Annotated in this window: 27 protein-coding genes (2 of these 27 cut by a window edge); 5 read left to right on the top strand and 22 right to left on the bottom strand. The window is 40.9% G+C overall.

The window, feature by feature from the left end; genetic code table 11:
* The 10 genes from H5162_RS10930 to H5162_RS10885 all read right to left on the bottom strand — a co-directional run.
* Positions 1-181: the start of a hypothetical protein gene (locus tag H5162_RS10930; RefSeq protein ID WP_182778509.1), read on the bottom strand. It extends 227 nt beyond the left edge of the window; only the first 181 of its 408 coding nucleotides appear in the window; its start codon is at positions 179-181; the stop codon falls past the left edge of the window.
* 258 nt (positions 182-439) lie between these two features.
* Entirely contained in the window at positions 440-1552 is a 1113-nt protein-coding gene (locus H5162_RS10925) for a prohibitin family protein (RefSeq protein ID WP_145233046.1), read from the bottom strand.
* A complete protein-coding gene (locus H5162_RS10920; protein ID WP_259398210.1) occupies positions 1549-3252 on the bottom strand; it encodes a cyclic peptide export ABC transporter in 1704 nt (567 codons plus the stop codon). The genes H5162_RS10925 and H5162_RS10920 overlap by 4 nt, the downstream gene beginning before the upstream one ends.
* 107 nt (positions 3253-3359) lie before the next feature.
* On the bottom strand, positions 3360-3533 hold the full coding sequence (locus H5162_RS10915; protein WP_182731271.1) for a hypothetical protein: 174 nt from the start codon (positions 3531-3533) through the stop codon (positions 3360-3362).
* 87 nt (positions 3534-3620) lie between these two features.
* Positions 3621-4178 carry a YcjF family protein gene (locus tag H5162_RS10910; RefSeq protein WP_145233045.1) on the bottom strand — a complete coding sequence of 186 codons (558 nt, stop codon included), beginning with the start codon at positions 4176-4178 and terminating at the stop codon, positions 3621-3623.
* 271 nt (positions 4179-4449) lie between these two features.
* Positions 4450-5817 carry a serine hydrolase gene (locus H5162_RS10905; RefSeq protein ID WP_182757581.1) on the bottom strand — a complete coding sequence of 456 codons (1368 nt, stop codon included), beginning with the start codon at positions 5815-5817 and terminating at the stop codon, positions 4450-4452.
* A 96-nt stretch (positions 5818-5913) separates the two neighbouring features.
* Positions 5914-6867 carry a TauD/TfdA family dioxygenase gene (locus tag H5162_RS10900; RefSeq protein ID WP_145233043.1) on the bottom strand — a complete coding sequence of 318 codons (954 nt, stop codon included), beginning with the start codon at positions 6865-6867 and terminating at the stop codon, positions 5914-5916.
* Between the two features lie 57 nt (positions 6868-6924).
* Positions 6925-19086 carry a non-ribosomal peptide synthetase gene (locus H5162_RS10895; RefSeq protein ID WP_182778507.1) on the bottom strand — a complete coding sequence of 4054 codons (12162 nt, stop codon included), beginning with the start codon at positions 19084-19086 and terminating at the stop codon, positions 6925-6927.
* Positions 19086-29063: a non-ribosomal peptide synthetase gene (locus tag H5162_RS10890; RefSeq protein WP_182778505.1), complete on the bottom strand. Its 9978-nt coding sequence runs from the start codon at positions 29061-29063 to the stop codon at positions 19086-19088. Before H5162_RS10890 ends, H5162_RS10895 begins: the two co-directional genes overlap by 1 nt.
* 1 nt (position 29064) lies before the next feature.
* Positions 29065-39123 (bottom strand): non-ribosomal peptide synthetase/type I polyketide synthase, encoded by a 10059-nt coding sequence (locus tag H5162_RS10885; protein ID WP_182778503.1) that lies wholly within the window; start codon positions 39121-39123, stop codon positions 29065-29067.
* Positions 39124-40045: 922 nt separating this feature from the next.
* On the opposite strand from H5162_RS10885, the gene H5162_RS10880 reads away from it, so the two are divergent.
* Positions 40046-41404, top strand: coding sequence for a GGDEF domain-containing protein (locus tag H5162_RS10880; RefSeq protein WP_182778501.1), 1359 nt, complete (start codon positions 40046-40048; stop codon positions 41402-41404).
* A gap of 82 nt (positions 41405-41486) precedes the next feature.
* Here H5162_RS10880 and H5162_RS10875 read toward each other — a convergent pair whose 3' ends face one another.
* Both H5162_RS10875 and H5162_RS10870 read right to left on the bottom strand, forming a co-directional pair.
* Positions 41487-42314 carry a phytanoyl-CoA dioxygenase family protein gene (locus H5162_RS10875; RefSeq protein ID WP_182778499.1) on the bottom strand — a complete coding sequence of 276 codons (828 nt, stop codon included), beginning with the start codon at positions 42312-42314 and terminating at the stop codon, positions 41487-41489.
* A gap of 115 nt (positions 42315-42429) precedes the next feature.
* Entirely contained in the window at positions 42430-43323 is an 894-nt protein-coding gene (locus H5162_RS10870) for a LysR family transcriptional regulator (protein ID WP_145233038.1), read from the bottom strand.
* 91 nt (positions 43324-43414) lie between these two features.
* On the opposite strand from H5162_RS10870, the gene H5162_RS10865 reads away from it, so the two are divergent.
* The 3 genes from H5162_RS10865 (at position 43415) to H5162_RS10855 (ending at position 47392) form a co-directional block, all read left to right on the top strand.
* Complete coding sequence (locus H5162_RS10865; protein ID WP_182778497.1) at positions 43415-44338, top strand: DMT family transporter; 924 nt, start codon at positions 43415-43417, stop codon at positions 44336-44338.
* A 169-nt stretch (positions 44339-44507) separates the two neighbouring features.
* Positions 44508-44753: a hypothetical protein gene (locus H5162_RS10860; RefSeq protein ID WP_145233036.1), complete on the top strand. Its 246-nt coding sequence runs from the start codon at positions 44508-44510 to the stop codon at positions 44751-44753.
* Between the two features lie 503 nt (positions 44754-45256).
* On the top strand, positions 45257-47392 hold the full coding sequence (locus H5162_RS10855) for a pre-peptidase C-terminal domain-containing protein (RefSeq protein WP_182778495.1): 2136 nt from the start codon (positions 45257-45259) through the stop codon (positions 47390-47392).
* 251 nt (positions 47393-47643) lie between these two features.
* Here H5162_RS10855 and H5162_RS10850 read toward each other — a convergent pair whose 3' ends face one another.
* On the bottom strand, positions 47644-48051 hold the full coding sequence (locus tag H5162_RS10850; protein WP_149980964.1) for a hypothetical protein: 408 nt from the start codon (positions 48049-48051) through the stop codon (positions 47644-47646).
* Between the two features lie 858 nt (positions 48052-48909).
* Between H5162_RS10850 and sbcB the strand changes: the two genes are divergently transcribed.
* Positions 48910-50355 (top strand): exodeoxyribonuclease I, encoded by a 1446-nt coding sequence (sbcB, locus tag H5162_RS10845; RefSeq protein ID WP_182731262.1) that lies wholly within the window; start codon positions 48910-48912, stop codon positions 50353-50355.
* Positions 50356-50402: 47 nt separating this feature from the next.
* Here sbcB and H5162_RS10840 read toward each other — a convergent pair whose 3' ends face one another.
* The 9 genes in view from H5162_RS10840 to H5162_RS10800 are tightly spaced (at most 38 nt apart) and all read right to left on the bottom strand, a layout consistent with a single transcriptional unit that may run on beyond the window.
* Positions 50403-51065, bottom strand: coding sequence for a hypothetical protein (locus tag H5162_RS10840; RefSeq protein ID WP_259397125.1), 663 nt, complete (start codon positions 51063-51065; stop codon positions 50403-50405).
* Positions 51066-51103: 38 nt separating this feature from the next.
* On the bottom strand, positions 51104-51844 hold the full coding sequence (locus H5162_RS10835) for an iron transporter (protein WP_182778493.1): 741 nt from the start codon (positions 51842-51844) through the stop codon (positions 51104-51106).
* The gene (locus H5162_RS10830) at positions 51831-52157 is read right to left on the bottom strand and encodes a cupredoxin domain-containing protein (RefSeq protein ID WP_246175520.1); all 327 of its coding nucleotides are present in this window, start codon (positions 52155-52157) and stop codon (positions 51831-51833) included. Before H5162_RS10830 ends, H5162_RS10835 begins: the two co-directional genes overlap by 14 nt.
* A gap of 13 nt (positions 52158-52170) precedes the next feature.
* Complete coding sequence (locus H5162_RS10825) at positions 52171-53475, bottom strand: ATP-binding protein (protein ID WP_182734327.1); 1305 nt, start codon at positions 53473-53475, stop codon at positions 52171-52173.
* Complete coding sequence (locus H5162_RS10820) at positions 53475-54134, bottom strand: response regulator transcription factor (RefSeq protein ID WP_182731258.1); 660 nt, start codon at positions 54132-54134, stop codon at positions 53475-53477. The genes H5162_RS10825 and H5162_RS10820 overlap by 1 nt, the downstream gene beginning before the upstream one ends.
* A gap of 1 nt (position 54135) precedes the next feature.
* Entirely contained in the window at positions 54136-54789 is a 654-nt protein-coding gene (locus tag H5162_RS10815) for a hypothetical protein (protein ID WP_409076812.1), read from the bottom strand.
* Positions 54786-55580, bottom strand: a complete 795-nt coding sequence (locus H5162_RS10810; protein WP_182757570.1) for an SDR family oxidoreductase — start codon at positions 55578-55580, stop codon at positions 54786-54788. The genes H5162_RS10815 and H5162_RS10810 overlap by 4 nt, the downstream gene beginning before the upstream one ends.
* Positions 55577-56266 carry a TenA family transcriptional regulator gene (locus H5162_RS10805; protein ID WP_145233019.1) on the bottom strand — a complete coding sequence of 230 codons (690 nt, stop codon included), beginning with the start codon at positions 56264-56266 and terminating at the stop codon, positions 55577-55579. The genes H5162_RS10810 and H5162_RS10805 overlap by 4 nt, the downstream gene beginning before the upstream one ends.
* On the bottom strand, positions 56263-57671 hold the 3' portion of the coding sequence (locus H5162_RS10800; protein ID WP_182778489.1) for an AMP-binding protein. It continues 64 nt past the right edge of the window; the window shows 1409 of its 1473 coding nt (coding positions 65-1473); the start codon falls outside the window, past its right edge; it ends in the stop codon at positions 56263-56265. The genes H5162_RS10805 and H5162_RS10800 overlap by 4 nt, the downstream gene beginning before the upstream one ends.

The raw sequence follows: 57671 nt of genomic DNA, 5'->3' as shown, positions 1-57671 counted from the left end.
CTTGCGCGTAATTTTTTGATTTAACGTTTAGTGCGCAATTATTAAATGATTGTTCAACTGGCTGTGGCGCTGTTGCTGTCTCAATAACCATTAATTTGTAATCACTTTGATCAGCCAGAGCAACAGCTGAACATGTTAATAGTGAGCTAAGAGCAATAGTTTTGATAAGTGTACGTTTCATGATTATATTCCTATTTGATTATTTGCCTAAATCGTGTCGTATCTGGTGCCGACAATTGAACTTTAGATTGTTAGCTCAATTTCAACAAACGATAAAAATAAACCTAATAGGTGAAGAAAATTAACTTATGGACTTTATAAAAATGAATTGTTACTGAAACTAGATTGAGCAACACAACTAAAAGGTGTCAATAGCGACACCTTTTTATCTATAAACAGCTACTTTATGTTTTTAATATGCGAGCTAATAATGCTGCTATTACTGATAAAATGTTTTTTCTGGGCTGGAAGGCGTTTGCACGAATGGTAAAGCAGGATCGTTCGTTAGCGTTTTTTCAGCTGTGGTACTAGGTATTACAGGGCTTGGGCCGACTGAGCCTTGCGTTGTTTCTGTGTTCAAAATTAATGGTAAACCATCTTTACCACCACCTATCACTACAACTTTACTATTGTTAGATTTGGCCAACTCCACTGTAGCTTCAATCCCTCGCCAGCGTAAATATGTTTCAGAAATACCACCACTGACTGTTTGCTGAAAATCTCGGATCCCTTCTGCTTCGGTCTTCTTACGCTGCGCTTCTTTTCTAGCAACAACTAAACGCATGTCGTATTCTTCGTTCAAATAATTTTGATTCACTTTTGCGATAATCGCATTATGTACCTTTTCTGGTATATTAACGCGCTTGATCAGCATATCATCCAAATTAACTAACACTTGCCCTGAGTGCGTCGCTTTTTCTTGCTGTAAAATTGTCTGCTCTTGTAATTGCAGTTCCTTTAAAACTTCATCTAGAAGCTCATTTTGCACTTGTAAACGCATATTACCGTACACTTGCTCTGCCGTATAACGCGATACAATCATGATCACCGCAGAATTAACTTCTGGTAGTACTGTTTCTTTTAGGTAATCCGTGCCAACTAACTTATGTAGATAAGGTATTTGTGAAACCACTGGCCGATAACGCACAGTCACATCTAACGAAATTTGTAAGCCTTGGGAAGTAATAGCGTGAATTGTTTCATCAGCAGTTTGAAACCGACTTGAATAAAGCGTTAGCGTATCCCAAGGCAGAACTAAAACTGTTCCTTCATCAAACGGTTTTTCCAAATAGGTACCACCGCCTAAACGTTTCCACAAAACTCCGACTTGGCCTGAATCAATTTTAATAAACATCACTGGCACCAGCACCATGCCTAGAAACATAAAAACCAGTAATGTGATCCCAGCTCTAAAACGCCATGACAAAATACGTTTATGAAATTTAGGCTTATAACGTTTAATAAAACGCATACTGATATTTGTGATTATTAATGCAAGTAGTAAACCCGCAAGCACCAACAGAGTCAAATCGGGAGTAATGACAATATTCATGATGAGACCCCATTGCTTACAATATCGTTATTATCGGTTAACTGCCCTTCCACCATTTTTAAATGGGCATCGGCTAAATGAAAGTATGTATCATCATGGGTAATTGCAATCACTGTATTTCCTCTTGCTTTGAGTCGTGGTAATACTTGCTCGTAGAATTTACGCCTAAAAATAGGGTCTTGATCGGCAGCCCATTCATCAAAAATATATACAGGTCGATTTTCTAAAATTGTACTCAATAACGCTAAGCGCTTTCGCTGCCCTGACGATAAGTCAACAGTGCTAAATTGACCATCGACGATACTCACTTTGGTGTTCATTTCTAAAAATGCCAACCATTCATCAATTTCTTGTTGTTTTGTATCGTGAATACCATACAGCTGTTTAAATAAATGAAAGTCAGAAAATACCGCTGTAAACAAGCTACGATAACCTTGCAGCGAAGTTTCATTGAGCTGTTGACCATCGAGGAGTATTTTTCCAGCCTGTAACTCATATAAACCTGTGAGCATACGAATAAAGGTAGTTTTTCCGCTCCCATTTCCCCCGGTAATAAAAGTAATTTTGCCTCGCTGCAGCTGAAAATCAATGGGACCAACTACAAAGGCATGTTCTCCAGGTGCACGATTATGCTGATAATATGCACCACTTAGTTGTATCTGTTCAAATGTTGCGAGCTCAGCATGAGCCGATTTAGTATGTTGAGTTTTTTCCTGTTCAGACTGTAACTCCTTTTCCAACGCTAACACATTTTGTCCAGCTTCACTGGCAGCGGTAAAAATAGGAATACCGCCGACAATACTGGTGATTGGGCCAATTAAAAACAGCGAAGCTGTGGTAACTTTAATAACCACATCGGTGTAGACATGCGATAACACCGGTACAATAAAAACCATAGCCCCAGTTGCCGCAAAAAAACTGATTTGCGATAAAATAAAATCGCTGGCAAACAAAGTTTGTGTTTTCGTCTTAGAGCGTTTAGCGCGCGCTGAGTCCATTGCAAACTCATATTCAAGATCATCCGCTCTTGGAACACTTAGCTTTACTTCTTTAAAGCCATCGAGTAAATCAGACAAGCGTTGAATTAATTTGTTTTCGCTCTCAAATGACTGCTGCATATTCTTTTGTATTTCGTCTGCCCGAAGCCGGTGAATGCTGCCGCCAAGCATAATCAATACGGCCAACACAATGAAAGCCACAAAGGAGTGATATGCAATATACATAGATGTAAAAAAAACTAAGCTAATTGACTGACCTATAATCACAAACAGTTGCGCAGACTGAGAAATAGTCTGTAATTCTTTGCTTAGCGTAGTAAAAATTTTCTCTTTACCAATCTTCTCTAAGGTCGCCAGTTCAGTATGACGAACACATTCAAACAACTCGACACGTAACCCATCTATGGCTTGTTCAACCATTTTTGCAGCTTTAGTCATTAATCTATGTTGGGTGAGGCCATAAATAGCAATGGTTAACGAAAATAAAGCGAGATAATAAAGAATATGATTTTCGCGGTGAATATCAGCAATATTTTCCGCAACATTATTTATTAGCGCTAAAACGAGGGCATTTGCTAATCCGGAAATACAACCTAGCGCAGCAAAAGTTCTTTTTTTAACTGTGATGTTTCGACTAATTAAATCGTATAATACCATTTTAGAATCTTTTATTGTTTTTTGATGGTCTTTATCAACACTCATTAACGTACAGCTGAATAATATTACCACTGCTTTAAAACCAGTGGTTTAACTAAGCTATATAACTAATTGAGCGTTAAACGTTGTTATCCATGTCGCTGTATTACTTGTTATGTATCTTGGCTATGTGTTGCATCTTTTTTGTGCGCAAAAATTAATATTAATAAACCGACAAAAGGTGTCAGCATCAGCGACAGCAAAAAAAAGCCTACCGGGCCTGCAAAAGTGTTTCGCCCCCAGTAACCACACAATAAACATAATCCTAAATATAAAATGACGATCATTATTAATTCCTTTTCAGTTAAGCTGTAATCAATTGATAAATAAACCAGCAATAACTGCTGGTTTATTTAGGGTTTAGCTCATTCTACTTACACTGCAGCTTGGCTTTGTTGAGCACTTGCATCACCTTTGTCTTTACGATACTTCGCTGCGATCTCAGAGATATCACCTTTAATACTCGCTAAATTAAGGTCTATCAATGTACCGCCATTTTCAAAGTGTCGAATAAACGTAGAACCGACTGCATGCGAAGATGCCGCCGAGATCACTGGCATAAATGCAATGGAACTAAGCGTTCCAATGATAGGTATAGCTTTAAGGAAACTACTCAAGCCAGCCCCTCCCAATGTCTGTGGAAAAGAGCCACCAATTACCGCACTAATAGTGCCTCGCAGCTTATTCTCACTATAGGATTGGCCATATACCTTAGCAATCTCATCAATCATTTTTATTTGAATACCTGTCAAAGCTACCAAATCAACCACTGGAATTGGAATAAGTCCGCTGCCAAATGACCATTTGCTATACTTATCGACGATGATCTGCGCTACAGCAACTCGATTTTCTGCTTCAACGAGATCTGCTTGTTGCTCAGAAACGGTGTCAGTATTCGCCTTTTCGTCCTTCGCTGTTTTTGCCGCTGTCATATTTTTTCCTCTATGAATTAAATTAACAGTTGTTGAACCCACCAAATTACTGCTCTAGTAAAACTTTAGTCAGTAACTTGCCCTTTTTCACTTTTCTTTTCATATTCATGAAAAGAAAAGTAATACTTTGCATAAACATGCAAACAGTAATTGGACTACAACCACTCCTTGTTCAGGTTTGGTTCCAACTTTATTAGTACTTAGCCCACAGCCAGTACAAGAAACTAATCAATTCAATTCTTTTGACATTCACCAATTCATCGACACAACTTTACGCATCAATTAATATCGCTTGGCACTTATCTTCTCGGTGCTTATCACTGTAAAAAATTATATTTCTGATCTCACTTGCAATGCAGTCCGACTCTAGTCCTGTTTTAACGTAATTACTAAAGACCATCACTGATTGATCCCGTTCCACTAAACGGTTAAAGCTTGTCACCCATGAATAAGGATAACTACCTGAGTACTGTAAAAATTTTTCATATTTTCGCAGGTTTGCATCAGCAGGATCTGATGGACAATCGGCAACTTTGCCAAACTGTAAAGGGTCAATAAATGTAACAAACCAACCATAACCATAGTATTCGCATTGCGTACTGTTACCGGTATTAGAATAAGGTGCAAATGCCACTAATTTTTGTGCCTCATCTAAAATTTTACTTGTGTATAATGCCTGATCCCACTTATGCATATCAGTCACTGTTGAGTACATATCACCAGCAGAATAAAGTACCAATGGATTGCTATAAGGATTCTTTAAAATATTCTCGTATGGCGCAGGACCGCCAACTAATGGCGGTCTGCCATTGGCTAGTGGTAAATATGGGTTTTGATTTGAGATATAGCCTGTGGTCATATTTTGATACACGCCAATGGCGCTAAATGAACCACTATCGTTCATATTAATGGGATCTAATATCTGTTCTTTAAGAAGGTTTTCGAACCAAAAGTTACGGTCAATATCGCCTTGGCTACCCGCAGCTATTTGCTCAATAATATTGCCGACCAAATAATAATTACAATTACTATATTGATACTTAGAGCCCGGAGTAAATGTCGGTTTTTCATCTTGTTCTGTACAAGTACAAAAACGATTACTGAAATCTTCAGGCCCATTTAAATTTAGCGTTTGATCATAAAGAAACGGCCGCCAACCATAATTATCATAAACGTCTTCATTATCACTGTAATTATTAATGCCTGAAGACATAGTCAATAAATTGTGCAATGACACATCCGCACATTGATTTTTAGGAAACCAAGGTAAATAGTCGCCTATAGTCTGTGTTCTTAAATCTTTTCCTTTGAGCATTTTCATTAACATGGTTGCCGCAAATGCTTTAGTGTTAGAACCAATTCGGTATTTTGACTCTGTAGTATTTGCAATATCATATTGCATATTTTGCGGTCCACAATTAGCCTCGTATACAACCGCATCAGCAGAAGTAATATACACAGTGCCAAAAAAGACTAAAGTGTCACAATATTCTTGCACTGTTGCAGCAATCATTTCTATCTGAGCCGCTGTGATAGTGACATTTTTTGCTACACTCTTTTTTTGCAAACAAGACGCTAAAATCAAACTTAATAAGCAGACAATCATAATTTTAAACTTTACATGCATAAGCCATTTCATTATTCTTCTCCTGTAAATAGCCACATCTCTTTGCCAAAATCATCACTGCTAACAAAGTGAAAATAGTCTTAGTAAACTTATTGTAATAACAACCAGTTAAGCCATGCCAACCAGTACTTTTCGAGGACCGCTATATGCTTCTCGTCCATGGGTGTACAGCATGTTATCAAGCAACAAAATATCATTACGCTGCCATTGATAAGAGAATGTAAGCCCACGATACACATCATTGATTGCTGCTATGTCTTGTGGGTCAATGTCCGTGCCGTCACCGTAGTACGCATTACGGGGCAAATTTGCCTCACCGATACTACTTCGCATTGATTGCACCACGGCACTGTCCATACTTGAACAATGAAAAAGATGGGCTTGATTAAACCAGACTTTTTCACCACTTGAAGGGTGAGTGACAACAGCAGGGCGGCATTGGCGTGTTTGCAATTTATCGCCATCGATCCATTCGAACTGTATGTCGTTTGCATGGCAATAATGTTCAACATCACTTTTACTCTGTGTTTGAAACACTTCTTGCCAAGGTAAATCAATATCGCCGTAGTTTCGCACGTACATGACGCCTAACCGCTCAAACTTTTCTCTGATCCGCATGGGTATGTGGTTATACACCGCACGACTATCGGCCAAGGGAGTATTGCCCCCAGTCGTCGCTGGCACCACACAGAAAAACCCCATTCTCTTAGGCCAATTATTCGAATATGCATTTTCGTTGTGTTGTAAAATCACCTGATCTGCATGGTATTCTGTGGTGGTATAAATATTATTCTTCAACGCAGTGCGTGGCGATGAACGATAAACATACTGCTTTAGAGGCTCACCAAAAATAGTTTCTAAAATAGTACTAAATTGGTGAGTACTCACAATATTTAGCCCTCTCAGTAGCGCTAAACCATCTTGATTTACCCAATCATTTATTAAGTCAGTATTGGCTTTAACCCATGCCAAACCACTTTGCTTTTGAGCGCTCATATCATGCACACGGCAATCGCTATTGTCAGTGCAAAAATCCATATCTATTGCTAATAACTGATCCATTTCATTCCCGTCCTTTTATAGGTAGAGGTTTACTGTAGAACATTTTTCACCCACTTGTTAATAAAGTGTATATTTACTTGCAATTTGTTCAACGATTGCAGCAACAAACTGATGCTGTAAGATTGACAGATGATTACCTGTGATCTCTATTGCCGAAAGTTCAGGGTTAACTACTCGCCAGCCCATATCATCAGCAAGCAATTGGCCTGCAAACTCTTTGGTATCGTGTGCTTTTATAACCATAAGCGGCACCTCAAGTAACTCTCTATTTATTTCTACCTTTGCTTGTAACTGCGCTTTATATACGCATTGCAGTGTTAGCAATTGACGAGCACTGAACTGGTAGCCCGCAGCAGCTAAATGCTTACTTAACCACTTTGTTTGTTGTTCATCAGCAAGCGTGCAATATAACTGCTGCTCATCGTCAGTTAAGTTCAATTGAAAAAATTCACTCAGGTTCGCTATTAGTAACGCTGCTATTTGCCTGTCTTGCAGTTCTAGCACAGCTGAATTAGGCATAGGCGTATCAATTACTAGCAGTGAGGCTGGAGCTTTATTGCGCAGTACTAATTGCTGCGCCATTTGATGAATAACAAAGCTTCCAAATGAATGACCAACCAAGTGAATATTAGCGTCTATCCCCTGCTCAATTAATGCGTTGCAGTAATGGTGTGCGGTCAGTGACAATGAATTAATAATATCTGGCTCTAAAGCGATCAGATCTGGCTGCAAACCATAAACAGGAATACGTTGATCTAGTTGATTAACCAATGCTTGATAGATCATCAGTAACCCTCCCGCACCGGCGACTAAAATCACCGGCTGAAACCCTTGTTCACCGGCCTGTAAACAGACTAAAGTTGTAGGCTGAAAATCAGCAGCGTGGCTTTTTTGTAATTGCTCAATTGCCTCAGCTAAAGCGTTTACAGTACGGTGGCGAAATAACATATCAATAGATACCGTTAACTGCATCTGATAGCTCAATTGTGATACCAAGCGCATTGCCAGTAATGAATGACCACCCAGCATAAAGAAATCATCGTTGATCCCCACTTGCTCTATGTTTAACAACTGACTAAATTGTTCAACCAATAATTTATGCAATGGCGTGATCGGCGCACTATATGAAAAGTCATTATGACTACTCAATTGTTGCGCTGTTTTACTAAGCTGTTTTCGATCAATTTTGCCATTATTTGTACAGGGTAAGCTGTCAACAAATTGAACATTTTGTGGCACCATATACTCGGGCAACACACCAACTAAAGCACGAATTAGTTGCTCACTGGCTCGCTCTAGCTCACCCACATCAACAAATGCAACTAGCTGCTCATTGCCACTTTTATCTTTACGAACCACTACAGCACAGGCGTTTATTTGTGGCAACGCAAGTAAATGACGTTCTATTTCGGGTAACTCAACACGATAGCCGCGAATTTTAACTTGTTCATCTAAACGCCCTAAGAACATTACTTCTTGGGTATTTGTACAACGCACTTTATCACCCGTTTTATATAACCTAACGCCGCTTTTTGGTTCAATAATAAATGCAGCAGCCGTTTTCTCTACATCGTTAAGGTAACCCCTTGCTAACCCTTTTCCACTGAGGTACAGCTGCCCACTAACATAATATGGAACCGCTCTTAAATATTTATCTAGAATGTGTAATTGTAGCCCTGCCACTGGTTGGCCAATCGGTACTTCAGAACCTGTATAATCAGTTACCTCAATTAATGTTGCAGAAATAGTTGCTTCTGTTGGTCCATAAGCATTGATCAAAATAATATTATCACTGTAATAAGCTTGCCATTGCTGCAACATTGCGGCTTGCATTTGCTCTCCACCAATTGTGATAACGCGTAACTGATCGGCAAGTGTTACTGGTGCTGCAGCTAATTGATGCCAATAGGCTGTAGGTAAACTCATTAAGGTCAATTGACTATATTGCGATAGTTTAGCTAAATACTGGGTATCGAGTAATTTTTGTTGATCGGCCATCACTAAAGTTGCACCGCTTAGCAAAGTACAAAAAACCTCCTCTGCAAATACATCAAAGCTGCAACTTGCAAACTGTAAGTAATTATCTTGCGAAGTGATCGCATAATTTTTTTGTAAGCACTGCACATAGTTAATAACACTGTGTTGCTCAACCATAACTCCTTTTGGCACCCCTGTTGTACCTGAGGTATAGATCACATAGCATAAATCATGCGGTGTGTAAGTTACTGTTGGGCTGTAATTAGGTTGTAAAGCAAGTGCCGCAGCACAAGTATGAAGATCGATGTTAAGTGTTGGCGGTAATGCGCCCTGCCAGCCTTGTTCGCACGTTAGCAATACTGCAAGCTCTGCATCAGCGGCCATAAACTGCCGCCTTTTTAATGGTAAACTAGGTGCAATCGGTACATAAGCCGCACCGATCTTTAAACTCGCTAAAATAGCGACAATCAAATCACAACCTGGGCTCAAACAGATCCCTATGGTCAAAGCTCTGTCAGAGCCTAGCGTATGTGTGAGTAAGTAATTAGCCAGTCTGTTAGCGGCTGCATCCAACTCATTATAACTCATTGTTTTAACTGGTAGGTTATTGTCATCATTATAATATTTCAACGCTGTTGACTCACCATAACTTGCTACAATTTGTGTAAATCGTTGTTGTAATGTTGTTGCTATATCCCAGCTTACATCTGCCACTTGATTAGCTGATAAACTAAACTCAGCTACCTTATCTATACCTGTTGTAAATCGATGATCTACTAAATCAATTGCTAAGCTAGACAATGGTTGCTCAGGTGCCATTACAAACGCTTGTAATAACTGCTGCAACATAGCCAAACAATGACTGGCAAGCGGATCATTAAATAGTGCGCTTTGATAACTCAAGGTCAATGAGAGTTGCTCAGCTTGGCCAACAACTAAAGTCATTGGATAATGAGTGAGATCTTTACTGTCATTCGCTAACACCTTAAATGGCATATTTGCAATTTCAGCCAATGGATCTGTCGGGAAATTTTCAAATACATACAAAGCATCAAACAATGGACTGCCATTAGCAATATTACTGTAGTTATGTACTTGGGTTAATGGAGTATGTGCATAATCAGATACAGCTAATAAGCTTTGCTTAACTGACTTTAAATACGCTAACACCGACTGCTCACCCGATGTGGTTAACAACACAGCTTGGGTATTAATGTATAAACCAACCCGTTGCTCAACGTTAGTAAGTTGGCTAGGTCGCCCAGATACTGTTTGCCCAAATAAGGCGTAATCTGAATTGCAACAAACACTCAGCCAGTAACCCCAGGCACCTTGCAGTAAATGATTAACTGTTAAACCCTGTTGACGAGCAAACTCAACCAATTGTGAACCCAATTCAGGCTCAAGCACTAAGGTTTGCTCAGACACCGTGTTGATATCATCGCCTTGCTTGCGCTGCGCAATATGCTCAACCAATAATGTTGCCTGATCTATATTGGCTAGATAACCTTGCCAAAATTGTTGCTCGGTTGTTTTATCTTGTTGCTGTAGATACTTAATATAGTCGCTATAGTTATCTTTTTTTAGAGATAAACCATGCCCTGCAAGGCGAGCCTGATAATGCTGTAATAACTCTGAAAACAAAACAGGTAATGACCAGCCATCCATGATCAAATGATGGTATGTCCAAATAAATGCCATTTTTGTATCACTCAGAGCAAGCAAACGTAATCGCATACAAGGCGCCGCAGCTAGATCAATACCTTGTTGATATTCCTGATCTGCAATAGCAGTAATATAGGCTTGCTCATCAAGTATTGATTGTTGTTGCTGCTGCATAATTGCTTCAGTTACCAAGTCAACCTGCAATGGTACATGGTATTTATCAACCACGATTTGCACTGGTCCCACTGGGCTTGCTACGAACGCAGTACGTAATATGCTATGTGTATCAAGTAGCTGGTGCCATGCATACTCGAAAGCTTCGATGTCAAATGCCCCCTCAAGTAACAGTGTCGTTTGTTCATAATAAGCACTATGTTGTGATACTTCACCAGTTCGTTGACTGTGAAACCACATACCTTCTTGCAGTGCACTTAGCGGGTAAATATCAACAATGGCTGATTGCTTAAAAGGGGCTAATAAATGCTGTAACTGACGATTTGCCATCGTTGGCAAGAGTGGAAAATCACTTACCGTATGGCGCTTAATGTCGTCTTGTATGCAATGTTCAAGCACCGTCATAATACTTGCTTGATAATGCGTCATAAATGAAGCGACATCGGCTTCAGCTATACGGGCACCATCATACTCCACATGCATCGACAATTGCTCATTGACTATTGCTGCTGTTAATTGCAGACCATAGTAGGCGTGATTATGTTGGCTATGCAAACTGCCCGCGGATTCTGGCGCATCATCTAATAAACCATTATGTTGCAGCGCACTATCTAGCTGGCCTAAATAATTAAAAAATAGATGATTCTCCGTCGTAATAGTCAACGATTGGCGGGTCTCCTCATCAGGATGATAATAACGTAAGGCTCCATATCGACTAGCTTTAGTCGATAGACTGGCTAATTGCTCTTTCATATCACAGATCAAATCGGCAATATTTTGCGTATTGCTAAATAATCGAAATGGATACATAGCAGTAAGCCAGCCAAGCGTTCGAGTACTATCAAGTTGATTATTAAGTAACTCTCGGCCATGTCCTTCAAGGATAATAAGATGATCGTCCAAGTCATAATGCCTAACTGCAGACCATTGTAACGCGGCCAACAGTAGCGTTTGGATACTGGTATTATAAGGTCTATTTGCTGTCGTCAAGAGCTGCTGCGTAGCTGCACATGGGAGTGTTAATGTATGTTGTTGCAGTTGTTTTTTGATTGGCTCTTGCTGCCTTACAAAACGAAAAAAGCTGGGCTTAGTCGCCACAGCAACCAATGCTTGCCAGTGTTTTAAATCATATTCATCTTTACCTTGCGCAATTAAAAATTGACTAATGTCATATAAATTAGCAGTACGAGAAGCAAAACAAATATTCTGCTGTAATTTTGCAGCTGACAACGCTTGGTTAATATCTTCAAGCAAAATGCGCCAAGATACACCATCAATTAATAAGTGATGGGCGATGATCAGCAAGCGGTTATCACTTTGCTGAGCTGGGGTTTTTATATGGCAGATTTGCAACAATGCAGTGCCATCAAAGCGAAAAGCTCCTTGTTGCACTTCACACACTTTCTCTAATGCTTGAGACCAATCATCATTGTGCTCAGCTAGATCAATAAAATGGCAAACGTGATCTGCACTAAGATGCTGTTTTATAAAAAATTGCTTTTGCAGGCCTTTATCATCAACGACTAACCGCAAACTATCATGGTGCGCTAATAAAGCGCATGTTAACTCTTTAATATGTTGCACAGTCACTGTTTTATCAACACTGAGTAAGAGTGACTGGTTCCAATGATCAGCTGCTACAAATTGTTGTTCAAAAAACCAATGTTGAATGGGAAGTAATGGCAATGCGCCTGAAAAGCTTTGCTGTGGCTCAACCTGTTTCCGTTGTGGCTGTTTGTGTACCAATTGCTCAGCTAGCACTGCAACGGTACTAAAGTTAAAAATATCAGCTACTGACAAACTAATATTTTGCGCTCTTGCCCGACTGGCAATTTGAATACTGAGAATTGAGTCCCCTCCCGCCGCAAAAAAATCATCATCAACTTGCAGCATCGGCTGATTTAATACTTGTCGATACAAAGTGAGTAGTAAGCTACTTAATCCGCTTGCTTGTTGTGCTGCAGGTCCTTGATTTAATTGCTGTGTAACAATTTTTTCGCTTGGTGTGCGTAGGTGTTTATGTAATTGCAGATGATCTATTTTGCCATGTGCCGTCAGGGGAATTTCATCTACGTGAATAAGCTCACTCGGTATCATGTGATCCGGTAACTTAACTTTAAGACTTGCTATACTTTGGCGCTTAAATTGCGCTTGGAGCGAATCACTTATCTGTGGCGTGACAATAAAAGCCAACAGCTGCTTATGGCCTTCAGCCAATTCACTCACGCTAACAACACAATCCGTTACGCCAACAATAGCACGTAAGTGATACTCAATTTCAGACAGTTCAATACGGTAACCGCGTAATTTAACTTGTGCATCATTGCGGCCAATGTAGGCAATACGACCGTTATTTAATTGCCTAACTAAATCACCAGTTTTATAGGCTCGCAGTTGTTGCTCTGCAACTGTCGTTAAGTAAATAAAACGCTGTGCTGTAAGCTCTGGACGGTTCAAATAGCCTCGCGCTAATCCTGCACCAGCTATATATAATTCACCAATCATGCCAGGCACAACCGGCTGCCCCTGCTGATCAACAATTAATAACTCTACATTATCAATAGCATAGCCTATATCTGGAGCCATACCCAGCTCTTCCGTTGTTTTACCAACCTCAGCCGAGGTGGCAACAACTGAGGTCTCTGTAGGGCCATAATTATTAATAATACAATACGGTTTTGCAGCTGAGGGGCATGTTTTTAACTTGTCGCCGCCAACCAGTAAATAACGCAAAGTAACAGGCGTAAAAGCGTGATCTGCCAACATTATTTCAGCGATTGGAGTGGCTAAAAAGCAATGACTCACATGATGTTCATCAAGTAGTTGCGCTAATTTTTGCGGGTTATCTAAACTTTCTCGCGGCACAATTACCAGCTTTGCTCCGGCGCTTAAATAAGGCCAGATCTCCCAGCTTGCAGCGTCAAACGCGATATTTGCTGTTTGACTGGCAATACTTGATTTATCAACAGCAAATGCGCGTTGATGCCAACGGCATAAATTGCTCAGCCCTTGGTGGGGGATCATTACCCCTTTAGGGTTACCCGTTGTGCCTGAGGTATAAATGACATACGCTAATTGCGCCGCCTCTATTTTGGGTAATTGCACTTGACTTAGTGTATTACATGCAAGGTTTAAAGTGTGCTTAAATTGCTCATTATCAAGGTAAATAAGCTGGCTGTTCGCACCACAATTATCTTCTAACAGCGCTGCAAATGCAGTGTGAGTGATAAGCCACTGCGCACCACAATCATTAATAATATAAGCAATTCTAGATGCTGGATAATTCGGATCAACAGGAACATAACAGCCACCCGCTCTCATAATCGCTAGCAATGAAACTATTAAGTCAATGCCGCTTTGCATGCTTACAACAACAGGCTGTTCAGCTTGTAAGCCTTGCTGTATCAAGTATTTTGCCAATAATTCACTACGCTGATGAATTTGCTGATAACTCGCAAATTGCCCTGAGGCTGCCTCAATAATGCCAGTGTCAGTTTTAGCATGCTGTTCGGCTACAGCAGTAAATGCATCTATGACGGTTGCAACTGGCTTATTTAGCCGTTGCTCACCTTTGAGCACGCAGTTATGCAGCTGTTTATCTGTCAACATTGTAGCTGACTGTATAGCAACCTGCGGATCGGCTGTGAATGACCTAATTAAAGTGCATAATGCCGTAGCCATGGTTTGAATTGTTTGTGGGGTAAATAACGCCGTGTTATAAGCCCAGCTAAAGCGTAACTCATCGTCATCTTCACTGCATGCCAGCTCAATATCAAATTTTACTTGCGGTGGCTGCTCATCAATCGCTGTAACCTGTATATTAGGTAATTTAAACTGTGTATTTAACCTTGGGTTTAACGAAAATGTAAGCTGAAAAACACTCTGTTGACTCATGCCACGCGGTAACTGCAAAGCATCAACAATTTTTTCAAATGGCATGGCTTGATGCTGACCAACGGCAACAATTAATTGTTTTTGCTGTGCGAGTAGCCCTTCAAAACACATATCTTCGCGCAATTGACAACGGATCGGCAGTGTATTAATAAAGAATCCAATTAAGGGAGTTAGTTGCGTTTGTGAACGCCCTGAAAATGGCGCACCAATCACAACATCATCACACTGACTATACCTAGCTACAAATGCGGCATAAGCACTATGCAGCCACATAAATAAGCTCACATCAAACTGCTGGCATTGCCTGTGGATCGCCGAAACCGTGGTTTTATCTAGCTGTATTTGATAGCTCGCACCAGCGGACGTAAGCTGTTTAGGACGTATTTTATCCAGCGGTATTTGATGTATCGGTGGGGCATCTTGTAACTGTTGTAACCAAAATGCTTGGTGTTTATCTAACTGCTGCTGGTGTAACTGACTACGCTGCCAATGAGCATAATCCCCGTATTGAATTGATAAAGGTTGCGCAAGCTGTTCAGGCAACCGAGTTTGACTCGTAAAGCTTTGATAAAACGCTTCAAATTCACTCGCTAATATTGCTAAAGAATGTGCATCAGAGGCAATATGATGCATATTTACCCGTAACTTCCAATGCTTTGCATGCAGCTTAACTAAAATAATACGCAGCGGTAACTGGCACCTTAAATCAAAGGCTGTTTGGCTGTCATCGCGCAGCGTTTTTAACCACAGTCGTTGCTGTTGCTCATCGTTAAGTTCACTGGCATCTATGATCTTTAACACCGATGGAAATGTGTCTTGGACCACTTGCTGAGGTAAGTTTGCTTTACCGACTGTGATAAACGTACGCAACACTTCATGACGCTGCACGATAGCGTCACACACGCGTTGAAATGTATCAACATCAAGCAAACCATGCAGTTCAAAATTAGCTGGCATATGATATTGCACGTTTCCCGGCTGCAATTGATCTATGGTCCATAATCGTTGTTGAGCAAAAGATACCGGTAATTGCGTTACTGATTGCACTTTCGGGATAACTGCTGATGCTACAGTGTAATTGGCAGCTTTATTGCGCGCAGCCGCTAACGCGAGTGTGTGGACCTGCGGCGCGTAAAACAGATCAGCTAAAGTAATCGACAACTGAGCGTGTTGCGCTAAGTGACTGACTAATTGGCTAGCTAATAATGAATGCCCACCCAATTCAAAAAAGTGCCCTTGCCTACCCACGTTTGAAACCTTTAATATCGCCTCAAATGCCGCAGCGATTGCTTGTTCGTCATCCGATCCTGGAGGCTCATCTGCAGTTGCTTTAAGCTGTAATCGATCCAGCGCTAAGAGTGCTTTTTTATCAATTTTACCGTTCACCGTTAATGGCATCTGCAGCACGGCAATAACATTCGTTGGCAGCATAAATTCGGGTAATGTGGTGCGTAAAAACTGTTGTACTTCGCTTGTGAGTGCAGCAAATACGGCATCACTTTTGACGATAACAAATGCTGTGATCCGTGGATTAGTCGACTGTTGAGTATTCAGTAACACTGTTGCGCTACTCAGCTTAGGGTGGCCACGTAACTGGTTTTCTATTTCACCCAGTTCAATACGGTAACCGCGTACTTTAACTTGGTCGTCAATACGGCCCATATAACTCAATTCGCCAGTTGCTAACTGACGTACTAAATCACCCGTTTTATATAGTTTTTTAGCTGCGTTAGCTGAAGAAAATGTATCTGCCACAAAGCGCTCAACGTTGAGCTCATCACGGCGCCAATACCCCCTGCAAACCCCATCCCCACCTACATATAACTCACCAACTGCGCCAACAGGTAGTAACTGACGAAACTTATCCAAAACGTAGCAACTGGTCGTTGGTATTGGCCGACCAATATTGTTTGCACCAGATACCAGATCTGCGTCATGTAAACGCTTGAAAGTCACATGAACCGTTGTTTCAGTAATGCCATACATATTGATCAGTTGGCAGTCGCTAAAGCGTTTTGCCCAAGGGGTCAACTTAACGGGCTGTAATGCTTCGCCACCAAAAATGACGTATCTAATTTTGCTCTGCTGTATACGCTGCGAAGGCTTGGTTAACATTGCTGTTTGTAGCGCATAAAAAGCACTGGGGGTTTGATTTAGCACGCTGACGTGTTGATCTAGTAATAAATTTGCAAATGCATCACTGTCTTTTGCGGTATCTGCATCCACAATAACTAAGCGTCCACCAAAAAGTAACGCGCCGTACATTTCCCACACCGAAAAATCAAAACAAAATGAATGAAACAGAGTCCATACATCATGCTCATTAAAATCAAATAAACTCGGCTGTACACACAATAATCGGATCACTTGGCGGTGTTCAATTTGCACGCCTTTAGGCCGTCCAGTAGTGCCAGAGGTGTAAATCATATACGCTAAGTGGGATGGACAAATAGCTAACTCGAGGTTTTGTGTATCACTAATCTGATTAATAGCTGTGTAGATCGCGCAATCATCAATATTTATGCACGTTAAGTTATGCTGCGAAAACAACCCGAGACTACTGTTATCACACAACACTAAGTTACTCTGGACATCGTCTACAATATAACTGATCCGATCGCGAGGATAATTGGGATCAATAGGCACATAAGCAGCGCCAGCTTTTAGCACCGCTAATAACGTCACCACTAAATTAACATTGCGGGTTACGCTCACTGGCAGCATATCTTGCGCTTCAACACCCTGACTTAATAATACTCTGGCGAGTAGATTTGCCCGTTCATTAAGCTGTTTATAAGTGAGTGCTTCGTGCTCATCGACTAGCGCCAACTGGTCAGCAAACCTGATTGCTTGTTGTTCAAATACACTCACTATACTGGCGCTTTGATCCCAACTTGTACTATCCGCTTGCTGCGATGTGGCAGCGTCAGTTAATGCCTGTAGCTGCTGTTCATCAAGCAATGGCAATTTTGATATTTGGGTATCCGGTGCAGCAACAATGTTTGCTAATAATACGGCAAAACTATCTGCCCAGTGAGTAATTGTCGCAAGCTCATAAAGTGCTTCATCAAACTTCCAAGTAACTGTTAAACCTTGGTTGTCGATAACTGCATTAAGCTCCAAATCACATTTTACTGCACTGTGGTTCTCTCGCGCTTCACTGCGAGCCTCAGCTATTTCAACACCCGGTAACTGAAAGGTTGGTTGCTCATCAACAGTTAAGGTGAAGAAAATTTGTACTAAAGGATGATGACTTAAATCGCGTTGACAATTGAGCCCTTCAACCAGTTTATCAAATGGCATATTGCGATATTCAAACGACTGTAAAATACGTTCTTTTTGTTGCTGCAACCATGCATTAAAAGTTAATTCATCCGGCAATACGGCATGCATAACTAAGGTATTAACAAACAAACCGATTAAATCGTTTAGCTGTGGATGCTCACGGCCCTGAGTTGGCGTGCCGATCAGTACCTGTTCCGTTTGTTTAATACGGCCAATAAATAACATAAAACTACTTAACAACCACATAAATGGTGTGACTGATTGACTCGCCGCATGTTGTTGTATTTTTTCAACAAACGAGCGACTTAACCGTTGCCGATAAACTAAACCAGACTGCTTTTGAACGCTCGATCTAACTTTATCCGTTGGTAGTGATTGCAACGGTTCAAGATCGCCAAGTGTTGTACGCCAATAATTAATTGCTGCTGTAAAGTACTCTGCTGTTAAGGTATTTCGTTGCCACGCAGCGTAATCAGCATATTGAATTGGTAACGAGTCTAATTCGACATTACCTTGCAGTAGTTGCGTATAAATGGTTTGTAATTCTTGAGCAAATATTTGCATTGACGCGCCATCACTAACAATATGATGCATATTAAATGCTAAATAATGTTGCTCATTATCGGATACCAATAGCACTCGTATTAATACATCTCGACTCAAATCAAATGGCTGAGCTTGATGTTGTATCAGCGCCGCTTTTATTTGGCTTTGTCGCTGTGTAACTGGGAATGTTGACGCATCCAGCCACTGAAAAGGCGTCACAAAGGTGTCTGTTACTTGCACATACGGTATACCTTGCGGATCAGTTATAAACTGACTGCGTAATATTTCATGGCGACCAACAATGTGTTTGATTGCCGCGCGTAACAACGGCACATCTATATGGCCTTTTAGAGTAAACTCAGCAGGCATATAATATTGTTGGCTGCCTTGTAACTGCTCAATAAACCATAAGCCTTGTTGAGCAAAGCTCAAAGGCAAACATCTATCTCGCTCAGCGATGGCAATTGCGTCCATATTACTTTGCAACGTAACCACTGACTGTTGTTGCTGAAAATAGCGGATAATCGCCGCTTTATGCTCAATGATCCGAGCTTTAAGTTCACTTGGAAAACCGTTACTTTGTTTAAATGCTAAAGCACCTTGTTTTTCATACAAAGTAACACCTGCTCGTAAAGCATCTGCGATTAACTCTTCAATTTCTAGCAGTTGATTTTCCATCACAAAAACATCTCTTCTGAGTTATCATTTTCACTCATGGCGTTATTAGCGGCTTGATGAATGGCGTACCAGCTAGCAATAGCCGCAATTGTCGGCCTTTCAAACAGAACTCTCACTGGAATATCAGCCTGTAACCGCGCCTTGAGCAACGCCATACATTGTGTTGCCAATAATGAATGCCCCCCGAGCGCAAAAAAGTTATCGGTGATGCCAACAGAGTCAACTTGTAACTGCTCTGCAAAGATATCGACCAAGGCTGCCTCAAAGTCATTACGCGGCGGCACATTTTCAGTTGCTACTGCGACTGATTGTCCCCATTGAAGCAGTTGTTTACTGTCAACTTTTGCGTTAGATGTCAGGGGAATAGCACTTATCGCATGCCATTTTGTTGGCATCATATAAGCAGGTAAATAGTTCGTAAGGTAGTTGCTAAGCATAGCCTGTTGCTGTGCGCCTAAGAGTGTTATTTGCTGCTCTTTCCCAAACGCTTTAATCAATGAGTTATTTGGCGTAAGCACTAAGTAAGCCTCAAGGTTTTCAGTGTCTTTATTTAATATTACACATGCCTCACTAATCTCTTTATGCTGGACTAACTGTGCTGTAATTTCGCCCGGCTCAATGCGATAACCGCGCAACTTAATTTGTTCATCGACTCGTGCACAAAATAGCAGATGTTCTGGTTGGCCATGTTTATCAAGCAACCAACGCACTTTATCCCCAGTACGATAAAATCGCTGCACAGTTTGCTGATGCCCAAAAGGTAACCACACAAAACTTTGCGCCGTTAAACTCGCTTGATTTAAATACCCTTGAGCAACATTGTCACCGGCAATATAAAGCTCGCCAATGGCACCCATTGCGGTTAATTGCTGATGTTCATCTAATATCACCAACTGACTATCTGCAATCGCCCGACCAATTGGCACCTGGGCCATTTTACGCCGTTCAAGCTCGCTAATTTGCTTAAGCTCGCAATGATAAACACTGCAACCTACCGTCGCTTCAGTTGGGCCGTACTCATTCACCCACTGGCAATTAGGCAAATACTGAGTTAACGATTTGAGCAACTGAGTGGGTAATGCTTCACCACCAATGACAACCACATGTGCAGTTGCTACTGCAGCAGCTGGAGCAAACGCAAGTAAGCCTTGTAAATGTGCAGGAGTAACTTTAAATAAGCAGGCTTGAGAGCTGAATATCTGCTTTGCAAGCTGCTCAAGCATCTGCTCATCATCAGCAAGTAGTGTAATATTGATACCCATTAGTAATGGTGCCCACAACGAAGTGACCGTAGCATCAAATGCCAATGGCGTACTCACCACACTGGTTGTTAACGCAGCTGATAGATACTCACACTGCGCATGTGCTAAGTAACAAGCTAAATTACCATGGCTGATCATCACCCCTTTTGGGGTGCCTGTGGTTCCTGATGTATAAATAATATATGCAAGATCATCCGCCGAATATGACGCAGGCAGTGCACTTTGCGAACCATTGAGTGAGCCATACTGCCAACTGTTTGGCTCATCAAGCAATACACATAATGGCGCAATAAGACTCCCGAGCTCATCCGTTAGATGCTGTTTAGCAAACGCTGACTGTGTGATCAAACACTGTGCTTTACTGTCATCGATAATAAATTGCACTCTGGATACTGGTAATTTTGGATCAATCGGCACATAGGCACTGCCGGTTTTTAAAATCGCTAACATGGCGACCAGCATTTGTGCCGTTGCGCTAACACATAAAGCAACTTTACTTCCGGCGGTTATCCCTTGTTCTTGTAAATAATTGGCTAACAGCTGTGACTGAGTCTGTAATTCAACATAACTCAACACTTCACCATCAGGGCCAACGACCGCATTACGTGTTGGATATTGTTCAGCTTGACGTGCGATTTGCGTGACAAGGTTAAGTGGCTGAGTGTGCCTTGCATAGGGTGGCGAAGATAAGTTAAGCAGCACATTTTCTTTGGTTGCTGACACTACAGGTAATAGCTGCAACTTCATAAGAGGGTCACTTAGTATCGCATCAATCAATACCTCGAATGCTGCTGCATATTCAGTAATACTACTGGCATTAAATAATGTCTCACTAAAATTCCACTGCAGCTCAATGCCATCGCCTTGCTCAATTGCATTGACCTCTAAATCAAATTTCATTTTTGGTGCTGCGTGTGGCTGCATTTCAATATGTAAACCTGGCAGTGAAAAATCACTCGTTTCATTGTTTTGCAGTGCAAATAAAATTTGAAATAAAGGATGATGTGCTAAGTTTCGCTCAGGCTGCAGTACTTCAACTAATTGTTCAAATGGCACTTGTTGATGTTTAAAAGCATCTAAAATCACCTGTTTTTGCTGCATTAATAACTGCGTGAAGTTTTGCTGTCCTTCACTGCGGGTGCGGATCACTAAGGTATTAACAAAAAAACCAATTAGATTAGCTATTTGTGGCTGTTCACGACCAGCAACTGGAGAGCCAACTAAAATATCCGTCGCTTCACTCAATCGCATCATTAACAAGGAAAAGGTTGTGTGTAACCACATATATAAAGTAACACCGTGTCTGGCACATTGTTGGTGGATAGCTTTAGTCGTTGCAGCGGACAAATGCTGGTTAAAACATTGCCCTTGCAACTGCTGTTGGATTGCTCGAGGCTGCTCTATTGGTAATTGATGAACAAAAGGGGCACCTGTTAACTGAGTACGCCAATAAGAAAGTGATTCATGCAAGGCACTTTCACTGCATACTAAACGCTGCCAATAAGCGAAATCGGCATATTGGATAGCTAATGGTTGCTGTAATAATGCAGGTAAAACAAATCGCGGTTCAGCACTTGCAGCTCGGTAAAAAGCAATAAACTCGCGAACTAAAATTGCCATTGACCAGCCATCGCTTGCAATATGATGCATATTAAAATGTACAAAACTTTGCTCATTGCTAATTTTAGCAACCACCACACGCAGTAAAACGTCGCTTGCCAAATCAAACGCTTTACTACTTGCATGTGACGACAGTGATTGCCATTGGTGATCTTGCTGTTCACGATTAAGCATACTTAAATCGTGCAGCTCAAGTGGGATCTCAAAGTGTTCATTAATACATTGCTCAGGCGCTGAGCCTTGGTCGCGTGTAATAATAACGGTACGCAGCACTTCATGGCGTTCAATAAGTGCATATAACGCGCCCGACAATGCAGTCAGCTCCAACTTCCCCGTAAACACAAAGCTAGCTGGCATATGATATTGCACACTTTCATTATGTACTTGATCAATAAGCCATAATCGTTGCTGTGCATAGGAAAGAGGTAGCGCTTGCTGGCGAGATATTTTCACAATCTCTTGGTGTGGCTGAATTTTTTCACAGTTTTGTAATGCTTGCGCTAACGTTGCAATCGTTGGGGTTTTAAATAATTGCGGTAATGTTATGTCGAGCTGCTTACCTTCACGAATCTTACCAATCAAGCGGATTGCTAATAACGAGTGCCCCCCTAAATCAAAAAAGTTATCGTCTAAACCAATATGTGTAGTGAGTAAAATCTCACTAAACAGCTGTAACAAATATTGCTGTAATGGTGTTTGCGCGTGCTTGCTGTGTGTTGTGCTAGTTGGCTGTAAACAACTAAGTGCGTCAGCTATCAATGTGGCTTTATCAATCTTGCCGTTTTTCGTCAGTGGCATCACAGTAATAGCATAACAGTGTGCGGGGATCATATACGGCGCTAAGTAATGCGATAAATGCGATTTAATGGTGTTAACGGCTAATGGCTTTTCATGTTGATGGAAAACAATATGTGCCGCTAACGTTTGCTGCTTGCTATCAACCGTCACCGCACAATCAGCCACTTCAGGGAGTTCTAGGATCAGCTGCTCAATCGCGGCTAAATCAACTCGAAAACCGCGCAGCTTGATCTGTTGATCCTTACGTCCACAGTATCTTAAATAACAAGCAGCACCTGTTTCATCAGCTTGCCATAACGCTATGTCGCCTGTTCTATAAAAACGCTTGGTCACTTTTCCACCCTGTTGGCTAGGCAGCTGCAAAGTAATAAAGCTGGTATTATTAAGCTCAGTCTGATTAATGTAACCTGGGCTGACAACAGGTCCTGCAATAAGTAATTCACCACGCATATTCACTGCTGCTGGCTGATCAAATTGGTCAACCACTAACAGCGTTACATTATCGTTAGCTAAACCAATTGGGACATCATTATGACGCAGTAAAACCTCATCACTGGTACTGTGATCAATTACAAAAGTGCTTGAACCGACTGTAGTTTCTGTTGGTCCATATTCGTTAATCCAACGACACAGTGGTAACTTTGCACGGATCGCCAACAACAATTCAGTTGTGAGTGCTTCACCACCGATCACCAATGTATGGGTAACATTGCTTACACAATAGTGCTGCGATAATGCCAAAATGGCACGTAAATGAGCTGGCGTGAGCTTAAACAGTTTAGCGTCTGTTGCTGTAAAGAGTAGTTCCGTCAGCTGGGTTAACTGTTCACCCCCTTGCGCAATAATTTCCACCACGCCACCTTGCATCAAGGCTGGATATAACGCCGTGACCGTTGCATCAAACGCCAAAGGCGTACTCAATACGCTGCTACAAAGGGCTGAATTATCGGGCATATAATGCGCAACCGCATGCTGTAAATAAGCCGCTAAATTAGCATGATTTATCATCACCCCTTTCGGCCGTCCGGTCGAACCAGAAGTATAAATAATGTAACTCAAATCATCATCTTTGACATTGAGGCTGAGTTGTTCATCTGGCTGCTCCACCGGGTAGCCGTCGAAGTTAGAATCGTCATCAAGAAGATCATCAACGAGCAAAAAATCTGCGCCACTGTTGATCAGCGTGTCGGCATTCTCACTCAATGCTAAAATCATCATCAACTCAGCATCTTCAACAATATAACTTAACGTTTTTATTGGTGTATCTTGGTGTATCGGCACGTATACATGACGTGCCTTTAAAATAGCGAGTATCGCCACCACCATAGCGGCACCTGATGGCAGCAAAATGGCAATTCGACTTTGCGCAGCAAAATCCATTTCGAGTAAACAATGTGCAAGCTGATTAGCACGTTGTTCAAGCGCGAGGTAACTATAGGTTTGGCCATTACATCTTACTGCGGGGTGTTGCGGGTGCTGCTTTGCAAAATGCGAAAAACACACATGTAAAGGCGATGGTTGGGTATTTTTTATATCAATTGAGTCACTATGAGATAATGCCGCTGCGTGCTGGCTCGGGCTCCACAGTATTAACTCTGCGAGCTTGACGCTTTGATCAGCCAAGCATTGCTGCAACACATAACTAAATTGAGCAAAGAATGTCTCTATATTCGCTTGATGCCATAGTGCGGTATCGTATAACCACTCAATTTCTAGCACGTCACCGGTATCTATAACTGAGACTTCTAAGTCAAGTTTAGCGCTACGCACCTTGCTCTGTGAGGCTTTAATTGATAGCCCTGCTAGCTGTAAATTTTCATTTATCGTATTGTTTACTCTAAAGATGACTTGTACTAACGGCGGAATTGCTAAACTGCGTTCGGTGGCTAATTCATCCACTAAGAGATCAAATGGGATCTGTTGATGAAGCAGTGCTTCACTCAACGTTGCTTTTACATCAGCTAATGCTTGGTTAAAGCATGTATCCCCTGACACCTTATTACGTAACACCAGCGTGTTAACAAAGTTGCCAATAATAGGTTCAAGCTCTGCGGCAACTCGCCCTGCAACTGGCGTACCTAGCACACAATCTGATTGCCCAGAAACTCGACTAAACCACAAAGTAAATACAGTTTGTAAGGTTACAAACAAAGTGTCACCTTGGTTTGCAATAAACAATCTTAATTGTTCAGTTAATGCAGGCGACAACACGGTTTTATATAAACCGCCGCCGCTGAGCACATCGTTACCTCGCTCGTACTGTGTAGGTAACTCATGCACTGTAGGTAATTGCGCTAACTGTTGACGCCAGTAGTCAATACTTATTTGCCACTGAGGATCAGCTTGCATACGATGCTGCCAATGTACAAAATCAATATAATTATGCTCTAGAGTTTGCAAATCAGTGGCGTTTGTCATACCAATATGCTGATTATAATTGCTAGCGAGTTCACGGCATATCAAGCCAATAGACCAGCCATCGGCAACAATATGATGAACAGTAACAAGTAACTGATAATGGTGATCGGCTATTTTAATCAAGCTTGCCCGTAACATCAGCTGTGAGGTTAAATCAAATGACTGATTATAATCTTCCACTATCATCTTCTGTAACAGCTGCTGTTGATCTGCTTGTGTGCAAAGGTCTATCTGTTGCAATGAAAAAGCTAAATGGCCGTTAAAATATTGGCATGGCTGCGCATCAGCTGTACTTTTATAGTTATAACTTAGGATCGTATGGCGCTTAATGATATCTTTAAATGCCTGCTGCAATGCCGCCACATCAACATCACCGCGCAGCGTAAACACGCCCTGTAAATTATATTGACGGCTGTGTCCCTGCAGCTGATCAACAAACCAAATACGCCGCTGAGAAAATGACAACGGGTGTTCCCCAGCTAAATCAATATGTGTTAATTGCACCTTTGAGCTAGCTTGTTCACTACAGGTTAAATACTGGGCTAACTCCTCAACGGTTGCATGATTGAAGATGTCTTTAAGTGACAATGAAACGCCAAACTGCTGACGAATTTGGTTAAGTAATCTAATTGCTAGTAAGGAATGCCCACCGATTGCAAAAAAATCATCTTCTAGACCAACCCTAGCAAAGCCTGTTAACTGTGCAAATAACGCCGCTACTTGCTGCTGCATTAGCGTTTTTGGCGCTACAAAAGTATCGCTGCTGCGTACCATTTGTTGTTGTAAGAATTTACGATCAACTTTGCCATTTTCAAGATAAGGTAATTGCTCTTTCAGTACAAAGAAACTGGGGATCATAGGCTCTGGTAATACACACTTTAAGTCCGTTTTGATCCGTTGTTGTAAGGCCTCAGCAGTTAATTGCTGGCCTTCATTAGATGCCACATAGTACGCAACTAAAGTATCTGCAGAGGCAATTTCGCGACAAATCACAGCACTATTTTTAACCACTGATAAAGCCGTTAACTTTGCCTCGATATCAAGTAAGTCAACTCTAAAGCCTCTGATCTTAGGTTGCTTATCTAAACGCCCTAAATATTCCAGCGCACCGTCTTTGCGCAAACGAACATTATCACCAGAGCAATAATAGCGTTGTTGTCCCTTGGTCGTGTTAATCACAACAAAACTTTTCGCAGTCTGATCCGTTGCACGAATATAGCCTGTTGCTAAACTCTCACCACCAATATAAAGCTGTCCAGGCATGCCCATGGCAACGGGTTCGTGGTGTGCATCTAGTATGGCAAGTTCAACATGAGCAAGCGCGCTACCAATAGGATAACTCATCTGCTCAGCAGTTTGATGATCCTCAATTTCATAGGTAGCCACCCCAATGCAGGTTTCTGTCGGCCCATAATGATTGATTAATTTAGCGCTTGGATAGAGCGCCCGAATTTGCGCTACTAATTGCGCTGTTAATGATTCCCCCCCTAACACCCACTGTTGAAGAGGTGCGCGAGGTACTTGACTCGCAGCAATAGTGGCTAATAGTTCAGCAGCAAAGCTGGGAGTGATCTTTAAAAAGTTAATTGCTTGCTCACTGAACGTATCGACAATCGCAACAGGATCACTTTTTACATGTGGTGAAATTAATACCACAGTGCCGCCACTCGCCCATACCGGATATATCCCAGTTAAACAAAGATCGGTCGCAAGCCCTGTAACCACAGCTGACTTGGTATCATTATTCAATTCAAGTCGCTTAGTAATACTTTGAACATAGTGCGCTAATGCAGCATGATTAATTTCAACCCCTTTTGGCGCGCCTGTTGAACCGGAGGTAAATATCACGTACGCGCTGTCATTAAGGTTTAAATTGGGTAAGCCAGTTAAATTAACCGCCGCTTTTGACAGCTGCGCAAAAGGCCATAATGTAATGTGTTGCTCATTTAATACCGTAACTGCTTGCTTTTCGAGCGCTGTATCATCAAATGTTACTAAATATTCACAGCCTGCCTGCTGTAAAATTTCCGCAATACGCGCCACTGGAGTGCCTTGCTCAATCGGTAAGTAAGCACGGCCTGTTTGCAATAGTGCAAACATCGTTAATAAGGCATCGATTGAGCGAGATACCAATAATGCAATGGGTGCTGCAGTTGTTTGTTGATGATGAGTTTGCAAAGCTAAAATATGGCTGGCGAGTGCTGCGCTTTGTTGCACTAATTGTTGATAACTCAAACTTCGTGCGGTTTTTCCATGTTGGTCAGCTTCAATACAAGCTGTTTTTTCAGCACTAAGCTCAGCCTGCTTTATCACCTGTACAGGTAATGCAATCACATCACTGCTGACTTTTTCATGATCTTTTTTACGCCCTAACAACTGGCTGGCATAACACGCAGAGGGTAACTCAACGGTTGCAATAGTTTGTGCTGCGTTATTGCCAAGAGATATAACTAATTCATTAAAATCATTGCTCATTTGCTGAATAACATGGTCATCAAATAGCGCACTGCAATAATCAAAACTAATATCTAAGCCCTGCTCTGATTCACTTACATTCAAGGTTAAATCAAATTTTGCAGTACCGTTATCTAATGGCAATAATTTAGCCGACAATGTTGCGGTTTCCACAGTACCGGTATCTACACCATTATAATTAAACAGTATTTGAAACAATGCTGAATGTGCTGACGATTTAGCTAAGCCAAGTGTTTCGATAATATCTTCAACTGCCACACTTTGATTTGCTAGCCCTTGCGCCACTAACACTTTAGTTTGCGCTATTAATTGTGCAAAAGAGCTCTGCGGTGACACCATTTGTCGCATAGGTAAGGTATTGATAAAACACCCTATAACATTCTCAAATTCGGGCTGTTCACGATTCAATACAGGCACCGCCACCGTAATATCCTGTTTTTGGCTATAGCGCTGTAATAGTACATAAAACACACTTAACAACCCGACAAACCGAGTAGCACTTAATTGCTGACAGCAACTGTCAAATTCGGTAACCAGCCGTGTCTCGATAACACTGTGCTGGCTCTTGCCTTGATAGGTTTTTTGTTTATCACGAGGATAACTCGTTGGCAGCTCAAATAACTCCATCCCTGTTAGCGCTTGTTGCCAATAACTTAGCTGCTGTTGATATATAGGTGATTGTTTAAACTGACCTTGCCAATGTACATAATCTAAATACTGTAAAGGTTTACATGCAGCCGCATTATTAACGGTATTATTATTATTTGTCAGTATCGCCAATAATTCTTGCACCAAAAGCCGTACAGACCAACCATCGGCAATAATATGATGCATCGCAATGTATAACCATTTACCCTCACCTGAGTGGCCAATTAACGTTGCACGTATCAGTAAATCATTTTCCAGATCAAAGCGGTAACTTAATTCATCGTGTAATTTTTCAACTATTTGTGTGGGTGTTTCATGCCGTGCTATCTCAAGTGCATTCAATGCTAAGCGCAACTGGCTATTAACTCGCTGCACAACACCTTGATCAGTGTTAAAAAATTGCGTTGTTAATATTTGATGGCGAGCCAACAATGTGTCAAATGCCCGCTGTAGTTCATTTATTGTCAATGAATCTGACAGCTGCAACAGACCACACATATTGTATGCAGTTGACTGCTGTTCATATTGATCAATAAACCAAATACGTTGTTGCGCACTTGATAAATCCCCTTGTTGCAGATGATGACGTTGCATATAGGCAATCAGCTCATCCTTACATGCTTTGATCTTTGCCAGTTCTGGTGCTGGGACTGTCGTTAACTTACTTCGTAACTTTAACCGCCCATCTTGCAAATAAACGAAGATACCTTGTGCGTCCAATTCGGCCAGTAAAGTTTTAATTGCTACATTATCCATGTTACAAGTCCATTTCAGTCATGCTGCTATCATCAAGGGCTTTACTAATATCACGGCCGCTCACTATATCGCTCACAACAGTAACCTGAGGCTGACTTTGCTCGGTACTTGCTGCTCGCGCTGATAATAAATCGTCAATTCGTAGCGCTAATTGCGCCACGCTAGGGTAGTCAAAAATATCGCCTACCGTCACCCGTACTTTAAATTGCAGATTAATTCGTGACACAAGCTGCATAGCGAGTACAGAGTTACCACCACAATCAAAGAAACTTTCTTGGGTACCTAACACTGCAACCTTAAGTAATGCTAAATAATGTTGCAGTAAGCTCGTTTCAGTCGCGCAGCTGGGGGCAATACGTACTATTGCCGATTGCATAGCCGCAGTCGGAAGCGGTAATGCTTTCGTGTCTAATTTTCCATTTGGTGTGGTTGGCCACTGCGTTAACCAACAGATTGATTCTGGCACCATATAACTTGGCAATGATTGTGATAGCACACGACGTAATTCACTCACACTCCAAACACTTTCCAAACTGTCGTCCTCAAGGCTATAAGCACATAAACTCGGCTGGTCGTGATTGTTTGGTTTGATAAAAACACGTACATCTTGGTTCGCAAATAACAAGCGCAGGTGGTGTTCAATTTCACTTAATTCAATACGATGCCCGTTTAGTTTAACTTGTTGATCTAACCGCCCTTGTAGTTCAATACGGCCATCGAGTAAACGCCTTGCACGATCGCCAGTTTTATACAAACGCTGATGCGATTGACCATTAAAAACATGACTAACAAAACGTTCAGCTGTGAGTGCTGGTTGCTTTAAGTAGCCAGTCGCTAACCCTAAACCACCGATCCATAACTCCCCCCACACGCCAATAGGTAGAGGTAAACATGGACTTTGTGCATCCTCAGCCATAACATACAAGCTCGTATTAGCAATTGCTGAACCTATCGTAATATCATCACTGTGCTGAATATGGCTAATTGCAGACCAAATGGTGGTTTCGGTTGGACCATACATATTCCATAAATCCCCCTGCTGCGACAGCACCGCCTGAGCAAGTGCTGGATCAAGCGGTTCGCCACCACACAAGACCTTGATACCAGCTAAACAATCAGGTGCTGCATTTATTATTAATCGCCATAACGTCGGAGTCGCTTGCATAATAGACACTGGGAAATGTGCTATTAGATCGGTAATTGCATATGGGTCACTGCATGTTTGCTCACTCGCAAGCAGTACATTAGCCCCAACAATTAAGGGCGAAAACAGCTCTAACATCGCGATATCAAATGCAATAGTGGTAACTGCCAACAAGCAATCGGTTGGCTCTATTCCAGGCTGTACCGTCATAGCGAGCAACAGGTTTTGTAGCCCTTGGTGATTAATTTCCACACCTTTAGGTTGCCCCGTTGAGCCCGATGTATATATAACATAAGCGCTTGATAAAGGAGCAATAACGCGATCTGGATTACTGCTTTGCAAGCCTGTAAGTACCACAGTATCAATATCTAATACGGGCAATTTGTTGCTCGCAATAATTGGGCTACTATCACTAAAACTGTCACACAACAGTAAATCAGCTTGTGCATCAGCCAGAATATATTCAATGCGTGCTTGCGGAAAAGTAATATCGAGTGGCAAAAATGCAGCCCCCGTTTTTAATACCGCTAATAAGCTAATAATCAGCTCCGCACGCCTTGGTAGTGCAATTGCGACTAAGCTGCCGACCCCAATACCTTGCTCAATAAGATAATGGGCAAAGGTATTTACTCGTTGATTTAACTGTGAATAGTTAAGGCTTTGGCCATCACAGGTAATAGCAATATTGTCAGGGTATTGAGTCGCAGCATATTCAAATGAAACGATACAAGAATCGACACAAAGTTGTTTATCAACACGCTCACATTGTTCAGTAACCAGTGTCGCTATTTGTAAATCATCTAACAATGAACAGTTCGCACTGTTTAGTTCGTCTGTCCCAACAGCGTTGCTAAACAACCCTATTAACCCAGATAACCAATGATTTACCTGTTCATATGTAAATTTATCTTGTTGATATTCAAGGGTGAGTGACCAACTGTAAGCAAACTGAGTTAAGTTACAACTTAATTGGAATTGGCTATAACAGGTGTTGCTTGGCATGGTATTTAATTGCAATTCAGTAAATGCCGGTAAGGCAGTAACTTTATCTAAATTAAATAAAGTATTAGGTAAATTAAGCGATTCATTTGCTAACGCTGAATAAGGGAAATGTTGATGTTCAAATGCAGTTAATAATTCAGATTGCACTGTTTTGATTAACTCTCGAACACTGCTGATGTTTGTAACATCAATGCAAATTGGTAAAATATTCGTGCAATACCCGACTAATTCGCTATCGGAAGATTCTGCGCTATCAGCTTGAGGGAGTAATTGTCGATCAGAGCAAGGGATCCCAACTGTGATCATTGACTGCTGACTAAGCTTACTTAACCACGCTATATATAACCCCAATAAAGTGGCAAATTGACCGCAGCCCTGCTGTTTAGCCAGATCAGCAATATTTCCTTTGGTGTGCTCATTAAGCTCAACAGTCAATACCGATACTGCATAGTTCGTTGTCGTTGCAATCGCAGTGTTTGTTGGTAGTTGCAACGGCATACTTGGCGCTAGTTGTGCCAACCAAAATGCCTTATCTTGCTGGTAATTAGCAGACTCTTTATAGTGGTCAAGTGCTTTAACATATGCACTAAAGTCTACCGGTGCTGCCAACGCCTCTGTTGTGGTGTTGTTATAGTGTTGGGCAACTTTACTCAAAATAATCTGCAACGATACGCCATCACAGAGTAAATGATGCGTAACCACACTTAAGTAAGCAGTATTATCATTTTCTCTTAGTAGCGCAAAGCGACATGCAACTTCATTATTAAAATCAAAAGCATGGTAACGTAACTCCTGCAACTGAGTTGCTACAGCGATATTATTATCTGAGTGTTGTAGATTAATAACTAACAATTGAGGACGATGCTCAGCCACTAACCTATGGCAAAGCGTATCGCTATCAATTGCATACTGTAAAATAGTGCACTCGCGTACTGTTTTATCAACTGCGGTAACTAAGCGACTTATATCTAACTGACCTGTTAATTTAAGTACGGCTTGTAAGTGATACGCAAAAGCCCCCTCAGGTGACTTTGACGCTAAGGCAAGTAATTGCTGCTGCGCCTCGGTCAATGGAAATGTCGCCGCTAAGGTGGCCAAGCTCATTTTATCATCACGGTCACTACCAAAATAACCTGCCGCCTTTAAGCTCAAGGCACTGTCTTTAACTGCGGTAATAATGATCTCTATATCTGCATCTGTATGAGCTGCTGATAAAAAGCAGTTACGTCCTTCCCAAATAAAGATGCCACGATTAAGCATTTCATAAAAAAACATATCTAGATTTTGGCTAAATCTAAAACGAAATAAAGAGCTAAAAGCTTCAATTTGAATTGGGATCATTGCATCAGCAAAAAAGCGATTAAGGGTTGTTTTCAGATAACTGGTTTTATCACTTAGCCTTTGTTGTAACTGTGGTCCTTGGCGTTTAATTTCGCTTAAAACCGCTTTTGCACTGGCCATTGCCATTGGGTGTTTACAAAATGTTCCAGCAAAAAAAGTCGTATCTGCCTGTGGATAAGACTGATCACCATATTGCCATACACCACCATCAATACCGTCTAAGTAATCGGCACTGCCGGCAACAACTCCGATTGGCAACCCTCCACCAACAATTTTGCCATAGGTTGCCATATCAGCTTGGATCCCCACTAATCCCTGTACGCCGCCTGGATGAGCGCGAAACCCGGTGATCATCTCATCAAAAATCAGTGCTATTCCATGCTCTGTGGTTATTGCTCTGAGCTCTTTTAAAAATTCCCACGGTTGTATTTCTGGGTATCTGCTTTGAACCGGTTCAACCAATACCGCAGCAATTGTATGTGCATTTGCACGAATAATTTCCAGCGCCTGCGCGCTACCGTAATCTAATACTAAGTTGTCATTAACTGCGCCTTGGCGAACACCTGCGCACATAGGCTCGATGTCTCCTTGGCCCACAGAGTGCGCCAAAGTACCATCATAATGACCATGGTATGCCCCACTAAACTGCACAATTTTGTCACGTTTTGTATAATTGCGTGCTAAGCGCAGTGCGGTCATGACCGCCTCGGTGCCTGAATTACAAAACGTCACACGCGCCAAACCAGTTAATTCGCTGATCAAAGCAGCCACTTCACACGCTAAAGGACTGGCTAAGCCTAATTGAATACCTTGATCTACTTGTTGCGCTAAAGCATCAGTCACAAATTCGGCTTTATGGCCAAATAAATTAACTCCAAAATCCATTGTAATATCAATGTATTCATTGCCGTCTATATCCCATAATCTGGCTTGCTCGCAGTGGTCTGCATAAATCGGATAAAGCATTTCCTTGCTTGATAACCTAAACCCCGCTGAGGCTCTGCAATCAGCTAAGTTGCCACGATGTTGAGCAACCAGCTTTTTCGATGCGCTGGTTTTTGCGCAATAATCAGCTTTTAGTTGTTCAAAATGCTGCTGCATAGCGGGTGACTGATGCTGCATGTGTAATTGTCTACTTTGTGATGCAGGAAGTTCTGTGGCGCGCTTATTTACGGGCATTGCAACTGTTTTTACTTGCTGCTGAGGCATATTGTCTGGCGTTACACTTGCCGAGGAGGTTATAGCACTGCCCTGTAGAAAACGTAATTGTTGCGCTGTCACCGCGGCAATGCTTTGACGGCCAAAATCATTAGTTACACTCGCGGCAGCTTGCAGCTGCTGCTGGCAAATTGCCATGATAGTCTGTTGATCAAACCCCATATTGGCTGAAGAAGTTGTTGTATCAGAGTACGAAGGGGTATTCTGCTCTACAATTGCAATATCCGAGGTTAACTGGGCATCTTCAGTGTGTGGGTAAAAGTCACTATGTTGCGCAATATAATCCAATAAACTATCCACTGTGCTTAGTTCTTCGTAAAACTGGCGTACGCTAAACTCTAAGCCAAATTCTCTTTCATAGGTGCGTACGGCTTGCATTATCATTAATGAATCAACCCCCATTTCAAGTAAGGGAACATTCGTTTTTATAGCATCAACTGGTAATGATAATAAATTTGCAAGATTAGAGAGTACGATGTCACGAATAAGCTCAGTTCGTGCAACAACTTGGTTTATGTTTGTTACCGATTTATTGGCCTGCATATTTTCCTGCATTGCAGTACTTTTTAGCGCTGGTTGCTTTGCTGTTGGCACTATCCAATGTGCATTTTTTGCAAACGGATAAGCGGGTAATGGCTGTTTTTGAATATTTATTTGTGGATAAATATGCGCCCAATTTAGCTCAATGCCTAGTTCAAAAATACGCCCTAAACTGGTTACTAAACGTGTTTTATCAGCACCTTGACTGTGCAATATAGGTAAATACTCAGCATCTAAATGGGGCAAGTTTTCTTGCAATAACACCATCAAAACAGGTTTTGGTCCAACTTCTACCGCGCACAAATGCTCACGTTTATCTAACTCGCTCACGCATAAATCAATGCGAACAGGTTTAGTGATCTGCTCGATCCAGTATTGAGGTGTTGCTAAGGCGTCAGTTTCTAGCTGGCCAGTCACCGACGACAACAAGGGATAACAAGGTTTTCTATAGTTTACTTGCGCTGCTATAGCAGCAAAATCATCAAGTATCGGATCCATAAGTGGTGAATGAAAAGCACGTGCTGTGTTGAGCTGTTTAATCGTCAGATTTTGTTCTTTTAATAACTCAATGGCAATCTCAAGCGCTGAGTTTTCGCCCGAGAACACCACGCCAGAAGCACCATGATAGGCTGAAATTGCAATTTGAGTCTTGCCATTATCATGGCATTTTGTAATGACTTGCTGGGCAACTTGCTCACTACAACGCACTGCAAACATGCCCCCATTATCAGCAAGTTCATGCATGAGTTGGCCACGCGCAGCTATCAATAAAATAGCATCAGCTAACGAAAACACCTGAGCAATGCATGCGGCTGCATACTCCCCAACACTGTGACCTAATAACAGCTTAGGAGTGGCGCCAAAGTGGATCATTAATTTGGCCGTAGCATACTCAACCGCAAATAAGCCGACTTGAGTCCAGTTAGTTTGTTCTAAAAACTGTTTATGGCTTTGCTGATACAGAACCGTTAGCAATGACTCGCCGAGTCTATCGCCAAGTAAATGATCACATTCATCAATCGCGTTTTTAAATACAATTTGCGTATCATACAATTGTTTTGCCATTGCCGGATATTGCGAGCCCTGACCAGTAAATAGCATTACTAACTCATAATTTGTCGCAGCTTTATCATTTTCAGCCGCACTTAAATGCGAGGTTGTATTTAAGCCACGCATCGCACGTAATAAACCTGCACGATCTTCGCCGCATACGGCACGTTTTGCTTCTTTAAACTTAGTCAGATGTGCTGCTGTGTAGATCAGCGCATCAAATTCATTATCAGATAAACTCTTTAATCTCGTTTCATAACGCGTCAGTAAATTGGCTAACGCATCTGGAGTTTTAGCTGATAACGGTAACAGATAAAATCCCGTTTGCGAGGCTAAATCAATGGTATCGACCGCACGTTGAGGTGCACTCGCACAGATAATATGTGCATTGGTGCCACCAAAACCAAACGAGCTAACACCAGCAATACAACCATTGTCTGAACCAACAGGCCACGGCTGTAAATCACGATTAATTTTTAACGCAATTTTATGCCAAGCAATGTGTTTGTTAAGCTCTTTAGCATGAGCTTGGCCGGGTATTTTTTTATGCTGCATGCATAACATGGTTTTGATCACACCAGCAATGCCTGCACCCGATTCCAAATGGCCAATATTCGCTTTCACAGCGCCCACAGTAAGTGGCTCAGCTAAGCTTGTTTGTGGCCTATATACTTTACTCAGCGCCGATACTTCTATTGGATCACCCAGCTCTGTACCAGTGCCATGGGCTTCAACATATTGCACGTCATCTGCTGCAATTTGTGCATTAGCTAACGCCGACTTAATAACACTTTGCTGTGACAAGCCATTAGGTGCTGTAATGCCATTACTGCGGCCATCTTGATTGACTGCACTGCCTTTTAGTACCCCGTAAATAGGGTCGTTATCCTGTACTGCCTGCGCTAACGACTTTAATAATAAACATCCCACCCCTTCACTTCGTACATAGCCATCTGCAGAGTCTGAAAACGTTTTACAACGGCCATCTTTTGCAAGCATTTGCGCGTTTTCACAGGCGTTCGTTACCTCATCACTGAGGATCAAATTCACCCCGCCCACCAGAGCTTGGGCTATTTCACCACTGTGAATACTTTGCATGGCTAAATGCAATGCAACTAACGAAGATGAGCATGCTGTATCAACTGCAACACTTGGCCCGCTGAAGTTGTAATAATACGATAACCGATTAGCCGCAATACTCAGCGCAGTACCAGTACCTAAATAAGCATTTTGCTTTTCATATTGCTGAGAAAGTAAGAAGTAATCATTTTGCGAGATACCAATATAAACCCCTACTTTTGCACCCGATAATTGCATCGGCGCATAACCTGCGGCTTCAATGGCATGGTAACTGGTTTCTAGCAACAATCGATGCTGAGGATCTATATGCTTAGCTTCGGTTGGAGAAATACCAAATAAATTTGCATCAAATTGTTCAATGCCACTGATGTAACCACCTAAACGGGTATTATCCAAATGTGGGCATAACATGCCGCGACTTTCGTTTGGCAGTCCAATTACATCTTGTTGGTTACATAATAGCTGCCAAAACGCCTCTATACTTTCAGCTTCAGGGTAACGACATGCCATCCCTATAATGGCAATGTCTTTGTCCGTGCAGTCCCTTAGAGACTGAGCAGCTTCATTTAGTGTAGGTATAGCCACGGGCATAGTGACTGTATTTGATGATATAGCAGCAGTTCGGATCGCAGCAAATTGCCATAAATAATTAGCAAGCTTTGAAATAGATGGATAGTCATATAAAACTGTCGGCTCTAACTCAATATCATGCAATTCCATTAACTCACCCGAAATACGCACCGCCTTCATTGAATCAACCCCTAAAGATTGAAATGAAGCATCAACAGCAAGTGATTGCGGGTCCATATCAACTTCCTGTGCAACGACGCTTTGCAACAAGCTAAGTAAATTTGCATGTTGTTCATCTTCAAGTGCACAGTGGCTACTGAATATATCTGCTGATTGTGGCTCAAACGTTTCGCTCTCAAAAGAACCACGCAATTGATAAAGTGGCGTTAGCTGCTGCGCTAAGTAATGACGTTTGTTTTCTTGACGTTGAATTTTTCCGCTAGATGTTTTTAATACTCGCCCAGGTTTTATCAGTACAACATCATAGGGCGTAATACCATGCTGCTCTGTAATCGCTTGGATCACATCTTTACATATCGCTTCAGGATCAAGTTTACGAACCGCAGTACGTTTTACTTGTTGCACAATGACAAGTCGCTCTTGCTGTTCGCACATTATTGAAAATGCCGCACCACCGTTATTATCAAGTGCAGCATTTGCGTTACTTACCGTCAATTCAATATCTTGTGGGTAATAATTTTTACCGCGAAAAATTAATACATCTTTAGAGCGCCCAGTGACGAACAACTCATCGCGATATACAAAGCCTAAGTCGCCAGTGCGTAAGTATGGGCCATCATTATCATCAACATAGGCCTGAAATATTTCTTTTGTTAATGCGGCTTTTCCCCAATAACCTTGTGCAACACTTGCACCTTTGATCCAAATTTCGCCGGTTTCGCCATCAGCACAGCGTTTATTAGTGTCAGTATTAACAATGGCCATTGTATGGTTGTGCCACGTAATGCCACACGACACCGCATAATAAGGCGAGTTATCGGATGATGTGTGTAAATCACAAAATGAATCATCATCGCCATGCGTTACGTTTGTTACTTTACCTGTCTGTAATTCTGCAGTGATAAGACGTAACACAGTTGGCGAGTGTGATAATTTACCACCGCTTGCAAATAAAGTTGTTTCCGCCATACCATAACAAGGAGAAATACTGTCACGGCGAAAACCACACCCTTTAAATTTCTCTACAAAGCGCTCCAACGTCGTCGCTCGAACGGGCTCCGCACCATTTAATGCAGAGCGCCAATGTGATAAATCGAGGTTTTTTAAATCAGTATCTTTAACCGTATCGACACATAAATCATAAGCAAAGTTAGGCGCACTAGAGGTTACAGCTTTAGTATCACTTAACAGTTTGAGCCAGCGATACGGCTTTTGTAAAAAGTAAGTCGGATTCATCAAAGCCGCTGGTGCACCAATATAGATCGGATGCAAAATACCAAAAATAAGACCCATATCATGAAAGTGCGGTAACCAGCTGACAATACCGGTGCTGTGATCATGACCAAAGGCTTGCTTCATCATTTCTTGATTATCGAGAATATTGGCTTGGCTAACCATTACCCCTTTTGGCTCACCCGTTGAGCCAGATGTATATTGTAGAAAGGCTAATTCGTCAGCTGCTACTTCGCAGTGCTGAAAATCTATAGTGTCAATTTGATAAGTGGGTTCAGCGTCAGTGGTAAAAATAGCTAAATCAGCCAATAAAGGCTCAGCTTCAAATAATGGACGTGCTATTTCATTAATTTTTTCTGTGGTCAGTGCACCTTTCGCACCAGCATCAACAACAATAGTTCTTAAACGGTCAATATTTTGATTCTTTTTTGGAGGATAGACAGGAACAGCAACAATGCCACCGTACAGACACGCAAAAAATGCCTCCACAAATTCAAAACCAGAATTAAATAGCAATAGCGCCCTATCCCCTTGCGAAAAATGCTCCTGCAAGTGCCGAGCAATTTGCTTAGCACGTTCATCTAACTGTGCATAAGTGAGTGTTTTACAAGGTTGCTGATCGTCATAAAAATATTGATATGCAGTATCACTACCACGCGTGTTAGCTAATTTAACTAACCTAGCCGCTAAATTTATATTCATTCCATGACCTATTTTGGTTTGCGGCTCACTGCAACACCAAAGCCAAAATAAAGCTCTGCACTTCTACAGCTTGGTTGCCTCAGTGTATAAACCACTAAAATTGAAATATAATCAATTAGATAGACTCATAACATTATTTAACGATTGCACATATTGTAATCCGCACAATATAAATAACGTATTGAAACTTAAAGGTAAACTAACCGCTAAAACCACCAGCTGCGCTAATCAACTGCACCTTAATTTTGCAATAACTTTCATTTAAAATTTGGTATATAAATACCAATAAATAAAGTTACTGTGATAAAAATAATTAATATTGCGACCATGAGAGTAGTACAAAAAAACTAGACCAACATTAATAAAGCTAATAATTTACAAGTTAATACCAAAAACCATCCTAAAGGCGTATTTATTAATTAACCTCTATGCTAAGGCTCATGTTACTTGATCAAACCCTATAGAAATATTACAAAACATTACGTTTTGTTAAAAAATAATTAACCAAAAAGTGATGATTGATTTAAGGCAATAATTAGCTTTATTAGTAAATTCACTTTACCTACTTGAGCTATTTTCAGCATTTCCTGTATGAGTCTTATCGGGGTCTTCAAGTTACGTGACTAAATACACAAAAGCTAAATGTGATGCAAAGATGACCGACTTTAGCTACTGACAAACGTTCTACTCATTTAGTGCTAGTATTCCCTCACAAGGCACGCCTGCAATATTACGAACTCAATCGTCAAGTAAGTACACGGTTGATCAACTGCACATCATCTCTATTAAATAAAGTATCTAATAACTTTGATTAATCTGTCCTAAGGTTAGTCAATTAATGCTTGCTGTGGTCAGACTTAATAAGCTAGATTACGCGCTTTTTAAACTATACTTGAGGGACTATTAAGCAGTGAGAAACTTTATGTCGGTATTCAACTGGTACAATGCGTCAATAAAGCAAAAAATTGGTGGATTATTTGTTTTTTTATTAACGTTTTTGTTTTGTGTTATTGTTTTTTCGGCCTATAAAGTAAATCAAATAGAACGTGAAATGCGCGTAGTGGCTTTTCTGGATATTCCGTTAAGTCAGTTAATGCAACAAGTGGAGTTCATAGAGCTTGAACAACACCTGCAATTTGAGCAATTTCAACTAAAAAACCAAATGGGTGATAAGCCGCTCAACCCACATCAACAATTTGCTTTTGAAAAACAAAAAATAAAACAATTGCTCGATAAAGCGGTAGCAATGATTAATCACTCATTAGCATTAAAAGAAGTCATATTACAGCCTGAAGCAAATCAAAAAGTGGCCACCACAATTGAAAACTATACGCAAAAAAGTGACGAGTTCGAAAACTATTTAGAAAATGTTTACCAACAGAATCAACTTACTGAGCAAGCGCGGTTGCAAGTCGAAACAATGGCAACTGAGCTAGAAAGTGCAGAAAAACAAATAATAGCGCAATTAAATAAATTAACCTCTGATGATGCGTATTACACAGATCAGCACGAAAAAGACTTTCTATTTGTCAGCAGCTTACTCGGTATATGCGCCATCATCCTCGGCTTGCTGTTAACGACCTTTATTATTCAAATTATTTTACGTCGTATTCAACGCATCCAATCTAATATCGAAACATTAAACTCTTCTGTTGAACACCATGAGTTACCTTTGGAACTTCAGAAAAAGATCAAAACTAAAGATGAGCTTGCAGCATTAGAACACGATATAAAAATTGTTATATCTCGTTTGAATCAGGAAATGACTAGCCGTGAGGAAATTGAAAAACAATTAATAATATTAGCAACCCAAGATCGCTTAACAGGTGTATTTAACCGACACAAGTGGGAAGAACAAATAGAAAACCAGATCAATATGGCAGCACGAAGCGAATATCTATTTGCTTTAATAATATTGGATATTGATCACTTTAAACAAGTTAATGACCAATATGGCCACCAAATAGGTGATAAGTTATTAAAACATCTAGCTACACAATTACAGCAACAAATACATGCCATGGATATGCTGTTTCGTATCGGTGGCGAAGAGTTTGCTATTATCTCTCCTATTCAAGATAAGCAACACGCCCACCAACTTGCAGAGCGATTACGAGTGTATATTAGCGAATTAGATGAAGTGAGCTTACCTAAAGTGACCGCAAGCTTTGGGGTAACATGTTATCAGGCAGATGACTCGAGTTCAGTTATTTTTAATCGCGCAGATAAAGCACTCTATGAGGCAAAAGCACAAGGTCGTAATTGTATCGTAGTCGCTTAACTTGTATTGGCTGTATTAGTTCAGAGCAAATTTATATATTTAGGCTGGCTTTACACACATGTAAATATCTATGTTGATACTGTTAACTGGCAAACTCAATACAATATTCCGCCGGCTCTATTCGTACTTGAGTTACATACAAATCATTGGGTAGCTGCACATTATTAGGCATATCAGCTGAATTAAGCGCGTTGAGGTTAGCCATTAACGCTTGCCGCTTTTCGATCCACTCACTAGGAAAGCACGGATTATCAATAAAATGTGATACTGCTCTGAACTCAAAATAGATCGTTCTACGTATAGCTGAACCTTTCTGTCTTCCTGATGCATGAACCGTGTTTACATGGTGAATTACCACATCACCTGCATTGGCCGTAATATCCACACTTTGTAATTGTGCAATGGATAGCTGGCGCTTTAAATCACACACACTTGCTTGGCTACAATGAGACTGCGGGATCACTGTTAACGCCCCTTGCTGCGCTATTGCATCATCTAAATACACCCCCACGGTAAAAATAGGCTCTTGAGTTCTCACCGCCATATCGCGGTGCCAATCAAATCCGCGTGCATCTAATGAATTTTTTATCACAAGTGACTCATAGCTAGGTAAAACAGCTTCGCCGATAATCGCTTCAACGTAACTCATTAGTTCGGTTTGCGCTAGCAGTTGAGCAAATTGTGGCTGAAATTGAAAAAGCTCATTAACGCGATAAACAAAAGGCTTATCTGCAGTTTGCATAACAGCAATATTATCAAATGGTAAACCGGCTACATAGCGTGACTGTGCTTGAGCAACCAACTCATCACAAAAGTGCTGCAGTTTTGAGATTACACTTGGTTTAAGTACTTGTTTAATTTGTACAAAACCCTGCTGCTTAAACCGTTCAACCACTAGATTGGTTTGCATATTTAATATCTCCTTTTAATATACAGGCACTAAAATTTGTAGTCCGGCGCTATTAATAACTAAACAGGCTGTATTTCACTTGCCCAACAGTTCAGAAAAATAATAAAAAAGCATACTAACCTTGCTCAAATCTAGCTAGCACATATTCGATGAATAATCTGACGCGCAATGGTAAATGGTCACGATCCCGATATAACATAAATAAAGTGCGTGCCTTGCTTTGCCAATCAGGCAAAACATGCTGAAGCTCACCTTGAGCTATCATTGGTAATGCATAATAGTCAGGAATATAACCAATCCCCAAGCCTTTTTTAACCGCGTGTGTGAGCATTTGAATTTCATCAAGCTCTAAACGAATGCCCTTACTGGGTTGAAAATCATAAGCGTCATCATTTTGTTTATTTACTAATTGCCAAATAGACATCGGCTGGCAAATCACAGCGCTTTTTGCACATAAATCAGTGGGATGCTTAACACTGTCGGCCACCGTCTGCGAATTACTGCACAAAATAAAGTGAATATCTTTAAGTGGCCTCGCAATCCAATTATCAACCACCGTATTACCCACCCTAAACACCACATCCATTGCTTGCGCTTCAATATCAATTAAAGTATTCGAGAGCCTAATATCTAGTTGGATCTCAGGATATTGCAGTAAAAAATCATAAAAAATATCCCTTAAAAATTGCGAGCCGGCATTAATAGGTGCACTGATTATGATCTTACCTTTCGGTTGATTCTTCTCGATATGAAGATCATCATTAATTCCATCTAACTCAGCAAACAATGCACTCGAACGTTGGTAATACAGCTCCCCCATATGGGTCAGCGATACGCGATGAGCATCACGGTTTAACAATCTAAGCTGTAAATCATCTTCAAGTTGTCGAATACGACGGCTCAATGTTGATAAAGGCACTGATAAAGCCAGTGCAGCATCTTTAAAACTTTTTAAATGAGCAACAATACAAAAATAGCGTAAATCGTCTAGTGAATATCTATATTTCATTTTTGGAATCTACTCTCTTATTTTTGCTTGTTTATCCACATTATGGAAAGTAATACACTTGCCGCAACTTTTCAACATCTCTGGATTGCTGATGAACTTCTCAGCCAACACAAAAGCTATTTTACTCCTGTTATTATGTGCATTTTTTTGGGGAAGTTGTTTTCCTATTGGTAAACATGCATTAAATCAAGTACACGCACTGACTTTAGTATTTTGGCGCTTTAGTATTGCCGCAATCTGCTTGGCTATCTACTTAAAAATAATTAACAGTACAAAACCAAGTTTAACGTTCAACCAATGGGCTTGGGTGATTATTGTTAGTGCTGTTGGCGTAGGTGGCTTAAACCTCGGTTTATTTACCGGGCTGGAACATACCAGTGCCGCAAACGGCTCGTTAATAATGGCGCTGAGCCCACTTGCAACCTCATTAATAAGCTCAGTTGCAAAGCGCTCAATGCCTACTGCAGCACAATGTTTTAGCTTAATCGTTAGCCTATCAGGTGTATTATTAGTTATCACCAATGGCGACTTAGCCGTGCTTTTGAATATGCAAATCAATGCCGGCGACAAAATGATCTTTTTAGGTATGTTAGCTTGGAGTTCATACACTTACTTTAGCCAAGGTATCAATCAGTACATGCCTGTATTGCCTTATACTTTTGTTAGTATGCTAAGTGGTGCAACAATCATTGGCTTAATGTGTTTAGTGACCGCCAATGTACACCCGCTTAGCGAACTCAGTAATAGCTCAATGGTAGGTATTATCGATGTTATTTATATTGGCTTATTTGGAACTGTTGCCGGCTATCTTCTGTGGCTTAATGGCATACGCCAACTTGGCTCAGCGAATGCGTCGTTATTTTTTAACTTCGTTCCGGTATTTGCCATGTTAACAGCATTTTTGATGGGCCAACCAATTACAGAACTACAATTAATTGGCATTATTGTTGTGATCATCGGCTTATTAATGCCACGAATTTTTACCCCAAAACGCATTCCTGAACCTTGTAAATAACAAGTAATACAGCACCAGCTCATGATATAGCGATGGGTTAACTGCAACTCTATCGCTATTTAACCGCGTATTATTTTAGGATCAACAGGTAAGTGTGGCAGTTACTCTTTAAATAGAAAGAGTTACAATAATGCATTAGCAGCACACATAAACACCAAGGAGCAAAAAAATGAAAAATAACGACACCTTTAAAACTATCGCCACCTTAATTTTTAAGCAGCTTTATCAGCAGTTTCCAACACCAGTCAATTTAGATCCGAAAGCTATTATAGAAAGTGCATCAGCAGAGCAAATCGAATCAGTTAAAGGCACAATTGCGTTTCTTAACTACGAAGGCTATATTTTTGCTACCCCAAGCGCGACTTTTTTATTAACTGAAAAAGGCTTTGATCACGCTTTATGCCCAAAGTTTTAAACATTAAGTCAATACATTAGCCTATGTTAATTAAGATTAATCACAACCAACACTATATAAATAGTACTCACTAAAAATAACATTACGACGACCAAATAGACTTCTAATAACTATTAATAGTTAAAAAACCTTCAGTAAAAAACACGTTTAGTTATATTTAGCTCACTAAACGTGTTTAAAAACATAAAAACGCACACTTATATTTACATTAAATTTACAAAATAAAAATATTAAACATGCACGTGTAACCAGCTCATTTGTTGTTAACCATCACATTTTTGTTTTCAACTGGATAACAAACAAGTTTTTTTATTGACTTTATTGCACTTATTGGGGGTTCTAAATATTTCACGCAATTTATTGGCATTGATTAAAATTCACTCTAGATTTTGCTTTAGCAATTGGGTACTGATTATTTGCCAAGATTTTTATGAATCAAACATGCAATTAATCATTAGTTTTACATCAAACAGTCGGTAAATTACCTATGGTAGGAAATAAAGATGAAAAAATGTAAATATGCAGCATTAATTGCCATTGCCATCTATGGCCAACACAGTATTGCTGAAGTCGATGAACTGACTATTATGCAACATACCAATCAAGCAGCAAAAAAAACGACAATCGGTGCACAAGCCGATACTCATTTAAAACTCTCTAAGCAATTTGTAAATATTCAAAGCCAAGTAATCAGCCATACAATCAGTCATCCCGGTGCTGATTATATAAAAGTACATTTTAGTCGGGTGCAACTCAGTGGTAATGCAAAACTAGTCGTCAGAAACCAAGATAACACTGAACGATACGAATATAGTAGTGACAACATGAATGCTGCAACAATTGATGATGTTAAAGGTGATGACGGGGTGCATTCGTTTTCAGCTATGTCGGTCTCTAATGACAGCGTTATCATTGAATATTACCCCGACCCTACACTCAGTAAACAACAAACCCAGTTTGGCATTATTGATAGTTATTTTTATGGCACCGAAAGTGATATAAATACGAATACAGAGTTAAATAATGGCAATGAACCAGCGCTATTATCAACCTGTGGCGTTAATGAACGAAAAGATGTGCAATGCTGGGCTGATTCCCATCCAATAGAGTTTGACCGAAGCCGACCTATTGCGCGCTTAGTGATCGGTGGGCGCAGTTTATGCACGGGCTGGCGCGTTGGGAGTGATAATAAATTATTTACTAATAATCATTGTCTTGAGACCGCATCAGAACTTGCCTCAACGGAAGTATGGTTTAATTATCAAAATAAAAGCTGTAATGGCTCAACTAAAGAAACTGTCGTAAAAGTCACGGGGAATGAGTTTTTTAAAACCGATTACACGCTCGATTATACTTTGTTCAGTGTTAATGATTTTAGCACTATCGAGCAATTTGGTTATTTAGGGCTAGATGTACGAAACGCGCAACAAAGTGAACGCATATATATTCCACAACATGGATCCGGTAACCCCAAAGAACTTGCAATAGAGTCAGATCAAGACAATGATGGTTTATGCCAAGTTAATGCTCCTTCAACAAATGGCCGTGGCAACAACACAGATATAGGATATTATTGCGATACCATTGGTGGCTCATCTGGTTCGCCTGTTGTAGCTGCATCAAGCAATCGTGTTATTGCATTGCATCATCTAGGTGGCTGCTACAACAAAGGAGCTAAAATAAGTAAAATTTGGCCTCAAGTAGCCAGCTATTTTAACGGTACTGTGCCCATTGGCGATAATGATGGTAATACCCCTCCTGCGCCTACGGCCCGTTTTGAATACAATTGTGATCAATTGCAATGTAACTTTGATGCTACTGGTTCCAGCTCTTCGAGCACAATAACTAATTACAGCTGGGATTTTGGCGATAATCAAATAGACAGTGGCGCAACTGTACAGCACACCTTCACTTCTACTGGAAACTACAACGTTTCTGTAACCGTTCAAGATAGCAATAACAACACCAACACACTAGCTCAGCTAGTCAGTGTTTCTGATGGTACGTCATCTGACATTGAGTTAAATAAAGGCCAAGCATTACCAGGTCTTAATGCAACAAGAAACCAAGAAAGTATCTATTTTATTGATGTGCCAGCTGATGCCAATAATATTACGATGAGCATATCAGGTGGTAACGGCGATGCAGACCTATACGTTAAGAAAGGCGCTAAGCCCACCACTTCAGACTATGACTGTCGGCCCTTTAAAAATGGTAACGAGGAAATCTGTACAGTTAACCTAGGAGAGGGTCGCTATTATATTATGCTCAAAGCCTATAGCAGCTACAATAATGTCACTATCATGGCTGATTATAAAAACAGTACACCACCGACGGGAGATAGCACAATTATTACCTCTCGCGCCTATGGATTTCCCGGTTTTTGGCAACGATACAGCTATCTGGTTCCTACAGGAAAAACATCTGTAACAATAAGTACAGCAGGCAGCCAAGGAGATATAAGCCTATATGTAAATGCAGATGGTGCAGTCACGCAAACAAAGTATGATTGCCAGTCAAAAAATCCCGGCAGCAACGAAAGCTGTACTTTAGCAGTTAACGCTGGTCAATCGTTACAAATCGGGTTACTAGGGATAGTCAGTTATGACTGGGTTAAACTAGTCGCTACTGCACAGTAAAATAACATTACTCCCCTTGTACAAAGCACTTCAGCGCCCTCTGAAGTGTTTTTATTTTTTACTAATTTAGATAAAGCCTCACTCTACAACTTAAAATTTAATATATTTAGTACAGCTAAACTGAGGCCAGTAAATACGTAAATAAATAAGTGAGTTTTACGGTTGGCTCAGAGGAGAAACACTTTAAAAAAACAAAAAACCACGTTGGCTTAGCCTAACGTGGTTTTGTCTTTAATCGTTTATAAAAACTATTATAGAGAAAGGTACTCTTTAGCGCGCGTCAGGTTATGAGAAACCATTTCGCTATCAGCGATTTGTGCCGCTTCGTATAAATCAGAAAGACCAGCCGTATCATTGTTTGCCATCATACGTGACACACCACGGTTGCTTAATGCAAATGACGTTAGCTCGCGAACTTTCATACGTGGACCATTACTTTGCTTTAGTAATGCAATTGCTTTGGTACAAATTTCATCTGCTTGTGCATAATTTTTTGATTTCACATTTAATGCGCAGTTATTAAATGATTGTTCAACTGGCTGAGACGCTGCCGCATTATCAATAATCATTAATTTGTAATCACTTTGATCAGCCATAACAGCCGCTGAGCAAGTAAATAATGAGCCAAGTGCGATGGTTTTGATTAGTGAACGTTTCATGATTATATTCCTATTTGGTTTGAGTCGTGTCATGTCGGCTCTGTTGCCGACAACTGAACTTTAGAGTGTTGGCTCAATTTCGACAAACGATAAAACTAAACCCGATAAGTGAAGAAAATTAACTTATAGACTTTAGTCTAATAAACGAACTGATATTCTATTTATTAACGGCATTAAATTGTTCATATACGCCTGACAATGAAATATTACTGGACTTGTACGTAATCGCTATTAGTATTGAATACAATACTAGTTGTGAACTTTATAATTAGTTTCAGCAACTTAATTATATAAATTAGCTGCAAATATGCTTTTAAGCTCTTTCTCGTCGTAACAACCTGAAAATAAGCAATTGACGATGAATTCCATCTGAGCAATAGGAAAGCTTTAAAGTGTAGAACATGATGAAAAGGTAAAAAACATTCGTGGCTAAAGCGCACTCCTACTTATAGGGCCAAAAAGCTCAACAACAATTTAAATATTGCTTTTAATTTAGATCACTGATTTATAAAAACTTTAACGCTGATACTCGCCCTTGTTTTCTCGACCAAAAAACGCGCCAGCAAGCTTAACGCCTACGATAATGCTCTTGTAGCTCGCAGTAAAATTTTTTCGGGCTAAAACTCAACCTACAATTGAATGCATTCATAGTTATGAGTTTTTAAGCAGGCTTTTCTTTTAATGAATGATTAAGTTTCGCAATACTTAAGACAAGCTACCCGAGAATAGTATGATTACCATCATTTCATCATCCAAACCTATAAACTCCCTCGCCTGTATGCCATAATCTAAATAATTCATGAATTTAGTAACTTGGCGGTATTGCAACCGCTTCAAGCTAACTTAAAGGGTTTTTAAATGGCTTATCAAGAGCAAAATCAAGCAACAATCTACTGGCACGATTATGAGACCTGGGGGGCGAGTCCGCAAAAGGATAAGCCGAGCCAGTTCGCGGGTGTTCGTACTGATCTTGATTTAAACATTATTGGTGAGCCGCTGATTGAATATTGCAAACCTGTGGCTGATTATTTACCGCATCCTGAGGCATGTTTGATCACCGGTATTACTCCGCAAGTGGCGATGCAAAAAGGTTTAGTTGAGGCTGACTTTATTGCCAAAATTCATGCTGAATTTAGTGTGCCGAATACCTGCGTGGCCGGTTATAACAGCATTCGTTTTGATGATGAAGTAAGCCGTTATAGCTTTTACCGTAACTTTTACGACCCTTACGAACGCGAATACAAAAACAATAACAGCCGCTGGGATATTATAGATTTAGTGCGTGCTTGTTATGCACTGCGCCCTGAGGGTATTGAATGGCCGTTAAAAGAAGATGGCAGCCCAAGCTTTAAGTTGGAACATTTAACGGTTGCCAATGGCATTGAACACGCTGCGGCACATGATGCACTAAGCGATGTAACCGCGACGATTGCTTTGGCTAAACTAATAAAAGAAAAACAGCCAAAACTGTATAACTTCTTTTTTAGTTTGCGCGGTAAAAAAGCCTTAGCTGAGTTAGTTGATGTATTTAATATGACGCCGCTGGTGCATACTTCATCACGTATTCCTGCGACCCAAGGCTGTACCAGTTGGATTGCCCCGATGAGCTTTCATCCGACTAATAAAAATGCAGTAGTGTGTTTTAACTTAACCGAAGATCCACAGGTATTACTCGATTTATCAATTGAAGAGTTGCGCACCCGCCTTTATACCAAGCGCAGTGAGCTTGCCGATGATGAACTGCCTGTTGGTTTAAAACTGGTACATTTAAATAAATGCCCTATTTTAGCGCCTGCTAAAACCTTATTACCTGAAAACGCCGCCCGCTTAGGCATTGACCGCGAGCAGTGTTTAAAAAATCTTGCGATTTTAAAAGCCAACCCAAGTCTTCGCGATAAAGTCACTGAAGTATTTAACGATAAGCCCGATTACGGTAAAACCACCAATACTGATTACATGTTATACGACGGCTTCACCAGTCATGCTGATAAAGCTAAATTTGCCATTATCCGTGATGCCAGCCCAGAGCAATTAGCGGGTATGAAGTTGGATTTTGAAGATAAAAAGTTTGATAACTTATTGTTTAAATACCGTGCCCGTAACTGGCCGCAATCGCTTAATCAAGATGAACTTGATCAGTGGCGTCAATATTGCCAAAACAAATTAATGCATGGTGAAGATCAACCATCGATCAGCGCACAAGATTTTATGGTTACGCTAGAAAATCTCGCCCATGAACATGACGATAATGAAAAAAATCTGACTATTCTAAAAGCGCTTTATAACTACGCACAAAGTATGTAGTTTGCAGAGATTTAAAGCCGCGAGAAAAGTTTTCGCGGCTTTTTGCTTTAAAATTCAAACTCTAGGGCAAGGCGAAAACTGTGATCTTTACCTTGTTGACTCAGCTCGGTCACAAATCCTGCTTCCCACTTTAGTTGTCGCTTCGCTGAAAATCGATGTAGCCCAATAAAACCTGGACCAATACCAAAGAAGTCTTCTCCGGCGTATAGCTCTAATGCAGGCTGAAACTCAGAGCGAAGGCGATAGCGATACTGTGCGCGAAACTCAGTTTCCCATTCGTTTTTAATATCACCGCCCCACTCGTAGACTAAAAATGCATTCATGGTGAGACTAGTCCGGCCAAATTCTTTTTCCCATAAAAAGCCAGTTGTGGCTTCATAACTATCTTTGCCTTCTTGCATTTCAAGTTCAAATAAGGCGCCCCAGTCAGCCCACAGCCGCCCTTGCTCAACCAACTGCCAACGTAATTCTAATTCGTAGGCTGAGAAGCCAAAATTACCGTTGTCATCGCGTTCTCCAACCGCATAACCTTCCAAACTCATGGTATCGTTAAACGAGCCACCTAAGCCAACTCGTTGGGCTAAAATATTGCCCTTATCTGTTTGATGAGAGATCAGACGCCATTCAAATTCGCGCTCAAATGGTAATACATAAGGGTGGTAAACTTTATCTACAACTATTCCATCGGCACGCACATTAAACGATGCCATGAACAAAATCGAAGTTAAGCACCACGCGAGAATAAATCTCATGATGGCTCCTTTTGAGAAAATTGCCGAGTAAATACTATGCTGGTGCCAATAAAGGCTAAAACCGCAACTAGATATAGCCATAATGCAGTTTTGCTTGGCGTTGCCTCATAGCCGACTAAGGCTTTGAGGACACGGCCTAACTCTGAGTTTTCGACTAATACTGCACGCCAATCAAAGTAGTTGGACGTAATATTGATCAAGTCAATTTGGCTGGCCAGATCTAACACTATGAGTAGTTTTGCCGAGACATTAAAAGCCAATAACAACATCAGCGGATACACACCAAATCGTGCTCTAACACTGTGCAGTAAAAATAATAGCAACACACCAAAACTACTACAGATCCCTATTCCCAAGGATGTCCCTATAAGCAAGGGTTTTGATGTGTCGGTGTTATGCCAAAAACCAACCAGATAAATAAAATAGTGACTCAAATACAGCGCCATAACCGCAACTATTGCAAGCAATGCGAATAAACGCCGCTGTTTACAACTTACTAGTGACGCAACATACACAATGACGCACAACAACATTTGACTAAACTCTAGACCGCGATGATCAAATAACTGGCTCAACCAAGCTGCACTTTGTACATAAATAATACTACACAGCAGCCCAACAAAGGCGGTCACTATCAGCACGCGCTGGTTTAGTTTTAGCAATGACTGTAACAGCACGAGCAAAATTACGACCGGTAACAGCTGATTTATACTCATCAATAAACTAGTTATCAGCATCAGTCTTTCCTTCTACTAATACTGCACCACGGGCTGTGTTAGGTGAAAACTCGCCAAAAAACTCATAACGCCCAGGGCTCAGTGGCCCGATATAAATCACACTACTACGATTTGGATACAGCACTTTCTCTCGATTTAAATCAAAGCTGTCAAACTCTTCTGGCGTACTATCTTGATTTTCAATTAAAAGTTTTAGTTTAGTATTGGCCGGAACGATGATCTCCGCTGGATAAAAAAGGTGATCTTTTAAAATTAATTTATATTCTTTAGCAAAACACGAAAACGGTAATACGCTAAATAGCAGCAGGCTGATAAACCCTAACCAGTTATTCACTCTCTGCTCCTTGCATAAATTCAACTCGCACTCGCAAGCCGCCTAATTCACTGTCGGCTAAAGAAATACTTGCACCATAAATTGTTACTATATGTTCAACTATCGCCATACCTAATCCGGCACCTTGCTCTCCGGAAGGATGTTTATCACCTCCAACACGGTAAAAACGATTAAAAATTCGTGCTTTATGGGCATCATCAATGCCAGGACCTGAGTCATCAATCTGCCAACCATACGCACCTTGTTGATTGTTTAAGCGGATCACTATGTTACCACCACTGGGCGTGTACTTTATGGCATTACTTAATAAATTACTAAATAAGGTTGCCAAGGTAAATTGGTCACCATTAATAACATAATCATCGCCTTCAATACTGATCATATGTTGTTTTTCATCAAGTCGTTCGTATAGCTGTGCAACCACTTGTTGACTGACCTCTAGCACTGAAATTGAGCTAAATTGTGCCTGCCATTGCTCTGGATAGGTGCGTCCCAAAATCAACATTTGCTCAACAATATTACTTAGTTTATCGATACCTTGCGCCATTGCATCAAGCTCCAAGCAACCATCACCTTGTGCGCGTAGATTATGAACATTTATTTTTAGGCTACTTAGCGGGGTGCGTAATTCATGGGCAGCATCTGAGGCAAAAAAGCGCTCTCTTAAGTAGGCACTTTCTACACGTTTAAACAGATCATTTAAACGTGAGATCACCGGTTTAATTTCGTATTCATTCACTTGCCAATTAATGGCAGTAAAGTCATTGGCTTGTCGCGTTTTTAATAATGTTGAAAGGCGTGTTAATGGCCTCAATCCTTGTTTGACAAATAGACTGATCAACACCGCAAGCAGTGGCACACTCCAAAGCAAAGGTGTCATTGCTGACAAAATCATGGTCTCGCTAAGTTCATAACGTTTACTCAGCGGCTCTGCCACCAGCACTTGTTTAGTGCCTTCGGTTAAATGAAATACGCGCATTCGCTGTCCGGCAAAGTTTTCGACACTAAATCCGTTAACCCTTGAGTTTTGCTCCAGCTCAGCTAATGATTTAGATGCGCTAAGCAAATTGTTATCTTGCCAAATTTGAAACAGTAATCGATGTAGATCACTTCTTAACACTGGCTTGTCGCTGTGTATAGGTTGCTCGATCAGTACATGAGCAATGGTTTGCAATTCGTTATCAAGTAGCAGCTGGGCCTGGCTCATACTTTCGCGGTAACCTTTACTGAATGCCAAAAAGCAAGTCAGGATCACCGTTGATAAGATAATCAGCGTTAGTCTGCGTTTAATTGACACTAACGTTTACCTACCACATAACCTATACCTCGTAAGGTTTTAATTAGATCTTTAGGGAGCTTTTTGCGCAAATGATGGATATGCACCTCAATGGTATTTGAACCGACTTCTTCGCCCCATTCATATAGTTTGCTTTCTAATTGTTGTTTAGACAATACACGCCCTTGGTTTTCAAAAAAAGCCTTTAGCAACATAAACTCTTTACGCGGCAGGTTTACTGGTTGCTGATCAAGTGTGACTGTAAAAGCGGAGGTATCCATTTCTACATTTGCTACATTAATAGTACTTGATTGCGCATGAGTTACGCGCCGACTAGCGACTCTTAAACGGGCAAATAATTCAGCAGGATCGAATGGCTTAGCTAAATAATCATCAGCACCTAAATCTAGCCCTTGTACTTTATCATCAATACTACCGCGTGCCGTTAAGATTACTACTGGTAAGTTAGGGCGATGCTTTTTGACGTGTTTTAATACATCAATACCATCGCCATCAGGTAGCCCTAAATCAAGTACAAGTAGTTCGATCTCGTCATTTTCGAGCCATTGCATGGCTGATTTTATACTAGCACAGTGCTCAACACTGTAACCTTGTTGACGAAGTGAACGACATAACCCTTCAGCCACTAACTTATCATCTTCAACCAGTAGTAAATGCATATTATCTCTTAAGTTTTTTCTCGACTTTTGCCAACAATTGGGTGATCTCTTGCTGGCGGTATAAATCCGCTTTTGGCCTATCAGGACGTGCAGGAGCCTGTTGAGCGGCAAGTAAATGTGTTTTTGCCTTTTTGTATTCTCTTTCGTCATACAAAAATGCCGCGTATAAGTAATTACTATCGATACCATTTGGATTAATAGCAAGCGCTTGGTTAAATAATTTATTCGCTTTGTCATCATCACCAAATCCAATTGGCCAACCCGGTACTTTACTATAAAGGGTCGCTAAACTGGTGTAAGCAGAGCCTGATAACGCATTGGCATTAATTTCTATGGCTTGCTCTAACTGTGCTTTAGCATCTTTTGCTAATCCTAATGCACCTAAGCCGCCTTTTGCCCCAGCATAACTAGATAGCACAATACCATACCAAATATGGCTTTGTGCCTGATCATCATAGGTCTTTGCAAACTCAGCGGCCTGCTCTGATAACTTTTCAAATGCATTGAGCTGCGCTTTATCTACTAATTCATAATTCACAGTTGCCCAACTTGTTTGCACCTGAGTTAATTCGCTAGCAACATCAGCATGCGCTGCACTGGTTAAAAATATCCCAGTTAACAAGCAGCTAGTATAAAGTAGTTTAATCATAGTCATTCACCTTTATCAATTTTATCTGCAAAAAAACTTTTAATTTTAGGAAGTTGTTTTGCAATTGCGTTATCTACTAAGGATGGAAAAGCACCATTTAGTTTGACAAATAAGCGTTCTGGGAAGCCAATGTAACTGCGTGAATTTCCAGATTTCAATAATGAAATAAGCGCATCTGCCACTTTATCAGGTGGATCCATTGTATTGCCTAAAGCTTTATTCATCGCGCGTACTTGCACTGAATTGATATTTGTATCAGTTGCTCTAGGTGCTAAATATAATATTTTTACATCACAGTGACTGAGTTCGCGGGCCAGCGCTTCGGTCATTCCTCGTAAACCAAATTTACTTGCGCAATATAAGGTTTGATAAGGGTAACCAATACTACCAAACGATGATCCCACATTAACAATTGAGCCTTTTTTAGCTAAAATTTGTGGTAAAAATAGTTGGCATAACTTAATTGGCACCGACAGATTAACGATCAGTAAATCATCTATTTGCTGCTCCGTCATTTCACTAAAACCTTGCATCACATTAATGCCAGCGTTATTGATAAGCATTGTTGCACCGCCAAGTGATTTAGCATGTGCAAGTAGTTTTTGGCGAGTCTGTGCTGATGTTAAATCACCAATAAATATCTCACAGTCTTGGCCACACTTAACCTGTAATGCCTCTAGTTGTGCTTGTTGGCGACCAACTAACAGTAAACGCCAACCATGCTGAATCAACTTTAATGCCACGGCTTGACCAATTCCGCCTGTCGCACCTGTTAACACGCAAAGTGGACGGTTCATGCAGTTTGCTCCAAGTCGCTACTTGCAAACTGTGGATCTGTATCTAATTCACGAAAAATATTGCCATATAACTTATAAAAACATTTAGCGGCATGCACAATCGCTTGTTGATCTGCAGGAGACTCTATTTTATTCATCAGATCTTCAAAAAACTTCACATGCTCAATATCCAAAGCTCCATGAGATGTTAAATAGCTAAATGCCTTTTTAGGTAATCCGGTCATATTGGCTATATTACTTGCCGCATTATCGGCTAACGCAATTGAAGTACCTTCGAGTACATGCACCATGCCAAAAAATGCCAATGGATTACCACGATTAATTGTATCGTAGGCATAAGCAACCATTAACTCGGTGGCAAATTTGGGAGCACTTTGACGTACTTGTTGTTTATCAAAACCACAGGCTGCAATATCATTGAGCACCCACTCTTGATGACCTATTTCTTCTTCTATATATTCCGCAACAGCCTCGCGGATCCACTCTTGTTCAGTCGATAATTTCGCGCCCACGGCCATCATTAATGGCACCGTATGTTTAACGTGATGATAGGCTTGAGCTAAAAATGAAGCATACTCAGTTGTGCTTACTTGCCCCTTGAATACTCGAGCAATGATCGGTGCAGCCAGTAAATACTCGCGTTCTGCTTGGGTTTGTGATTTTAATGTCTCGAAAAAATTGCTCATAATATTGCCTCACTGTACAGTGCTGTTAGTTGTGCATGATAATAGTTTGCTATTGCTTGGCGTTTAGGGCGGTTATTACTGGTTAATAATCCCCGCTCTGCAGTAAGTGGTTCAGCTAAGCGATGAAATGTTTTAATTTGGGCATATTCAGGTAATTGTGCGTTAATACCTCTACAATGCTCCGCTAATACCTCATCAGTCATATTTACTGATGCATAAATAAGTGCTACTAAATGCGCTTTACCTTCACCAAAGACAACAGCTTGTTGTACTTCACTGTTACTGAGTAGCAAAGATTCAGGCCACTCAGCGCTGATGTTGCGCCCAAAACTAGTAATAATTTGGTTTTTTAAACGCCCCTTAATAGTTAACCGACCTTGTTGTTGATCAACCAAATCACCGGTTGCATACCAACTCGTTTGATCATGGGGTTGTTGACCTAAATAGCCTAAAAATAAGGGTCCTTTAATAAATAGCTGCCCGTCTACCAGTTTGCTTTGCAAGTGATTTAACACCCGCCCTGCACACTCTATGTCATCATCATTTGGCGTGTTTAAGCTCACCACTGATGAAGCTTCAGATAAGCCATAACCTTGATAAACTGGTAACCCTAAACTACGCGCCACAGTGATCAATTCACTGCTGACCACAGCGCCACCAACGGCAATAAATTTCAGGCTCTTTGGTACTGTCCATCCCTGCTTGGCAAACCAGACTAAACAGGTCAATAATTCCGGCACCAAAATAAGCGTATTCGGTTGCACACGATCAATGGCATTGATCAGTTGACTGGCATCATTTAATTTTGCCCCAGAGAAGCCTAATTCTGGTAGTGTCATAACATGCACTTCACCTGCGGCTAATAACGGTGCAAAAACCCCTGCAATGTTTTCAAGTAATACTGGCAAAGGTAATAAACACAGATGTTTTGGCTGTTTTATCGCTATTTTTTTATGCAATGAGGTCGCCACTTGTAATTGACTTTGTAAAGATAAACACACTCCCTTTGGCTCACCGGTAGAGCCTGAAGTAAACGTCACTTTTTGGGTATCTGTAAAAAATGTTGTAGGGCTCGACGCGCTTACTTTATAGATATAAAGCGGGTAGCGGGTTAACACGCTCAAGGTCGCAATACATTCTAACCCGTCAAGTTCACAGGGGGTGTCGCTGATAAAATGCGAAACGCCGCTTTTATTCACGCTATTAGTTAGCTGTTGTGGGCTAAAAAAGGTCGGCAGCGGAATGCTTACTTGTTGTAACTCAATCAATGCAAAGTCAACAATTAACCAAGCAGGCGTATTGTCCATTACAAACGCCACTGCTGACATATCAAGCGCTTTAAAGTCGATAATTAACTCTGCCACTGCTTGCATCAGCATCTGTTTACTGATCGGCTGCATTTGTT

This window comes from Pseudoalteromonas sp. SR41-8, from assembly GCF_014163915.1.
Classification (GTDB): domain Bacteria; phylum Pseudomonadota; class Gammaproteobacteria; order Enterobacterales; family Alteromonadaceae; genus Pseudoalteromonas; species Pseudoalteromonas rhizosphaerae.
The sequence above is the reverse complement of the archived record's forward strand: the minus strand, read 5'-3'. Positions and strand labels throughout refer to the sequence as shown.

Bases quoted from the DNA above. Each gene is read 5' to 3' on its own strand.
- H5162_RS10910 (WP_145233045.1), bottom strand. From the start codon at position 4,178: ATGACAGCGGCAAAAACAGCGAAGGACGAAAAGGCGAATACTGACACC.
- H5162_RS10885 (WP_182778503.1), bottom strand. From the start codon at position 39,123: ATGAATATAAATTTAGCGGCTAGGTTAGTTAAATTAGCTAACACGCGT.
- H5162_RS10835 (WP_182778493.1), bottom strand. From the start codon at position 51,844: ATGCTGATAACTAGTTTATTGATGAGTATAAATCAGCTGTTACCGGTC.
- H5162_RS10880 (WP_182778501.1), top strand. From the start codon at position 40,046: ATGTCGGTATTCAACTGGTACAATGCGTCAATAAAGCAAAAAATTGGT.
- H5162_RS10915 (WP_182731271.1), bottom strand. From the start codon at position 3,533: ATGATCGTCATTTTATATTTAGGATTATGTTTATTGTGTGGTTACTGG.
- H5162_RS10860 (WP_145233036.1), top strand. From the start codon at position 44,508: ATGAAAAATAACGACACCTTTAAAACTATCGCCACCTTAATTTTTAAG.
- H5162_RS10925 (WP_145233046.1), bottom strand. From the start codon at position 1,552: ATGAATATTGTCATTACTCCCGATTTGACTCTGTTGGTGCTTGCGGGT.
- H5162_RS10870 (WP_145233038.1), bottom strand. From the start codon at position 43,323: ATGAAATATAGATATTCACTAGACGATTTACGCTATTTTTGTATTGTT.
- H5162_RS10895 (WP_182778507.1), bottom strand. From the start codon at position 19,086: ATGGAAAATCAACTGCTAGAAATTGAAGAGTTAATCGCAGATGCTTTA.
- H5162_RS10840 (WP_259397125.1), bottom strand. From the start codon at position 51,065: ATGGCATCGTTTAATGTGCGTGCCGATGGAATAGTTGTAGATAAAGTT.
- H5162_RS10810 (WP_182757570.1), bottom strand. From the start codon at position 55,580: ATGAACCGTCCACTTTGCGTGTTAACAGGTGCGACAGGCGGAATTGGT.
- H5162_RS10920 (WP_259398210.1), bottom strand. From the start codon at position 3,252: ATGAGTGTTGATAAAGACCATCAAAAAACAATAAAAGATTCTAAAATG.
- H5162_RS10890 (WP_182778505.1), bottom strand. From the start codon at position 29,063: ATGGATAATGTAGCAATTAAAACTTTACTGGCCGAATTGGACGCACAA.
- sbcB (WP_182731262.1), top strand. From the start codon at position 48,910: ATGGCTTATCAAGAGCAAAATCAAGCAACAATCTACTGGCACGATTAT.
- H5162_RS10900 (WP_145233043.1), bottom strand. From the start codon at position 6,867: ATGGATCAGTTATTAGCAATAGATATGGATTTTTGCACTGACAATAGC.
- H5162_RS10875 (WP_182778499.1), bottom strand. From the start codon at position 42,314: ATGCAAACCAATCTAGTGGTTGAACGGTTTAAGCAGCAGGGTTTTGTA.
- H5162_RS10905 (WP_182757581.1), bottom strand. From the start codon at position 5,817: ATGAAATGGCTTATGCATGTAAAGTTTAAAATTATGATTGTCTGCTTA.
- H5162_RS10865 (WP_182778497.1), top strand. From the start codon at position 43,415: ATGAACTTCTCAGCCAACACAAAAGCTATTTTACTCCTGTTATTATGT.
- H5162_RS10855 (WP_182778495.1), top strand. From the start codon at position 45,257: ATGAAAAAATGTAAATATGCAGCATTAATTGCCATTGCCATCTATGGC.
- H5162_RS10815 (WP_409076812.1), bottom strand. From the start codon at position 54,789: ATGACTATGATTAAACTACTTTATACTAGCTGCTTGTTAACTGGGATA.
- H5162_RS10820 (WP_182731258.1), bottom strand. From the start codon at position 54,134: ATGCATTTACTACTGGTTGAAGATGATAAGTTAGTGGCTGAAGGGTTA.
- H5162_RS10805 (WP_145233019.1), bottom strand. From the start codon at position 56,266: ATGAGCAATTTTTTCGAGACATTAAAATCACAAACCCAAGCAGAACGC.
- H5162_RS10850 (WP_149980964.1), bottom strand. From the start codon at position 48,051: ATGAAACGTTCACTAATCAAAACCATCGCACTTGGCTCATTATTTACT.